Below are 57,671 nucleotides of genomic sequence, written 5' to 3'. Positions count from 1 at the left end.
ACTGGCGCCGGATGAATCGCAGGCACCCGGTCCCGGCCGAACTCCTGCTGGACGACGAGGACTTGCGCAAGGTGCTCCAGCGGGCGGTGGACGAGGCGAACAAGCTGGTGTCCCGCCCGGAGTCCATCCGCCGCTTCACCGTCCTGCCGGTGGACCTCACCGAGGAGGCGGGCCATCTGACCCCGTCGATGAAGCTCAAGCGGGACGTCGTCGCCGAGGAGTTCGCCGCGGAGATCGAGAAAATGTACGCGGGAGGGGCCTTCGGGCCCCGGCGGAGTGCGCGCGGGTGACAAAGTGGCCGGGCGCGCACCGGTCCGGAATCACAAAGACCGGCACAGGTGCTGACGGATGCTCACGTCCGGGCCGATACTGCACAGGCCTGGCGCCGGATCACCCCGGAATCCGCACGGACCCCTCATGAGGGCACCCTAGGATCGCCATGTTAACCGGCGGTAACACCCGGGTCGCGCACTGCTCGTGAACGCCCAGGCACGAATCGCACGTACAACATCGCAGTAGTGCGGAATCCAGCTGCACGCCCCAGGAGTCGCTGATGTCCCTCTCCTACACGTCCGGTACCGATTACGACGGCGCGCCCCTGCTCGTGGAACCCGAGATCGTGCGGCTGGACGGCGAGGTCCGCGAGGTGTCGGTGCCGCCGATGGTCCCGCCGGTGACCCACGGCTCGCTCGCCGACCTGCCCTTCGACAACGCGGAGGCGGCGCCGGAGCAGCGGGTGATGAGCCGCCGTACGGACGACGGCCGTTGGGTCGACCTGACGGCGGCGGAGTTCGCGGGGCAGGTGCTGGCGGTGGCCAAGGGCCTGATCTCCGAGGGCCTGGTGCCGGGCGACCGGGTCGCGATCATGGCGCGGACGACGTACGAGTGGACGCTCCTCGACTTCGCCGCCTGGGCCGCGGGCCTGGTCACGGTCCCCATCTACCCCACGTCCTCGGTCTTCCAGACCCGTTTCATCCTCCAGGACTCCGGCGCGGTGGCCCTGGTGACCGAGACCGCCGGCCAAGCCACCGCGCTCGGACCGGAGTTGAGCCGGCTGCCGGACCTGCGGCACATGTGGGTCATGGAGAAGGGCCATGTGGAGCGGCTGGGCGAGCTCGGCCAGTCCGTCCCCGACCAGGAGATCGGCGTACGGCGCGGGATGCTCGGCCCGGACACGGTCGCCACCGTCGTCTACACCTCGGGCACCACAGGCCGCCCCAAGGGCTGTGTGCTCAGCCACGGCAACTTCCTCTCCGAGGTCGACAACGCGGTCGAACTCCTCTACCCCGTCTTCAAGTCGAAGTCGGACGAGGCGGACCTCGCGACCCTGCTCTTCCTGCCCATCTCGCACGTCTTCGGCCGGATGGTCGCCATCGCCTGCGTCCGCGCCCGGGTCCGCCTCGGCCACGCGCCCAGCCTCCAGGCCGAGGACCTGCTGGCCGACCTCGGCAGCTTCAAGCCGACGTTCCTGCTGGTCATCCCGTACATGCTGGAGAAGGTCTTCAACAACGCCCGCGCCAAGGCGGAGAGCGGCGGCCGGGTCTCGGTCTTCGACCGCGCGACCAACGTCGCCGTGCGCTACGGCGAGGCGGTGGAGTCCCGGCACGCGGGCACCGGCTCCGGCCCCGGCGCGGCGCTGAAGGCGTCTCGCACCTTCTACGACCCGCTGGTGTACCGCCGTATCCGCAACGCGATGGGCGGCCGAATCCGCCACATCATCTCCGGCGGCTCCCCGCTCGGCCGCCGCCTCGCCGCGTTCTACGCGGGCGCGGGCATGGAGATCTACGAGGGCTACGGCCTGACGGAGTCGACCGGCGCCGCGACCTGCACCCCGCCCCTCAAGCCCCGCCTGGGCACGGTGGGCTGGCCCATCCCGGGCACCCGGGTGCGGATCGCGGCGGACGGCGAGATCCTGCTCAACGGCGGCCAGGTGTTCCGGGGTTACTGGGACCCGTTCGGCGAGGGGGTGGCCCCGGCCTCGGCCGACGGCTGGTTCCCGACCGGTGACATCGGGCAGCTGGACGACGAGGGCTATCTGACGATCACGGGCCGCAAGAAGGAGATCCTGATCACGGCGGGCGGCAAGAACGTCGCCCCGGCCCCGCTGGAGAACTGGTTGCGCTCGCATCCGCTGATCTCCCAGTGCATGGTCCTCGGCGACCGCCGCCCCTACATCTCGGCGCTGATCAGCCTCGACATGGACGGCGTCAACCACTGGCGCCAGATGAACGGCAAGCACGCGGTGCCGGCCGAACTCCTGGTCGACGACGAGGAGTTGCGCCAGATCCTCCAGCGGGCGGTGGACGAGGCGAACAAGCTGGTGTCGCGCCCGGAGTCCATCCGCCGCTTCACCGTCCTGCCCACCGACCTCACCGAGGCGGCCGGTCATCTGACGCCGTCGATGAAGCTGCGGCGGGAGGCCGTGATGCGGGACTTCGCGGGCGAGATCGAAGGGCTGTACGAGCGCTGACCCGCCCGAGCCGTCCGCCACGGCGTCGGCGCCGCTGACATTCCGGTGTCCAGGTCGGCTTTGCGGACGGTCTCGGACACGCGGGTATGACCCGAGACACCTTTTCGCAGAGGCGAAGTTCGAGACTCAGATGTCCTCGTCATCGACGGGTTCGGGTTCTCTGCTGTAGGCGAGGTCGAGGACGTAGCGTTCGGTCACGGGGCAGTTGCTCCAGGCCTCGGTCAGCCAGTCGTCGGGGGATGCATCGGTGAGCTGGTCGAGGGTGGTGTCGTAGTAGTCGGCGGCTGCCTGGCGGTTGATCCACCAGGCGTGGCCTTCGTAGACGCCGGGGCGGGGCAGCGTGATCTCGGCGGCGGGGCCGCGGTCGAGTTGGCCGATGACGAGGGTGCCGGTTTCGGACTCGAGGCTGATGTCGACCTGGCCTTCGCATTCTGTCGGCGCGCCGGGCGGTGTGTCCCAGATCCGGATGGTCACCTGCACCTTCATGTCGGGTTGCAGGCTGAGGAGGTACAGGTGGTAGCCGTTTCCGGCTACCACCTGTACCTCCGCGGCGTCGAGGGCGGCTTCGTCGCCGAGGTAGGCGTCTGCGTCGTAGACCTCCACGACCCGGCGACCGGGGGTGGCGGTGACGTTGTGTTCGGCGAGAAGCGCCATGGGGAGCCTTCCTGCTAGTTGGTGATCTTCATGTAGAAGGGGTCGCCGTCCAGGATGCGGTTGAGGGTGTACATCTCCGCAAGGCGCTCCCCGCCCTTGCGGTTGTCGGTGCCGTCGATCAGCCGGACGGAGAAGCGGTTGTCGCCCTTGGTGGACCCTTCCTGGGTGGAAGCGAAGGGATACTCGTCGCATTGCAGGCCGCTGCCGGAGTAGTCGCCCCAGACCTTCTTGCATTCGCCGATGGATTTCTGCCGGTTCTTGTCGATTTTGCTCTGGTCGACAAGCCGGTGGAGAGGTTCCTTGGCGCCGGGGACGGTCTTGCCGGGCCAGGAGGGGAACGTCCGCTCCGGACGGTTCAGAGCGTCATAGATGTGCAAGGCGCTCTCATTGACCGCCGGGTCTTTCTGGCTCATGGCGAGTTCGACCCGGGCGCCGGTGAAGACGGTGCCCTTGTACTTGCCCGCGACTTTTCCGGCGTAGTCGTAGCGGACGTTGGAGTGGTAGTTGTCGACTCCCCCGGTGTAGGGGGCGACGGTGGGTGAGCTGGCGGTCAGGTCCATGGTGACGGTGGAGTAGACGCGCTGCTGGTTGCCCTGGTCGAAGAGGGGGCCCCTGTCGGGGGAGGTGTAGGTGAGGGTCCACTGCGGGGTGCGGTCCCACACGCCGAGCAGTTCGTCGCGTTCCTTCGTCGTCGGCTCGGTCACTTGCGGGTCCGGGTCGCTGGTGGAGGCGTCGATGCTGGAACGGAAGTGCTGACCGACGCGCCACTTGGTGGCGTCCTCGGTGGGTACGGTCTGGACACGTATGTTCTCGATGCTGGCGACGTAGTCGACGCGGCGATCGCCGTCGTGGGTGAAGCCTAGGACCCACTGGTCGAACCAGAGGCGGCCGACAGAGGTTGTGCCCCTGACATCCCGCAGGACCAGGTCGTACGGGCGCTTCTGGCAGCTTTCGAATCGGGACTTGATCCAGCCGGTGGTCGTTTTCGCCTGGGCGGCATGGCTGGCGCACTGCTGTCGAAGATCCTGCTCATCGGCGGGAGCGGTGGTGGCCGCCGTCTGCCGGGCGAGGGTGCTCGTGCCGTGCGAGCGGAGATAGTCGCCGAGGGGGACGGGCTGGTTGAAGCCCTGCAACTGGTCGGCGGGGACGGAAGCGGCGTCGACGAACTCGACCGCTGCGGTATCCGGTTGGGCTGTGGCCGGGACCGGGTGGGCTGCAGTGGTGAGCGCCGCCGTGAGCGTGAGGGCGGCGGCCGTCACGACGCCGCGGGCGTAACGTGCCAGCGTGGTACGGGTGTTCACCTGAAGACTCCTTGCAGGCGGGTGGGGGCGGCGGGGTGACTGCGGTGGATGCGGCTGACGGCGGTCATGAGGCATCGCAGAGGTCACCCCAGCAGGCCTCCAGCAGCGCGCCAGTGCGAGCGGAGTAGCGGGCGGTGAAGCCGTCGAAGCGGCGGTCGGTGTGCAGCAGCCCGGGGGTGGTACTGGTGGAGGTCACTGTCCAGGCGGCGTCACCAATGCCGTCAGCCGAGCGGAGGCTGGCTTGCGGCGGGTCGAGGGCGAGGGCGTCGGCGGGGACATCGAAGGCGGCTGCGGCCCGGGAGCGGATGTCGGTGGCGGATACGTCCACCTCGCCTGTGCTGTCGTCGGCGGTGTCTCCGGTGGTCAGGGCCGCCGCGTTGCAGACCCGTGCGGTGACTACGCACTCGGACAGTCCGGGCACGGTCGTCAGGCAGCTGTCCGGGTCGTTGTCCAGGCAGGCCTGCAGGGCCTGCTGATCCACGCCGTTGAACGTGCCTGACGAGTCCACGGCGGCGGGGACGTGAGACGGGGTGGCGGTGTGCTGTGAGGTGAGGGCGACGGCCTGCCGGCGCGGCTTGCTCACCGTCCACTGGGTGAAGTTCGTGCCGTCGGCCAGCTTGGTGGTGAAGCAGTTCGGCGCCGGGTGGCTGGCGCTGCAGGAGGGAAGGGTGACGGACTTGGCGACGTTGCGCGTGGCCACCTTCTCCCAGACCTTGTTCCCGGTCATGAACTGCATTCGGTTCGCGATCGAGGGGACATCGACGTACCTCGGGCCGGTCACCTCCAGGCCGACATCGATACGGTTGGTGTTGCCGCCCAGCACCTTGAGTTGGCTGGTGGTAGATCCGACCTTGTTGAAGTCGTAGAGCACATCCCACTGGTTGCCGCTGTCCTGACGCACGGTCATGTAGGTGTGGTTGCGCTTGTCCGCCTTGGTCGGGTTTACTCCGGCCGTGATGGCTTTGGTGCGGCCGCCGCTGGTCGTCATCTCCGTCCAGCGTGGCCCGTAGGTGTGGGTGGTCCTTCCCGTCTTCTCCGCGTACAGGCCGATCTCGATGTTGGCGGCCAGCGGGCTACTCGACGTATTCGGGGTGACTCTCAGATAGTTGCCCACCTGCACGGTGGCAGAGCCAGTGTCGGTCTGATCGAAGGTGATCGGTACGTTCCGCCAGGTGGCGAAGCCGCCGATCATCGGCTCGCCGGGTTGGCTGCAGGTCATCCCCCAGAAGGTGATACGGGCGCTATACAGGATGCTGCACGCATCGGTAGGCGCGGCGGCACTGGCTGGCGGGGCAGCGCCGAGAACGGTCAATGCGGTCGCCCCGGCGCATGCCAAGGCCAAGAATCTCGCGCGTAGACGCGACAAGGTTCCCCCTAGAACGATCAAGAATGGTCACAGGGAACCTATAGGCGGACACTTACAACCTGCGATTTAATAAGACAAGTTGACTCGAATCACCGTGATGATTCACATCACATGGCGGCTTGCTGGTCTCACGAACGAGGGGGACCGTCTCCATGGTTGTGAGGGGCCGCGGGCAGGCCAAGGGCGCGGGCGTCACTCCGGGGGTGCCGAGTTCCACTGCTCGGGCTGTGATGATGCTCGCGCGGACGGGGAAGCCGCGGTGATCTCTTGGGTGCAGAGCCAGTTGTGGGCTCGGGCCGAGGATCCGCCGGCGGCCCGCGGTGGCGAGCTGGGAGGCCGCGGTGAGCAGGCGGCAGGGTTCCCAGAGCCGGGTCTTGCCGGTCAGTGCGAGGATGGGCATCCAGGCCAGAGGGTCACGGGCGGTCTGGACGATCTCCAGTCAGACCCGGTTGCGCACTGTTGCCTGTAGGTGGTCCGCTCGGCCGGCGACGATATTGCTCCTTAGAGATCATCTCGTTTGGTGGGTGAGCCCCGACGGGCCGCGTCTTCAGTGCTGGTGCGACGATGCTGGAATGCGCGAGGTCGATGAGCTGCTCAACGTGGGCGATCCAGCCTGGCCGCTGCTTCTGCAGGAGCTGTCCGGGACTGATGTACCAGTTGAGGTGCTGGCCGGCGATGCCGAGACAGGCCGTGCTTCGCTGTTGCAGCTCCAGGTCTCGGCCCGGTCGAACCTGGGCGGGATCGTCTTGAATTGCGGCGGTCTGCTGGTGGACAGTGGCTGGTTGCGGATCTTCGGAAGCCCGGGTGGCGCCGACACCGAGAGTCTGCCGGGCCTGGCGGAGATCAACGTGATGCCCTCGACGTTCGATCCGGCCTGGCGGCCAGGGGCGGGACTTGTGGTTGCGCACGATGTGCTGGGCGGGGTGTTCGCGCTCAACGGGGTCGACTCGCGTGCGGCCGGTCGACCCGGCGAGCCGGGCGAGATCATCTACTTCGCCCCCGATTCCCTTGGCTGGGAGGCGTTGGGCGCCGGGCACTCGACCTGGCTGTCCTGGGTTCTCTCCGGAGGGCTGCAGGAGTTCTATGGGAGCCTGCGGTGGGACGGCTGGCGCAGCGAGGTGTCCATGCTGAACGGCCGGCAGGGATTGTCGTTCTTCCCGCCGTTGTGGTCGGCCGAGGCCCGCCAGGATCTGCCGGCGACCAGTCGCCGTGCGGTGCCCATGGCGGAACTGATGGGGCTGAGCCGCGACTCTTGCCTGCAGTTCGGCGGCGCCGAACCCGGGTTCCTCGGAGCCACATGAACCGGCTCACGCAGCCAGACGCCGGTAGCAGATGAGCGTGGCGGCGATGCCGGCGAAGGCTAGGAAGTGTTCGGCCTTGCGCTCGTAGCGGCGGCGCAGACGGCGGCACCCGGCAAGCCAGGCCACCGTTCGTTCCACGGTCCATCGGTGACGGCCGAGGCGCTGGGAGGACTCGATGCCCTTGCGGGCGATGCGCGGGGTGATGTTTTGAGAGCGCAGCCACCGGCGCAGGTGGTCGTACTCGTACCCCTTGTCGCCATGGAGCTTGGCGGGCCGTCGTCGGCGGCCCGCGGTGGGAGCGGATGGGTGGGATGCCGCGCACCAGGGGTTCGAGCCCCTGGCTGTCGTGGGTGGTCGCGGCGGAGATACCGATGGAGAGGGGCAGACCGGTCCGCCCGGTGATCAAGTGGATCCTTGATCCCTTCTTGCCGCGATCCACAGGATTCGGACCCGCCAGGTCCCCACTTTCGTCGCGCGCATGTTCACGGAGTCGATGGCGCACCGGGACCAGTCCAACTCGCCACGCGCGCCGAGTTCGTCCAGGACCAGGCGATGGAGCTTGCCCCATACCCGGGCCCGGCTCCATTCGGTGAACCGCCGGTGCGGGGTCGGCCCGGACAGGCCGAAGACCGGCGGCAGTTGCCGCCAGGTACACCCCGTCGTGGCCACGAACCGGATGGCCGCCAGCACTTCGCGGTCACCGTAGCGGCGTCGGCCGCCGCCCTGCGGACGAACCGGCGCAGCAGGGACCACCCGCTGGAACAACTCCCACAACCCGTCCGGCACCAGCCGCCCCACCATCGCCACCACGGCCGTCGGCCTAGTGATCAAGCCAGTTGAGACGATCCCTTAGCCGCCAGGCGGAGTGGACAAGTGCACCGTGGTACGCACTGAGGCCGCACGCCTCGTGGCGGCGGCACGTGCGCTAGCGCCGCTGGCCGACCAACTCCCCTGAGAGGAAGGCGGACCAGGTGGTGGGGGAGAGGGTGAGGTGGGGGCCGGTGGGGTTCTTGGAGTCGCGGAGGTGGATGGTGGTGGGGGTGACGGCGACCTCAAGGCACTCGCCGCCTTCACCGCCGCTGTAGCTCGACTTGCGCCAGGTGTAGGCGAGTTCGAGGCACTCGCCGCCCTCGCCGCTGCTGTAGCTGGACTTGAACCAGGTGAGCTGCTCGATGTTCATAGCTCCTCCAGCTTCTGCTCGATCAACTTCCGGGACTCCGCGGGGGAGAGTGCCATCGCTCGCATGATCCCATAGCGGTCGGCGATCTTCCTGACCTCCTCCGCGTCGGTGATCAGCCGGGGGTATCCCTGAACTTCCGTGTAGGCCACCTGACCGTGCCCCTTGGGCGTCAGCAGGTTGAACGCGCCGTCCATGTTGGGGTGTTCCTCCAGCCCGGACGGCATGACCTGGATCTCGACGTTCCGCATACCTCCGACGCGCAGGAGGTGCCGAAGCTGGTCCGCGTGCACGTGCCGTCCGCCGATCGGCCGGTCCAGCACGATCTCTTCGAGGACGTAACTTACGATCGGCGATGGCCGACGCTCGAAGACCAGTTGGCGGGAGAGGCGGTCCGCGACTCGCTTCTCGATCGTCTCCTCGTCGAGAAGCGGACGGCGCTTGGAGAACACGGCTCGCGCGTAATCCTCGGTCTGCAACAGGCCCGGCACCCCGTGGTTGGCATAGAAGTGCAGCTCGACCGCCTCCGCCTCCAACCCGGCATAACTTCGGTACCACTCCGGATGCCGCGTCCGCGCCTTCGCCATCGCCTCCTCGACCTCAGGGATGACCTCCTTCAACAACCCCCCGGCATCCAGCAGTTCATCCGCCTTCAGCAAGACCTCCGGCCGAAGCGTCCGCACCCCCCGCTCCATGGAGGAGACCGCGTCCGGTCCGTACCCCACCAGCTCGCCGAACTCCTTCTGCGTGAGTCCCTTCCGCTCGCGCAGGAACTTCACCATCTTGCCCAGCGCGACGAACAACCCCGCCGTACCGTCCGCTTCGGACGGCTTCTCCGGCCTCCGCTCGCTCACCCGCCCCACCCCTCCCGCCCGACAACCCGTACACCGAACCGACGGCACCCGTACAGCCACGGAGAGTCGCCGCGTCACTCCTGGTCAGCGTAGAGACAACCCACCACGCTGAGTCACGTGAACGCCGAAATCTCCACCCCCACCGCCGAACTGACCCAGCGTCTGAGCGCCACCCCGAGAGGCGCCCGTCTGGCCCGCAGACTCACGGCCGCCCAGCTCGCGGAGTGGGGCCACCACCACGACAGCGAGGCGAACGACACCGCCCAGCACCTGGTCGGGGAGCTGGCCGCCAACGCCGTGACCCATGGCCGGGTCCCCGGAAGGGACTTCGAGCTGCGGCTGCTGCTCCTGCCCGGGAACACCCTCCGGATCGAGGTGAGCGACCCGAGGGGCGACCGTCGGCTCCGCTTCGTCACCGGGAACGACGATGACGGCGAACACGGCCGCGGCCTTGTCCTCGTCACCCTCCTGGCCGACACCTGGGGCGTCACGGAACGGGACGTGGGCAAGACCGTGTGGGCCGAGATCGGGCTCAGTTGCTGAAGTAGAAGTACTGCCAGGAGCCGATGGTGGTGGTGTTGACGCTGTCGCCCGAGGACGGGTCCACGTACACGGCGCGAATCCGGGCGCGGACGCCCGCGGTTCCCGCGTGGCCGAGGTTGACGACGCTCTTGCCGTTCGTGCCGAGGGCGAAGTACTCCGAGCCGGCGCTGGTCCACCTGCCGCCGGAGTAGACCTGGAGGTCCAGGCGCTGCTTGCGGCCCTGGTAGTACGTCATCGTCGTGGTCAGGATCGCGTCGGTGTTCTTGTGGAAGTAGCGGTAGCGGGTGGAGCCGATCGTGCCGGTCTTGTAGTACTTGGACAGCGAGGCGGCGATCTTCACGTGTGCGTACGCGTTGGACTTGGCGGTCCGCGGAGCGTAGCGGGCATCGCCCTTGTAGACGGCCTTCACGGCGGTGTCACGGGACATGGTGACGCTCGCCGACAGGTTTCCGTGCGCGTCGACCTTGCCGCTCTTCAGCAGCTTGTTCGGCTTGTCCGCGCCGTAGGGGTCGGCCCAGATCTCCACCGTGCGGTTGCTGTAGGTGGTGCCGAGGTGGGCGGTGAAGGTGACCTTCTTGCCGTAGTCGTACGTCTTCTTGTTGTTGGTGAGGGTCAGGGCGGGCGTGGCCCGGGACACGGTGACGGTGTCCGAGGCGGACGACGAGGTGTGTGCCGCGTCCCCGGGATACGTGACGGAGTAGCGGACCGAGCCGCCGGCCGGGGGTGCGTCGGTGAAGGAGAACGCGCCGTCGGCGCCCAGCTTCGCGGTGCCCAGGGACTTGCCCGCGGGGGAGAGCAGGTCGGTGCGGACGATGTTCACCGGGGTCCCGGCGGGCGGCTTGAGACCGGTGGTGAGGGTGCCCTTGACGGTGAGCGTCTTGGCTCGGGTGGCGGTGGCCGGGGCGTTGACGGCGAGCTTCGTGACGTACTTGCGTGGTTCGTTCACCGTCTGGAACTGCATGGAGTCGGACGATCCGGTCAGCACGAACAGCTTGGTGCCGTCCGCCGACCAGGCCGTCGTATGACCGCCCCACGGCATCCACGAGCTCGACAGGTTGCGGACGCTGGCCGGGGCGTCGGCGCCGCCGCGGCCGTCGTAGGTGTCGCCGGTGTTGTCGGTGTCCAGCGAGGTGACCGCGACCGTGCCGTCCGGGGCGACGGTGACGGTATCCGTCTGGTCGTTGACCGGGTACGTGTGCACCTGGGCGAGGTCGGAGAGCCGGTATTCGACGGCGGCCCGGCGGAACGGCCCGACCACGACGATCGACTGCCCGCCGGGGGTGAACGCGGCGTCTCTGTAGAAGCCGCCCTCGTCCGCGGTGACACGGATGACCGGGGTGCCGGAGGAGATGTCGTAGACGACGATCGGCCCGCTGCTGATGCCGCCGTCCAGCGCGACCAGGGTGTCCGGGTCGGCCGGATCGGCGTACAGCATCGGCGTGCTGGCGAAGTCGTGGGCGCCCGCGAGGTCGAGCCGTACGGTGGCCGGGTCCGCGGTCAGGTCGACCTCGCCGAGCCCGGAGTCCCACTGGTCGCCGTAGCCGAACCAGATCCGGCCCTGCGTCACGGCGATGCGACGCGGTGCCGTGCCCGCGCCGGTCGGGTACGAGCCGGTCTGGGCGAGCGTCGCCGTGTCGAAGGCGACGATCTTGTCGGCGCCGGTGACGGCGGCGTACAGCGTGCTGCCGTCCGCGCTCAGCTGAAGGTCCGAGACCTGGGGCAGGCCGGTGAGTGTGGTGACGACCTTGCCGTTGTGGTCGACGACGGCTATCCCGTCGCCGGTGCTCATGTACAGGTGCTGGTGGGCGCCGTCGACGACGGTGTCATGGACGTCGCCGACGCCGATCGGCACGCTCGTGTCGGCGGCCGCGGGAGAGGCGGCGAGCAGCAGCGAACCGAAGAGCGCGGCCGTCGCGACGGCGGCAGGAAGTGTGCGAATGCGCACGGTGATTGAACCCCCCAAGACTGTGGCCGTTGTCAACGGCCCGTACCGGCCCCCTGGCCGGCGAGGTGAAGCGTAAGGCAGAGGTGTGACACTCCGTAGCCCGGTGCCCTTCACGGCCGGAGGCCGACGATGAACGACGGTCCCCGGACGCGCCACCCCGGACGCGCCACCCCGGACGCGGCACCCCGGACGCGGCACCGCGGGCCGCAGGTGCCCGCCGCGGTGCCGCCGCCACCGGGTACCGGCCTCAGCGCAGGATGTCCTTCGTCAGCACCCCCTGCTCGGTCGCGAGCGTGTGGTCGTAGTGCTCGCCGGGCGCGCTCAGCCGGTACCGCTCACCTGTCGTGGCCACCGCGTGCCGTTCCTCGCGGGCCACGCCCAGGGTGAAGGCGGCGTCGCCGTGGTACGTGTCGTCGATGCGGGTGGCGTCGAGCCGGGCCCGGTCGGAGACGGACATGACGACCCGCAGACGGTTCGCGCTGTCGATGGTGGCGCGGCCGTCCAGGGCGTAGTCGCGGTCTGTCCGGGACAAGTGCCCGTTACGGACGACGACTTGGTGGTCGGTCCAGGCGCCCGTCTGATCGTCGGTGTTCTCGTCGGGCGTCCACCGGTGGTCGATCCTCGTGGTGACGGTGCGCTCCACGGTCGTGCTGATCCGGCCGTGCGAGGTGTCGAGCCAGCCGCTGACCTTGAGCCGGTCCTTGCCGCCGGTGACCAGATGCCGCAGCGAGCCGTCGGTGAAGCTGTTGCTCACGGCCGGATCGCTCTTCTCGTACGACGTGACGGCCCCCTTCACCACCGACCTGTGCGCGTCCTGCCACACCAGGACGTTGGTCGGCGCGCTCCACCCGGTCTGCCCGGCCGGCACCCCGACCACCTTCACGTCCACGGTGTGCGCCCTGCCGTCGTTGAGGAGCCCGGCGAACGGCGTCAGGTCAAAGGTCAGCGGCCGCACGTCGAAGGCGGTCGGGGAGGGGATCACCGACCACAGATAGGGCGACCAGCCGCCGGTCCACACGTTCGGGTAGGGCGAGGCGATCCCGGCGACCTTCCCGTCCACGCTCACCTGCACCTCGCGGTACGGCCCGTCGTCCCCGCCCTGGCAGGAGTACGACGCCTTCGGGGTCGTGGCCGAGTACCAGAACTCCTCGCAGCCGCCGCCCGACCCGGTGGCGTACACCTCGGCGAGGATGCGCTCGGAGTTGCGCGGGGTGGTGAGGGAGGCGCCGACGGTGACGCCGTCGCCGTCACTGAGCGGGATGACCTGGTCGGGAGCGCCCGCGGTGCGGCCGTGCTCCGGCGCGTAGAAGGTGAGCGTCACCTTGACGTCGAGGATGCCCGTGTAGGTGTCGTTGATAACGTTGCCAATGAGCATGTCGACGGATCGTGTGCCGCTCAGCGTCTTCTCGTACTCGGTGACGTCCTTCTCGACGGACCAGTCGATGCCGTCCTGCGAGGGCTCCGGCGTCGACGTCCTGAAGACCTGCACCCCGCCGATGTCCAGATATCCGAGCCGGTCGTACTGCCGCCCCTTCACGCTGCCGTCCATCCGCAGCACGACCTTGGACCACCGCCCGGGTGTCCCGCATCCGGTCGGAGGTGTGTAGGTCCCCGTATAGGGCGTGAAGTCCTTGAACCGAGCCTCGGCGACGGTGACTTGGCACGATCTGGTGTGCGGGGTGCTGATCGGCGGGGCGGCGGTGACGGGGTCGTGGTAGTCGGTGCCGAACTCGACGGGCACGGGGGTACCGGCCGATGCCGAGCCCGCGGCGAGGGCGAGTGAGGCGAGTACGGCCGTGAGGAGGGCGGCGGCGCGCCGTCGGGAAGGGCGAGGTCTTCTCATGCGGCGCAGTGAACCCGCGTACGCCTCAAGGGGCCAGAGGGCCAGAAGAGGTCTTGACCAATTCCGGTAGGTTCGATGACCTCCAGAGGCGGGACCGTCGCCGTCCAGGTGATCAAGGTGGGTTTCGGGACGGCGGACGCTCTCTCGGGCGGGTGCCGACCCACCACACGAGGGCCCAGCTCGCCCGCTGGGACGCCCGCCCCGCCCTCCGACTCGCCTGGCAGGACGCCCTCGACGTCCTTCACACCCCTTGACTTCTCAAGACCCCCGCAGGACGTTCCGGACCCTTCGTCCATACCAACCGCAGGGGGCCGAGAATGAGTGTGACCCGAAGACGTCTGCTGGCCGGCGGAGCCGGGCTGGCCGTTGCCACCGGGGTCCAACAAGGGGTGAGCGCCGCCGACTTGCCGGTTCTCGGGACGTACGACGTCGTCGTCATCGGTTCCGGGGCCGCCGGAATGACCGCCGCGCTCACCGCCGCGAAGCAGGGACTCAGCACCGTCGTGCTGGAGAAGGCGCCCACGTTCGGGGGGTCCGCCGCCCGGTCCGGGGCCGGGATCTGGATCCCCAACAACCCCGTGATCCTCGCCGCCGGTGTGCCGGACACGCCCGCCAAGGCCGCCGCTTATCTCGCCGCCGTCGTAGGGCCCGACGTGCCCGCGGCCCGGCAGCAGGCCTTCCTCGCGCACGGCCCCGCGATGATCTCCTTCGTCATGGCCAACAGCCCGCTGCGGTTCCGGTGGATGGAGGGATACAGCGACTACTACCCGGAGTTGACGGGCGGGCTCCCGAACGGCCGCTCCATCGAGCCCGACCAGCTCGACGGCAAGATCCTCGGCGCCGAACTCGCCCACCTGAACCCGCCGTACCTCGAAGTCCCCGCAGGGCTCGTCGTGTTCAGCGCCGACTACAAGTGGCTCGCCCTGGCCGCCGTGAGCCTCAAGGGCGCCGCCGTCGCCGCCGAGTGCCTGGCGCGGGGCACGCGGGCCGCCGTACTCGGGCAGACCCCGCTGACCATGGGCCAGTCGCTGGCGGCCGGGCTGCGCAAGGGACTTCTGGACGCGGGCGTGCCCGTCCGGCTCAGCACCCCGCTCACCGATCTGCACGTCGAGAACGGCGCCGTCGTCGGAGCGGTGACCCCGGGCGGCCTCTACCGCGCCCGCCGGGGCGTGATCGTCGGCTCCGGCGGCTTCGAGCACAACGCGGCGATGCGGGCCCAGTACCAGCAGCAGCCCATCGGCACGGAGTGGACCGTCGGCGCGAAGGAGAACACCGGGGACGGCATCCGGGCGGGCCAACGGGTCGGCGCCGGACTGGCGTTGATGGAGGACGCCTGGTGGGGCCCGGCCATCCCGCTCCCCGACGACCCGTACTTCTGCCTCGCCGAACGCACCCTGCCCGGCGGGCTGATCGTCAACGCGGCCGGCCGCCGCTTCGTCAACGAGGCCGCCCCCTACAGCGACGTCGTCCACACCATGTACGAGCGCAACCCCACCGACCCCGACATCCCGTCCTGGCTGATCGTCGACCAGAACTACCGCAACCGGTACCTCTTCAAGGACGTCGCGCCGACCTTCGTCCTGCCCGCCGACTGGTACAGCTCGGGCGCCGCCCACAAGGCCTGGTCGCTCGACGCCCTCGCCGGGTCCATCGGCGTCCCGGCCGCCGCGCTCCGCTCCACCGTGGACCGCTTCAACTCCCTCGCGCTGAAGGGCGACGACCCGGACTTCGGACGCGGCGACAGCGCCTACGACCACTACTACACGGACCCCGCGGTCCTCCCCGACTCCTGCCTCGCGCCCCTGTGGCTGCCCCCGTACTACGCCTTCCGGATCGTCCCCGGAGACCTCGGCACCAAGGGCGGCCTGGTCACCGACGCCCGCGCCCGCGTCCTGCGCCCCGACGGCACGGTCGTCCCCGGCCTGTACGCCGCCGGGAACGCCAGCGCGGCCGTCATGGGCCACAGCTACGCGGGCGCCGGCTCGACGATCGGCCCGGCGATGACGTTCGGGTATGTCGCGGCACGGGACATCGCGGGGGTGCTCTAGGCCCTGATCCGGCGGACAGGTTCTGGTCCGCCGGATCAGGGCGGCACGGGCTCTAGTCCCGCCGGACGATCAGCGCCGCCTGCTGCGACACCTCCCCGCGGTCCGGTTCGCGCACTGTCCGTGAGATGGGTGCGAACCCGGCCGCCCGGAGCAGCCCGGCGATCTGCTCCGGCTGCCGCCTGCGGAAGGTCAGCGCCACGGGGTGCCCCCAGGGGCCGTCGTGGTGCCGGTCCTCGTCGCCGGCCTGGAAGCCGACGAGCAGGTGGCCGCCCGGCGCGAGGACGCGGTGCAGCTCGGCGAAGAGGCGGGGCAGCTCGTCCACAGGGGTGTGGATGGAGGAGTACCAGGACAGGGCACCCGCGAGCGACCCGTCGGGAAGATCCAGTTCCAGCATCGAGCCCCGCTCGAACCGCAGCCCGGGGTTCTCCCGCCGGGCGATGGCCAGCATCGACTCCGAGAGGTCGACCCCGAAGACGGACAGCCCGAGGGAGGCGAGGTGTCCCGTGATCCGCCCGGGCCCGCACCCCAGGTCGGCCACGGTCCCCTCGCTGCCCACGAGGTCGGCGAACCCGGCGATCACGGCCCGGTCCAGCGGGTACTCGTCCAGCGCGTCGCGGAACTGGACGGCGTAGTCCTCGGCGACGGTGTCGTAGAAGGTGCGGGTGGCGGTCACGAAGTCGGTGTCGGTCATGGCGGGGGACCCTAGCGGCCACCAGTGACAGGCCCCGTCCGTCACCGGCGGGAGCCGTCCGGCAAAAAGGCAGGAGCCCCGTTGCCGACGAGCGGCACGGGGCTCCTTGGGTACTGCTTTCAGGTCCGGATCAGAGGCAGGATCGCCTCGGAGACGGCATCGCTCAGACGGGGGTGACGTTCTCCGCCTGCGGGCCCTTCGGACCCTGGGTCACGTCGAAGGAGACCTGCTGGTTCTCCTCCAGCGAGCGGAAGCCGCTCGCGTTGATGGCGGAGTAGTGGACGAAGACGTCCGGGCCGCCACCTTCCTGGGCGATGAAGCCAAAGCCCTTTTCGGCGTTGAACCACTTCACGGTTCCGGTAGCCATAAGCCCTCCTTGGGCCCAAAGGGTTGCCCTGCTCCAGAACCTGCAAGTGTGAAAACAGTGCCGCACAACTGCATACGTCTGAAAACGACTAGAGCCCGCGGTTACATGCTCCGCAGGCTCTGTACTGCAAGGGAAACCAAACTGCAACTTGCGGCGAGCCTAGCACGCGGGCAGCCGAAAGCAATAGAGGCCAAGATCACGTCACCCGGATGTTTGAAGATCGTGGAGCGGTTGACATCGGGGGCGAAGTCCGAAGCGTACCCCAAGGGGGCTACTGTCGCGATGTGGACAATTCTCGCACCCGGCCGCGCGTCGGCCACATCCAGTTCCTGAACTGCCTGCCCCTGTACTGGGGGCTCGCGAGGACGGGCACGCTCCTCGACTTCGAGCTCACCAAGGACACCCCGGAGAAGCTCAGCGAGAAGCTGGTGCAGGGAGACCTCGACATCGGGCCCATCACCCTGGTCGAGTTCCTCAAGAACGCGGACGACCTGGTCGCCTTCCCCGACATCGCCGTCGGCTGCGACGGCCCGGTCATGTCCTGCGTCATCGTCTCGCAGGTCCCGCTGGACGAGCTGGACGGCGCCAGGGTGGCCCTCGGGTCGACCTCGCGCACCTCCGTACGCCTCGCCCAGCTCCTCCTCGCCGAGCGCTACGGCGTCCGGCCCGATTACTACACGTGCCCGCCCGACCTCAGCCTGATGATGCAGGAGGCCGAGGCGGCCGTACTCATCGGGGACGCGGCGCTGCGCGCGAACCTCCTCGACGGCCCGCGCTACGGCCTCCAGGTGCACGATCTCGGCTCGCTCTGGAAGGAGTGGACCGGGCTGCCGTTCGTCTTCGCGGTGTGGGCGGCCCGCCGGGACTACCTCGAACGCGAGCCGGCCATCACCCGCAAGGTCCACGAGGCGTTCCTGGCCTCCCGCAACCTCTCTTTGGAGGAGGTCGGCAAGGTCGCGGAGCAGGCGGCCCGCTGGGAGGCCTTCGACGAGCAGGTCCTGGAGAAGTACTTCACGACCCTCGACTTCCGCTTCGGAGGCCCGCAGCTCGCGGCGGTCACGGAGTTCGCCCGCCGGGTCGGCCCCACGACGGGTTTCCCCGGGGACGTGAAGGTGGAACTGCTTCAGCCCTAACCTGCATCAGAACCTTATGGGGGAGGCCGGTATGCAGCCGCTGGGAGTCGACGAACCCACCACCGTGGGCCCCTACCGGCTGCTCGGCCGGCTGGGGGCCGGTGGCATGGGCCGGGTCTACCTCGGCCGCAGCGCCGGGGGCCGTACGGTCGCCGTGAAGATCGTGCACCCGCACTTCGCGCTCGACGAGGAGTTCCGTGCCCGATTCCGGCGCGAGGTCGACGCGGCGCGCAGGGTCGGCGGGGCGTGGACCGCGCCGGTGCTCGACGCGGACCCGGAGGCGGCGGTGCCGTGGGTCGCCACGGGGTACGCGGCGGGGCCCTCGCTGGCCACGGCGGTCGCGGACGGGGGGCCGCTGCCCGAGCACTCCGTACGGGTGCTGGGGGCGGGGCTCGCCGAGGCGCTCGCCGCCGTGCACGAACTGGGGCTGGTCCACCGGGACGTGAAGCCCTCCAACGTCCTGCTCACCGTCGACGGCCCCCTCCTCATCGACTTCGGCATCGCCCGCGCCACCGACGGCACCGCCTCCCTGACCTCCACCGGCGTCTCCATCGGCTCGCCCGGCTACATGTCCCCCGAGCAGATCCTGAGCAGGGGCGTCTCGGGCGCGGCGGACGTCTTCTCCCTGGGCGCGGTACTGGCGTTCGCGGCGACCGGGGTGCCGCCCTTCCCCGGGGACTCCTCGGCCTCCCTCCTCTACAAGGTCGTGCACGAGGAGCCCGAACTCGGCTCGCTCGGCGGCGACCTGCGGGACCTGGTGGCGGCATGCCTGTCCAAGTCGGCGCAGGAGAGACCGGCTCCGGGCGAGGTGGCCCGACGGCTGGCTCCCGAGGGGGCGGCGCGGTTGGTGGCGGCGGGGTGGCTGCCGGGTGCGCTGGTCGAGCAGGTGGGGCGGAGCGCCGTACAGCTGCTGAATCTAGAGGCGGTGGGGGAGCGGCCGTCGGGGGTGGTGGGGTTCAGCAGTCCTTCGGTCGGGACGGGCGGTACGGGCGGCACGGGTGGCGTCTTTGGGCCGCCGCCGGTGATGCCGGGGGCTGTGCCGGGTGTGCCCGAGCCGCGGGACGCGGTGCCGCAGGAGACCGTGGTGCCGTCCGATCGACCGCCCGGTCCGGGCCCGGGGTCCGGTCCCGGCAAGCTCTCCGTCTCCGTCGCCGCCACCTCCACGCCGAACGGCGACGGCCGTGGCCGTCGCCTGAGCTGCACCGTCGCGCTCGCGGTCGCGGGGGCGCTGGCCGCGGTGACCTTGGGGTCGGTGTTCGGGTTCGACCTGCTGCCGGGGCAGGGCAAGAAGGACACGGCGAGTTCCGGCTCCGACGCCCGGTCCTCGGCCCCGGCCGCCACCCCCTCGCCGTCCGCGCCCTCCGCCCCCTCTGCCACCTCCCCTTCCGCCGCCCAGTCCAGCGACGCGGCGGGCGGGCCGTCCGAGGTTCCCGCCCGCTACCTCGGCACCTGGGAGGGACAGGGCAGCGGTCTCGGCGGGAGCCTGCCGATGGGGACCTTCCGGATCACCGTCGAGAAGGCGTCCGTGGGCGAGGAGCTGGGCCGGCTGAAGCAGACCGACGCGATCGGGGCCGTCTGCACCGACGTCCTCACGCTGAAGCAGGTCACGAGCACGGAACTCGTCACCACCGCCGTCGGCGCCAAGGACAACCACCCCGGCTGCAACCCCACCGCCCACACGGTCCGCCTCACCGCCGTCGGCGACGACCTGAAGTACACCTCGGAGAGCGAGGCCGAGGGATACCCCGAGGCACGGATGTCGAAGGTCGGCCGGTGACCTGGCCGCTCGTCGCCGTGGCCGCGCTGTGGGGAGCGGCGGCGGGCGCCCTGCTGCCCCGCGCGGCCTACCGCTTCTCGGTCCCGTCCGCAGAACCGTGGCGCGCGGCCTGCCCCGACGGCCACACCCTGCACGGCTGGCTCGGCCGGGCGCGCTGCGGCCGGTGCGTTCCGACGCAGGACGCGGGGACGGTCGTAGCAACAAGAAGAGGGACGGCCGTGGCAACGGGAAGGACGAAGGCGAAGGGGAAGCCGTACGGTCCCGGCGGCCCCCTTCTCCCCACCGTCACCGCCCTCGTCTGCGCCGCCCTGGCCGCCGCCACCGGCACCCGCCCGGAGCTCGCGGTCTGGCTGCTCCTCGCCCCCGTGGGTGTCCTGCTCGCGGTCGTCGACCTGCGGGTACGACGGCTGCCCGACCCGCTGACCATCCCCTTCGCGGTGGCCGCGCCGGCCCTGCTCGGAGCGGTCGCCTTCGTGCCCGAGCACGCCGGGGACTGGCCGCGCGCCGCCCTGGGCGCCCTCGCGCTGGGCGTCGCCTACTACCTGCTGTGGCTGATCAACCCCGGCGGCATGGGCTTCGGCGATGTGAAGCTGGCGCTCGGGGCGGGCGCGGTGCTCGGGTGGTACGGCTGGGACACCGTGCTGCTGGGGACGTGCGCCGGGTTCCTGCTCGGCGCGCTCTACGGCGGGGTCCTCGTCCTGCTCGGGAAGGCGGGGCGCAAGACGGCGATCCCGTTCGGGCCGTTCCTGATCGCGGGGGCGTACGCGGGGCTGCTGATCGGGGCGTACACGGCCTGACGTCGGGCTTGTCGGTGCGCTGGCGTAGGCTGGCCGGGACCGTCCGAATCCTTGACGAAAGGCACGCCCCGGTGAGCGAGAAGGCCGACCTTCAGTCCGTCCTCGACCGTGCCGCCGAGGGCGGGCGCATCACTCCGGAGGAGGCGCTCGACCTCTACCGCGGCGCCCCGCTGCACGCGCTGGGCTCCGCCGCGGACGCCGCGCGCCGCAAGCGGTACGCGGGCACCGAGCACATCGCGACGTACATCATCGAGCGGAACATCAACTACACGAACGTCTGCGTGACGGCGTGCAAGTTCTGCGCGTTCTACGCCCCGCCGACCGCCAAGGACAAGGGCTGGACCCGCGACCTGGACGACATCCTGCGCCGCTGCGCGGAGACCGTCGAACTCGGCGGCACCCAGATCATGTTCCAGGGCGGCCACCACCCGGACTACGGCGTGGAGTACTACGAGAAGCACTTCGCCGCCATCAAGAAGGAGTTCCCGCAGCTGGTCATCCACTCCCTCGGCGCCTCCGAGGTCGAGCACATGGCCAGGATCTCCAAGGTGAGCGTCGAGGAAGCCATCCAGCGCATCAACGCCGCCGGACTCGACTCCTTCGCGGGCGCCGGCGCCGAGCTGCTCCCCGAGCGCCCCCGCAAGGCCATCGCGCCGCTCAAGGAGTCCGGCGAGCGCTGGCTGGAGATCATGGAGACCGCGCACAACCTCGGCGTGGAGTCCACCTCCACCATGCTGATGGGCACCGGCGAGACCAACGCCGAGCGCATCGAGCACCTGCGCATGATCCGTGACGTACAGGACCGCACCGGCGGCTTCCGCGCCTTCATCCCGTACCTGTACCAGCCGATGAACAACCACCTGAAGGGCCGCACCCAGGCCACGATCTTCGAGTACCTGCGGATGATCGCGATCTCCCGGCTCTTCATGGACAACATCGCCCACATCCAGGGCTCCTGGCTCACCACCGGCCAGGACGCGGGCCAGCTCACCCTGCACTACGGCGCGGACGACCTCGGCTCGGTCATGCTGGAGGAGAACGTCGTCTCGGCGGCCGGCGCCAAGCACCGCTCCAACCTCCAGGAAATGATCGACATGATCCGCACGGCGGGGCGTGTCCCGGCCCAGCGCGCGACGACGTACGAGCACCTGGTGGTCCACGACGACCCGGCGAACGACCCGGTCGACGCCCGCGTCCAGTCCCACATCTCCTCGACGGCGATCGAGGGCGGCACGGCACACCCCGAGCTGAAGATCCTGGCGTCCAACTAGGCCCGCCTTGCTGACGATCCACACCGCCGACGTCCTGGTCCCGGGCGGCGAGAGCCCTTCGCTGCCCGGCGGGGCGGTCCTGGTCGAGGGACACCGGATCACGGCCGTAGAGGTGTACGACGACCTGGCGGCCGCGCATCCCTCCGCAAGGGTCCGCCGCTGGCCGGGAGCCCTCACCCCGGGCCTGCTCCACCCGCACGGCCCGGAGTTCCTGGAGCGGTCCTACCACCCGGACCCCCGCGAGGACCTGGGCACCGAACCCCTCACGGGCGAGTCCCTGTCGGCCCTCGCCATGACGGACACCCGGTGGGGCGCGAGCGCGAGACGGGGCGTGCAACGCCTGCTGGCACAGGGCACGGTGGCAGTGGTCGGCCCACTCCAGCGCCCCACGGTGATCGACGCGGTGCACAGGTCGGGCCTGAGCATCGAGCAGGGGCCCATGGAGTCGGTGTTGCTCCCCGGCGAGGACGCGACTTTCGCGATCTTCGCCGCAACGGAATGCGTGGCAACGGTGATCAAGGGCCGCTTGCTACACAGGCGCAGGTAGAGGCTTTTAGGCTTTTAGGGGCGCGGGGAACTGCGCGACAAGCCCCCACCGCCCCGCACCCAAAACTCAACCGGCCAAAGCCTCCCCAAACGCCCCCGCAGCCTGAGAAACCCCACTGCAGTTGGTCAAAGCGTCATCCCCCTCAGAATCCCCCGACTCACACTGCTGATCCCGAAACGTGGACCACATGGACACCCAGGCCACCTCCTTCGACTCAGCAAACTCCCGCACCTGAGCCGCATCGGACAACGTGAACGTCTCCCCGTCCACATCATTCGTCCCGATCATCGAGGTGAGCGCGATGGCCCGCCACGCAGTGGAGTCGGACGTACCGAAGACCGACTTCAACTGCGCCTGCGCCGCCTTCGCCGAAGTGATCGCGTAATCCCCCATGTCCCCGTCGTACGACTCCCCGTAGTTCATCGTCATGATGTTGACGGTCGACACCTGGACGGAGTTGTCGTTGGCGGACTCCAGCAGCGCCACGCTGTCGTCGTCGAGCCCGGACGGCATCACGGGCAGCGTGAACGAGACGGCGAGATCGCTCCGTTCCTTCTGGAGGAGCGCGATCGCCTCGGAGCGCAGGTCCACCGAGTCGGAGTCGGTCAGCGCGTCCCCCTCGATGTCGAAGTCGGCTAGGGAGGAACCGGCCGCGTCGAGGGCGGCCCCGTACGCCGCCGCCAGCTTCGCCGCCGTGGAGCACGTCTCCGCCAGCTCCTTCCCGGACGCCCCGCCGAAGGAGACCCGCACCTGTGCCCCGTCCGTCTTCAGCGCGCTGATCCGGGACTTGACGGAGGAGTCGCCGACCGCCGAGGTGCCGTTCCAGGAGGGCGTGCAGTCGCTCCCGTCGGCGATCACGAAGGCGAGGTTGTACACCGACGGAGACCCCGCGGAGTCGTTGTCGGACGCCTCGGTCGCGCTGACGTAGGGCGCGTAGCCGGTGACGGCCGACGTCGACGGGGAGGCCGAGGCGGTGGCCGACGGGGACGGCGACGCTGTCGGGGACCCGCTGCTCTGTTTCGGTTCCGGGGACGAGCACCCGGCCGTGAACAGGGCCAACAGACAACCGACCCCGGCCATCGGTTTCAGGGGACTCCGCATGGGCACACACCCGCTCTCGTGATTCGGAGAGCGAATGTCTCACACCCGTCTGAGGCGAGAGCTCTCAACTCTGTGTCCCTTCCACAGCGTTGCGCAGGATTTCCGGGAACCTCTCAGGAAACAGACAGGTTAAGACGTTTCTCATATGCGCATCACATGAAGCTCAGATGTGGACACATAAAGACTGCCTAACGTCTCGGGAATGCAATCCGAGCCTGCTTGCGAGAACCCCACAGAGGTACGCGGTCGCCGCCGAAAACGCGGTCATGGCGACTCCGCCGACGGCCCCGTGTTCGTCGACAACTCCGGACGCCGCTCCAAGATGCTGCGCCGGATCGGCCTTCTCCTCGGCGTCCTGTCCCTCGGGTACGCCGTCGTGCTGGGCCTCGCCTTCATGGGCATCGGCGTCTCCAGCACGACGCTGCTCCCCTTCGGCAACGGCGGCCCGCGCGGAACCTCCCAGTCCGGCCCCGGCGGCGCCCAGCCGCAGGGCGGTATCGGCACCCCGCCGTCCCGGCCCACCGGCACTCCGCCCACGGGCACCGCCACGGGCGCTCCGCCGAGCGCCGCCCCGACCGCGACCGCCTCCGCGGCCTCCAACTGACCGGAACGGCCCACCACATGACCACGACGACGCCCTCCCGCGGCCGTCGGCGTGCCCCCACCCGCATGGAGCGGGCGGCGGGCAAGGCCGCGGCGTTGCAGAAACCGCGGGTCATCCTCGCCATGCTGCTCCTGCTCGGCCTGACCAGCGTGATGCTGCTCGACGGCTATCTGCGCGCCGAGGTCGGCGGCGACGAGCGGGTGCGCGACGGCGCCAGCTCCAGCAAGGTCCCCGACAAGATCCTCAACGGCGGGCCGATCATCAGCTTCCGCGGCGGCCAGGCCACCACGACCTCCGTACCGTCCAAGACGATCGCGCTCACCTTCGACGACGGCCCGAACCCGACGTACACCCCCCAGGTCCTGGAGATCCTGAAGAAGTACGACGTCCCGGCCACCTTCTTCGTCGTGGGCTCGATGGTCTCGCGGTACCCGTCGATCGTGAAGGACATGGTCGAGGACGGCAACGAGGTGGGCATCCACACCTTCACCCACGTCGACCTCTCCTACCAGAGCGACGCCCGCGTCCGGCGCGAGATGACCCAGACCCAGCTCGCCCTCGCGGGCGCGGCCGGCATCACCACCACGCTGTTCCGGGCGCCGTACTCCTCGGAGACGGACGCGATCGACAACTACAGCTGGCCGGTCTACAAGAAGCTCGGTGAGGAGGGCTACACCAGCGTCTTCGTCGACACCGACAGCGACGACTGGAAGAAGCCGGGCGTCTCGAAGATCGTCAAGTGGGCCACGCCGTCCGGGACTTCGGGCGCCTCCGTGCTGATGCACGACGCCGGTGGCGACCGTGAGGAGACGATCGCGGCGCTGCCGAAGTACATCGAGAAGATGAAGGCGAAGGGCTACACCTTCACCACCATCAGCGGTGTCCTGGCGGCGCAGAACACCGGTGAACCGGCGGGGCAGCAGGCGGACGCGAGCGGTCCGGCCGGGGGCGGCGGGGCCGGTGGAGTCGGTGAGTCCGGTGGAGTCGGTGAGGCCGGTGGGCAGCAGCCCGGTGGCGCGACCGAGGGCCGGAGTACCGCCGAGCGGCTCCAGGCGGCCCACCGCGAGGCCACCGGCACGACCCTCTACGAGGGCAAGGCGCTCATCGCCGCCGTCGCCGTCGCGGAGTGGACCGTGCCCGCCCTGTCGGTGGGGCTGGTGATCGTGGGCGTGGCCGTCATGGGCCGGTTCGGGATGATGCTGATCCTCGCCCGCCGCCACTACCGGCAGCGCAATAAGCGCCGCTTCAGCTGGGGGCCCACGGTCACCCGGCCGGTGAGCGTGATCGTCCCGGCGTACAACGAGAAGGAGTGCATCGCCAACACCCTGGAGTCGCTGGCGAAGAGCACCCACCCGATCGAGGTGATCGTCGTCGACGACGGCTCCTCGGACGGCACCTCCGAGATCGCCCGGGCCGCGGCGGAGAAGCTCGGCATGACCAACGTCCGGGTCATCCGCCAGGAGAACGCGGGCAAGCCGGCCGCCCTCAACAACGGTGTCCGCAGCGCCAGTTACGACATCGTCGTGATGATGGACGGCGACACCGTCTTCGAGCCGGACACCGTACGGCAGCTGGTGCAGCCCTTCGCGAACGAGGAGGTCGGCGCGGTCGCCGGCAACGCCAAGGTCGGCAACCGCAACACGGTCATCGGGGCCTGGCAGCACATCGAGTACGTGATGGGCTTCAACCTCGACCGCCGGATGTACGACCTGCTGCGCTGCATGCCCACCATCCCGGGTGCGATCGGCGCCTTCCGCCGCGAGGCGGTCCTCCAGGTCGGCGGGATGAGCGAGGACACCCTCGCCGAGGACACCGACATCACCATCGCGATGCACCGCGCGGGCTGGCGGGTCGTCTACCAGGAGCACGCACGCGCGTGGACCGAGGCGCCGGGCTCCCTGAAGCAGCTCTGGTCCCAGCGCTACCGGTGGTCGTACGGCACCATGCAGGCGCTGTGGAAGCACCGCAAGTCCCTCACGGACAAGGGTCCTTCGGGCCGCTTCGGCCGGGTCGGCATGCCCCTGGTGGTGATCTTCCAGATCGTCACGCCGGTCTTCGCCCCGCTGATCGACGTGTTCACCGCCTACTCGATGATCTTCGTCGACTTCCAGGCGGCGCTGTACGCGTGGCTCGCGGTGCTGGCCATCCAGCTGGTGTGCGCGGCGTACGCCTTCAAGCTGGACAAGGAGAAGTACCGCTATCTGCTGATGATGCCGCTCCAGCAGCTGGCCTACCGCCAGATGATGTACCTCGTCCTCATCCACTCCTGCATCACCGCCCTCACCGGCGGCCGACTGCGCTGGCAGAAGCTGAAGCGGACCGGCGAGGTCGGGACGCCGGCGGGAGTGAGCTAGATGAGCTGGGAGCAGCAGGGGCCTGGCCGGCAGGGTTCTGGCGAGCAAGGGTACGGCCGGGGGTATGGCCAGGGATATGGCCAGGAGTACGGGTACTCGGGGTATCCGCAGCAGTCGTACCCGCAGCAGCCGTATTCGCAGGAGTACGTCGATCAGGGGTACCCCGAGCAGAGCGCGCCGTACGCGACGTCCCCGTTGCCGGTGGTGGAGCCGGAGCCGGAGCCGGAGCCACCGGTTCTCGAGGCCCCCGCTGACGCCGAGGCGGAGGAGGAGAAGCCTCCGCCTCGGCCCCCGGGCCGGGACCGCTACTTCGACACCCTGCGGGCCGTCGCCCTGATCCGGGTCGTGACCTATCACACCTTCGGGTGGGCCTGGGCCGGCATGGTCTTCCCCTCCATGGGCATCATGTTCGGCCTGGCCGGCACGCTGATGGCGAAGTCCCTGGAGCGGCCGGCGTTCAAGGTCGTCAAGAGCCGGATGCGGCGCCTGCTGCCGCCGTTCTGGTTCTGGGGCGTCTTCGTGGTGCTCGCGATGCTGGTCCACGACTGGATGCCGGGCTGGCAGATCGTGTTCTGGATCGTGCCGCTCGGCGATCCGCCGGGCAACCAGTGGGCGGTCCAGGCCTGGGAGATCCTCTGGTACCTGCGGACCTACCTGTGGTTCGTGCTGCTCTCCCCGGTCCTGCTGAAGGTGTTCCGGCTGGCCCCCGTGCCGGTGCTGCTGCTTTCCCTTGCCCCGATCGTGGTCTTCCACTTCCTCTGGGAGCCGCCGGACAACCGCTTCGGCAGCGCGCTGACCGACCTCGCGACCTTCCTGTTCTGCTGGATCCTCGGGTTCGCCCACCGGGACAAGGTCCTGGAGCGCCTGATGCCGGCGGCCGTGGTGCTGCTCTCGCTCGCCGCGATCGGGTTCGGCGGCTGGTGGGCGTTCACGCACCAGGCCGAGACCGGCTCGTACGACCTCGACGACATCCCCCTCGCCCAGGCTTTCTGGTCCGCCGGGTACGTGATGCTGCTGATGTGGGCCAAGGCGTACTTCCGGATCGACTTCGCCTGGCTGACCCGCTTCCGGCGCACCGACCGGGTCGTCACGATCTTCAACTCCCGCGCGGTGACGATCTACCTGTGGCACGAGATCGCCCTGATCCTCGCCGTCCCACTGATCGACCAGTTCTGGAACGTACCCGCCTTCGAGAAGTGGCTGCCCCTGGACAGCCAGTGGTTCATGTTCGCCATCGGCTGGGTGCTGATCGCGGTGTTCGTCCTGGCGTGCGGGTGGGTGGAGGACGTGGCCGGCAAGAAGAAGCCACAGCTGCTGCCGGGAGGCCGCCGGTCTGCTGCGTGAGCTGGGCGGTGGGGTGTGTGAGGGCGGCGGCGGGGCGTGTGCCGGGTGGCGGCCGGGTGCGTGAGGGTGCTCGCTGGCTGTGTGAGGGCGGTGGCTGGTGGGTTGGGGGAGGGTTGCCTGTTGTGTTGGGGGTGTCGGCTGGCTGCGTGCGGGAGGGCGGGTGCTTGTGAGGGCGGCGGCCGGGTGTGCCGGGGCGGCGGTCCGGTGTGTGAGGGACGGTTGCCTGTTGCGTCGGGGTGTCGGCTGGCTGTGGGCGGGACGGCGGCTGGGTGCGTGTGGGGGCGGTGGCCCGGCGCGCCTGAGGGTGCTCGCTGGCCGTGCGTCGGTGGCAGCCGGTGTGCAGGATGGTCGCCCGGTGTCCGGTGGTGGCGGTCCGCTCTGTGAGGGCCTCGGCCCGGCTCGGGAGGGCGGCTGCAAGAATGGGTGGGTGACCCGCGCCTCCCTGAACAAGCAGCCGCACGAAGTCGCCTCGATGTTCGACGACGTGGCGGAACGGTACGACCTGACGAACGACGTGCTGTCGCTCGGCCAGGACCGGGTGTGGCGCAAGGAGGTGGCCAGGGCCGTCGACGCCCGCCCGGCCCAGAAGATTCTGGACCTCGCGGCGGGCACGGCCACGTCCTCGCTGCCCTTCGCCCGCACCGGCGCCTACGTCGTGCCCTGCGACTTCTCACTCGGCATGCTGAAGGTCGGCAAGCGGAACCACTCCTGGCTGCCCTTCACCGCGGGCGACGCGACGAAGCTGCCCTTCAAGGACGACACCTTCGACGCCGTCACCATCTCCTTCGGCCTGCGCAACGTCCAGGACACGGACAGCGCGCTGCGCGAGATGTACCGGGTGACCAGGCCCGGCGGGCGGGTCGTGATCTGCGAGTTCTCGCACCCGACCTGGACACCCTTCCGCACGGTCTACACCGAGTACCTGATGCGCGCCCTCCCGCCGGTCGCCCGCGCGGTCTCCTCCAACCCCGACGCGTACGTCTACCTCGCCGAGTCCATCCGCGCCTGGCCCAACCAGCCGGCCCTCGCCGAACGCCTCCAGAAGGCGGGCTGGTCGAAGGTGGCCTGGCGCAACCTGACGGGCGGGATCGTGGCGCTGCACCGGGGCGTCAAGGAGATCTGAGCGGCCTGACCTGACCAGGCCCGGCCCGGCCCGGCCCGGCCCGGCTCAGCGTTGAGCGTCAGAGTCCCGTCACGCAGCGGACCACATAGGGATCACCCGGCTCGTCCAGCTCGCGCTGGAGTCCACCGCGCGGAGGCTTCGGCATGCGGGGTTCGCGGATTCCGCCGCCGCCCTCACCGGGGCCGAGGTCGAACCAGACGTACACCACCGAGTCCCGCGGCACCTCCGCGCCGGCCTGCGGGTACTGGCGTACGACATAGTCGACGACGGCCAGGTGGAAGTCCTTCCGATCCGGCGCGTTGATGAACAGGCCCTGCGCCTGGGCCGTCTCGCGCGCGTCCATGGCCATGAGTCCGACCAGACGCGGTACGCGCACTTCGGGCGTCTTGGGTGTTATGCGCACAGATGTCACCCCCAGCGGTACTGGCAGGGTAACTCCGGCTCCCCGGCGGCCGGAAGTGCCGGGTATCTTTCTGCAACAGTCGGCTACTGTGCGTGACTTGGGGGCAGGGTCAGCCGGAAGCAGAGGGCGTCCTCGGAGAACCGCGGGTGCGGGAACCTCTCGGCGAGCTTCATTCCGAGCCGCTCGGTGACCGCGATCGACCGTTCGTTTCCGGGTCTGACCATCGCGACCACGTCGGTGACACCGGCCGCCGTGAGCCGCTCCAGGGTCATCCGCGCGGCCACGGTCGCGTACCCCTGGCCCCAGTACGCCCGCCCGAGCCGCCAGCCGATCTCGATCTCACCCGTCGGCCCCCAGTCCCGAGGCCACGGCTGGGCGCCGGTGAACCCGATGACCTGGCCGTTCTCGTCGACCATGGTCCACAGGCAGTAGCCCAGCTCGGCGTCGTGCCGGCGCTGGCGCGCGGTGAGCTCCTCGTAGACGTACAGCTCCGCGGACCGGCCGCCGTGGAACTCCATGACGTCCGGGTCGTCGAAGATCCGGTGCCAGGCGACGGCGTCCTCGTCGGTGGGGACGCGCAGCCGTACTACGGGCAGAGCTCGGTTCACTGGGCAGCCCTTCAGCCGGGTGATCAATTCTGCTGAATAGACTGCCCATGTCCAGTGCCGGTCGGCACACAGATTCCGGACTTGCCTCCGCACCTGATTCCGAACCTGGGGAGATCCCGTCGTGACTGAGCCGCTCTCCGAAAACACCGCCGATGTCATCGTCGTCGGCGCGGGGCCGGCCGGCTCCACGACCGCGTACTACCTCGCCAAGGCCGGACTCGACGTACTGCTCCTGGAGAAGACCGAGTTCCCGCGCGAGAAGGTCTGCGGGGACGGCCTCACCCCGCGTGCCACCAAACAGCTCGTGGCCATGGGCATCGACATCTCCGAAGAGGCCGGCTGGCTGCGCAACAAGGGCCTCAGGATCATCGGCGGCGGTGTCCGCCTCCAGCTGGACTGGCCGGATCTCGCCTCCTTCCCCGACTACGGCCTCGTCCGCAAGCGCGACGACTTCGACGAGCAGCTCGCCCGCCAGGCCCAGAAGGCCGGGGCCCGGCTGTACGAGCGCTGCAACGTCGGCGCCCCGATCGTCGACGACCGCACGGGCCGGATCACGGGTGTCCACGCCAAACTCGGTGACGAGAAGCGCGAAGTCACCTTCCACGCCCCGCTCGTGGTCGCCGCCGACGGCAACTCCACCCGGCTCTCCCTCGCGATGGGCCTGCACCGCCGCGAGGACCGCCCGATGGGCGTCGCCGTACGGACGTACTTCGAGAGCCCCCGGCACGAGGACGACTACCTGGAGTCCTGGCTGGAGCTGTGGGACCGCCGCGGCCCCGGCGAGGACCGGCTGCTGCCCGGCTACGGCTGGATCTTCGGCATGGGCGACGGCACCTCGAACGTCGGCCTCGGCGTCCTCAACACCTCCGACTCCTTCAAGGAGCTGGACTGGCGCGAGGTCCTGAAGGCCTGGTGCGCCTCCATGCCGGAGGAGTGGGGCTACACGCCGGAGAACATGACCGGCCCGATCCGCGGCGCCGCCCTCCCCATGGCCTTCAACCGCCAGCCCCACTACACCAAGGGCCTGCTCCTTGTCGGCGACGCCGGCGGCCTGGTGAACCCCTTCAACGGCGAGGGCATCGCCTACGCCATGGAGTCCGGCCAGATCGCCGCCGACGTCATCGTCCAGGCCCACGCCCGCCCGACGCCCGCGAGCCGCGAACTGGCGCTCCAGCGCTACCCGCGCGTCCTGAAGGACACCTACGGCGGCTACTACACGCTGGGCCGCGCCTTCGTGAAGCTCATCGGCAACCCGAAGGTCATGAAGATCGCGGCCCAGCGCGGTCTGACCCACCCGCTGCTCATGAAGTTCACCCTGAAGATGCTCGCCAACCTCACCGACCCCACGGGCGGCGACGCGATGGACCGGATCATCAACGGGCTGAGCAAGGTGGCGCCGAAGGCGTGACGCGGGGCCCGTCGCGGAGGCATGTTGGAGAGATGGACGCAGGGGTCGCGTTACCGCTCTTCGTCATCCTCGTCGCGGTGTCGGTGTGGGCGCTGGTCCACTCCCTCAGGCGCTGACGGCGACTAACCGGCGCTCAGCGCCTCGACGTTGGCGGCCCGGCGGGCGAACACCTCGTCCCGCCGGTCCGCCACCTGCCGGAGCGCGTCCCGACGCTCCTTCTTGGACAGCCGGTCGAGATACACGTGCCCGTTCACATGGTCGGTCTCGTGCGCCAGGCACCGCGCGAAGTACCCGGTGCCCTCGATGACGAGCGGCTCCCCGTCCTTGTCGAACCCGCGCACCACCGCCCGGGCCGGACGCGGTACGTCCATGACGGCGCCCGGCACCGACAGACACCCCTCGTTGTCGTCGAGCAGCCTGCGCCCGGCCGGGTCGAGCTGTTCGAGGACCGGGTTGGCGATGTGCCCGACATGCCGGACCCCGTCGTCGTCCGGGCAGTCATAGACGAACAGCCGCAGTCCGACGTCGACCTGGTTGGCCGCGAGGCCCGCTCCTTCCGCGATGTACATCGTCAGGAACATGTCGTCGATGAGCGCGGCGAGGTCGGGCCCGAACTCGGTCACGTCCCGGCACGGCTTGTGCAGCACCTCCTCGCCGACCTCGGTGATCCGCCGCACCCGCCCGCGCCGGGCCTCCGGCGCGAGCCGCGGATACGTGTCGGTGGGCCTGCCTTGTACGAACACACTGGGCATGGTGATCCCTTCTGCGCTGTGAGGATGCTGTGGGCGGTCGGGCAGCGGGATTCCGTTCTCCGGAGTCCCTCCCCACCCTCCGTCGCCCATGACAACAGAACACATCCAACAGCCCCAGAAGCGGACCGGCCACACTCGCAGAGGATTCCTGGCGGGGGCCGTGCGCTGCGGGCCGGGGGCCGGGGGCCGGGAGCCGGGGGCCGGGGGCCGGGGGCCGGGGGCCGGGAGCCGTGGGTCGGGGGAGCGGCGGTCGCGTTGGGCACCGCCGGGGCTCTACGACGACACCGGAACGGGACAAGCCAGGCATCCCGACGACTCCGGGAAGGCGGCCCTGCGGGACGAGGGCCGCCTCGGCTGGTTCATGGACCCGGCGCTGACGGGCCTGGGCGGCCCTGAGCCGCGCAATCGGGAGCAGTTCCACGTCCGTCCCACGGGCACGCTCCACAACCGCCCCTCGGCGCACACAGCGGTGCCGGGTGCGGGAGCCGTACCGGCCGCCGGAGACGGGTGAACCCGGAAGGGCCGCTGCCCCCGAGCGGCTGCGGCCCTACCGAGTTGTGTTCTTGTCCTGTGCTGCTCTCAGAGAACCTGCTCTCAGAGCACCTGCTTTAGAGCACCCGCACCGCGCCGGTCGGCGGGTCGTAGGAGAGCGGCTTCTCGGCGACACCCGTCGAGGGGTTCTGCGCACCGACGAACATGCCGTCGCCGACGTACACCGCCACGTGGTACGCGCTGCCCGCGCTGCCCCAGTACAGGATGTCGCCCGGCTGGAGGTTGCTCAGCGAGACCTGGGTGCCGGCCGTCGACTGCGACTGGGAGACGCGCGGCAGGTCGACGTTGATCTGGGCGAACGCGGCCTGGACGAGCCCGGAGCAGTCCCACGAGTTGGGGCCCGTGCCGCCGGAGATGTAGGAGTCGCCGATCTGCGCCTTCACGAAGGCGATGACGGCGGCCGCCGAACCGGTGGCCGTGGACGAGCCGGTGGAGACACTGGCGCTCGCGGAAGCGGACAGCGTGGAGCGCTCGGAGCTGCGGGAGGCGGCTTCCTCCGCGGCGGCCCGGCGTGCCTCCTCGGCCTTCTTCTTGGCCTCAGCCTTCTTCTTGGCCTCGGCGAGGTCCGCCTTGGCCTGCTGGGCGGCCTTCGCTGCGGCCGCGTCACGCTCGGCCACCAGCTGGTAGTTGGCGGCGGCCTGCTGCATCGCGTCGGCGGTCTCGGCGACCTGGCTGCCCAGGTCGGCCGACAGGGTGGGCAGTTCGAGGGTCTGCGTCGTCGACTCGGCGGCGAACGCCGATGCCGACGCGCCCGCCGCTGCCATGCTGAGCACGCCACCGGCGACTCCGGCACGCACGGCGATCGAAGTCGTCGCGCTGCGGCGGGGTTTCCGGTGGCTGCGTATGTGAGCGGTGTGGGACATGAGACCAACTGGTATCAGGGGCTCCTCCATACCTTCAAGAAACGTGTGCTGCGCCACAGTTGTTCAATCGCCGGCCCGAATCTCCGGTGTGCCGCTCTTTATTGACGCCGTAACGGACATTGCGGACGCAGGTGATCAAGCCTGTGATCATGGGGTTTCGCTGTTACGCCCGGATTGCCCCGCATCTACCACCGGTTGAGGCCGATGGCCAAGCCCCCTTCTTATGGACCTCTCATGGATGTGGCGGAGGTCACGCAACGGTTACGGGGGTGGCTGCGTCCTGACGCGCTCCGCGCTCGTGAATGTGTGCACGCGTCCACATCCGTCCTCGCGCCTCCCTCTGATGTGTGAATGCGGGCCACTACCAAGCCGTCGCGTCCAGCGCCAATTTGCATGCAGAGGAAGCCTCTTGATATTGAGACGCCTCTTCCGACCTGCGTCGACTAGCGGAAATGTCACCTCTGGTGATCACTCGGGCGCTTCTCGTGTGAAGATCACCGCTGATCCGACTTCATGATCCTTCGTCAGGTGGTGGAGATCACAAAGCTTGTGCAATACCCCGTGTCGCAGATCACAGACCGGCGGGCATAAGATGCGGGTCAGTTGGGCTTGTGACCTGCTTCACATGTTCGCGATCTTCGTCAGGACGGACGGAGGTCGGCGGGACGTATGAGTCGGGTGGGAAGTCCGATGCCATCGCCAGCAGTCAGTGCCGACTGAGAGGAGCGAGGAGCGGTGAACGCCTATGCGCCCATCCTCGTACTGGGAGCCCTCGGGGCAGGCTTTGCGATCTTCTCCGTGGTCATGGCCACGCTGATCGGTCCGAAGCGGTACAACCGGGCCAAGCTCGAAGCCTACGAGTGCGGCATCGAGCCGACCCCCACGCCGGCCGGCGGCGGGCGCTTCCCCATCAAGTACTACCTGACGGCGATGCTCTTCATCGTCTTCGACATCGAGATCGTCTTCCTCTACCCCTGGGCCGTCACCTTCGACGCCCTGGGTGTTTTCGGGCTCGTGGAGATGCTGCTCTTCGTGCTCACCGTCTTCGTCGCGTACGCGTACGTATGGCGGCGCGGCGGCCTGGAATGGGACTGAGGGGCCTTTAACTCATGGGACTCGAAGAAAAGCTGCCGAGCGGCTTCCTGCTGACCACCGTCGAGCAGGCCGCGGGCTGGGTGCGCAAGGCGTCCGTCTTCCCGGCCACCTTCGGCCTGGCCTGCTGTGCCATCGAGATGATGACCACAGGTGCCGGACGCTACGACCTGGCCCGCTTCGGCATGGAGGTCTTCCGCGGCTCACCCCGCCAGGCCGACCTCATGATCGTCGCCGGCCGGGTCAGCCAGAAGATGGCGCCGGTGCTCAGGCAGGTCTACGACCAGATGCCGAACCCCAAGTGGGTCATCTCCATGGGGGTCTGCGCCTCCTCGGGCGGCATGTTCAACAACTACGCGATCGTGCAGGGCGTCGACCACATCGTCCCGGTCGACATCTATCTGCCCGGCTGCCCGCCACGGCCCGAGATGCTGATGGACGCGATTCTCAAGCTCCACCAGAAGATCCAGTCCTCCAAGCTCGGCGTGAACGCCGAGGAGGCGGCCCGCGAGGCGGAGGAGGCGGCGCTCAAGGCCCTGCCCACGATCGAGATGAAGGGGCTGCTGCGGTGAGCGACGCGAACGGCACCGGCAACGGTGTGAACCCCGAGAAGGATCTCGGTGCCTCCAACCTCCCCGGCCAGCGCGGCGAGGGCGGTGAGGAGATCCGCGTCCAGCGCGGCATGTTCGGCGCCAACAACGGCGGCGACACCTCCGGCTACGGCGGCCTGGTCCGCTCGATCAGGCTCCCCGGAGCGTCCACCCGCCCCTACGGCGGCTGGTTCGACGAGGTCGCCGACGAGCTGGAGGGCGCCCTGGAGGAGCAGGGACTGCTCCCGGACAACGCCATCGAGAAGACGGTCGTCGACCGCGGCGAGCTCACCTTCCACATCGAGCGCGAGCACCTGCTGCGCGTCGCCCAGACCCTGCGCGACGACCCGGCCCTGCGCTTCGAGCTCTGCACCGGCGTCAGCGGGGTGCACTACCTGCACGACAAGGGCCGCGAGCTGCACGCCGTCTACCACCTGCGCTCGATCACCCACAACCGGCTGATCCGCCTGGAGGTCAGCGCCCCGGACGCGGACCCGCACATCCCGTCCCTGGTCCCGGTGTATCCGACCAACGACTGGCACGAGCGCGAGACCTACGACTTCTTCGGGATCGTCTTCGACGGTCACCCGGCCCTGACGCGGATCATGATGCCGGACGACTGGCAGGGCCACCCGCAGCGCAAGGACTACCCCCTCGGCGGCATCCCCGTCGAGTACAAGGGCGCCCAGATCCCGGCTCCGGACCAGCGGAGGTCGTACTCGTGAGCACTTCCCACGCATCCGCCTCCGCCGCCTCGGCGCGCGAGACCACCGAGGGCACCGTATATACGGTCACCGGTGGCGACTGGGACGAGGTCGTCCAGAGCGCGGCCAAGGCCGACGACGAGCGCATCGTCGTCAACATGGGTCCCCAGCACCCCTCCACCCACGGAGTGCTCCGGCTGATCCTGGAGATCGACGGCGAGACCGTCACCGAGGCCCGCTGCGGCATCGGCTATCTCCACACCGGCATCGAGAAGAACCTCGAGTTCCGCACGTGGACGCAGGGCACCACGTTCGTGACGCGCATGGACTACCTGACGTCCTTCTTCAACGAGACCGCCTACTGCCTCGCCGTCGAGAAGCTCCTCGGCATCGAGGACGAGGTCCCGGACCGGGCCGAGATCATCCGGGTGCTCCTGATGGAGCTGAACCGGATGTCCTCGCACCTGGTGTGCATCGCCACCGGCGGCATGGAACTCGGCGCCACCACGATCATGATCTACGGATTCCGTGATCGTGAAATGATTCTCGACATCTACGAGCTCATCACGGGCCTGCGGATGAACCACGCGTACATCCGTCCCGGCGGACTCGCGCAGGACCTGCCGCCCGGCGCGGTGGACCACATCCGCGAGTTCGTGAAGAAGATGAAGAAGAACCTCCCGGAGTACGACAAGCTCGCCACCGGGAACCCCATCTTCAAGGCCCGTATGCAGGACGTCGGCTATCTCGACCTCTCCGGCTGCATGGCCCTCGGCGCCACCGGCCCCATCCTGCGCTCCACCGGTCTGCCGCACGACCTGCGCAAGGCGCAGCCCTACTGCGGTTACGAGACCTACGACTTCGACATCCCGACCGCCGACACCTGTGACTCCTACGGCCGCTTCCTGGTCCGCCTTGAGGAGATGCGCCAGTCGCTGCGGATCATCGAGCAGTGCCTGGACCGGCTCCAGCCGGGACCGGTCATGGTCGGCGACAAGAAGATCGCCTGGCCCGCCCAGCTCGCGCTGGGCCCCGACGGGCTCGGCAACTCCCTCGACCACATCAAGAAGATCATGGGCACCTCCATGGAGGCCCTGATCCACCACTTCAAGCTGGTCACCGAGGGCTTCCGCGTGCCGCCGGGACAGGCGTACGCGGCCGTCGAGTCACCCAAGGGCGAACTCGGGGTGCACGCCGTGTCCGACGGCGGCACCCGCCCCTTCCGGGTCCACTTCCGGGACCCGTCCTTCACCAACCTTCAGGCCATGGCGGCGATGTGCGAGGGCGGCCAGGTCGCCGACGTCATCGTCGCCGTCGCGTCCATCGACCCCGTGATGGGAGGCGTCGACCGGTGACCACCAGTTCTTCCGAGCGGGGCGTCAGCCTGGGCATGCCCGAACTGCCCGCACCCGCTTACCCGGACGACGTACGGGCCCGCCTCGAGACGGACGCGCGCGAGATCGTCGCCCGCTACCCGGACTCCCGCTCGGCCCTGCTGCCGTTGCTGCATCTCGTGCAGTCGGAGGAGGGCCATGTCACGCGCACCGGGATGCGGTTCTGCGCGGACGTGCTCGGGCTGACCACGGCCGAGGTCACCGCGGTGGCCACCTTCTACACCATGTACCGGCGCAAGGCCTCAGGCGACTACCAGGTGGGCGTCTGCACCAACACGCTGTGCGCGGTGATGGGCGGCGACGCGATCTTCCAGGAGCTCCAGGAGCACCTGGGCGTCGGCAACGGCGAGACCACCGACGACGGCAAGGTCACCCTGGAGCACATCGAGTGCAACGCGGCCTGCGACTTCGCGCCGGTCGTGATGGTCAACTGGGAGTTCTTCGACAACCAGACCCCGGCGAGCGCCAAGCGCATGGTCGACGACCTGCGCGCGGGGCGGCCCGTCGAGCCCACGCGCGGGGCGCCGCTGTGCACCTTCAAGGAGACCGCGCGGATCCTCGCGGGCTTCCCCGACGAGCGGCCCGGGGCCGTCGAGGCGACCGGCGGAGCGGGACCGGCGTCGCTGGTGGGCCTCCGCCTGGCCAGGGGAGAGACCGCACCCGCGCGCGTGGTCCATCCGCGCGACGGCGCACCGCAGGACCGCGACGGCGCCACGAAGGACGGGGACGTCCACGAGCCGTCCCCGACGGAGCACTTGAGCTCGCACGACGCGCCACAGGACACGTCGGCCTCCGACCCGGCACATCCGTCCGGGCCCGCCGCCGAGGAGGGGGAGTGATGACCTTGGCACCCGAACTCAGGAACAACAGCCCCGAGAAGCTGCTCGCACCCGTACTGTCGGCCTTCTGGGACGAGGACAAGTCCTGGACGCTGGACGTCTACAAGAGGCACGAAGGGTACGAGGGGCTCCGCAAGGCGCTCGCGATGTCGCCGGACGACCTGATCGCGTACGTCAAGGACTCCGGTCTGCGCGGCCGCGGCGGTGCGGGATTCCCCACCGGAATGAAATGGCAGTTCATTCCGCAGGGAGATGGAAAACCGCACTATCTAGTTGTCAACGCCGACGAGTCGGAGCCCGGGACGTGCAAGGACATCCCGCTCCTGTTCGCGAACCCGCATAGCCTCATCGAGGGCATGATCATCGCGTGTTATGCCATCAGGTCTTCGCATGCCTTCATCTATCTGCGCGGTGAAGTAGTCCCTGTGCTGCGGCGGTTGCACTCGGCCGTGAGCGAGGCCTACGCGGCCGGCTACCTCGGACAGAACGTCCTGGGCAGCGGCCTCGATCTCGACATCACCGTGCACGCCGGCGCCGGGGCGTACATCTGCGGTGAGGAGACCGCACTGCTCGACTCGCTCGAAGGCCGCCGTGGTCAACCGCGGCTCCGTCCCCCTTTCCCTGCGGTCGCGGGCCTCTACGCCTGCCCGACTGTTGTGAATAACGTGGAGTCGATCGCGTCGGTTCCCGCGATCCTGCAAAAGGGAAAAGACTGGTTCAGGTCGATGGGCAGCGAGAAGTCCCCGGGCTTCACGCTCTACTCGCTCAGTGGCCATGTCGCCAATCCCGGCCAGTTCGAGGCCCCGCTCGGCATCACGCTCCGCCAGCTCCTGGAGATGAGCGGTGGTATGCGGCCGGGCCACCGCCTCAAGTTCTGGACACCGGGCGGTTCTTCGACCCCGATGTTCACCGACGAGCACCTCGACGTCCCCCTCGACTACGAGGGAGTCGGCGCCGCCGGTTCCATGCTCGGCACCAAGGCCCTCCAGTGCTTCGACGAGACGACCTGCGTGGTCCGCGCCGTCACCCGCTGGACCGAGTTCTACGCCCACGAGTCCTGCGGCAAGTGCACCCCGTGCCGTGAAGGGACGTACTGGCTCGTGCAGTTGCTGCGCGACATCGAGGCCGGCAAGGGCGTGATGTCCGACCTCGACAAGCTCAACGACATCGCCGACAACATCAACGGCAAGTCGTTCTGCGCCCTCGGCGACGGCGCCGCCTCGCCGATCTTCTCCTCGCTCAAGTACTTCCGCGAGGAGTACGAGCAGCACATCACCGGCCGGGGCTGTCCCTTCGACCCGGCGAAGTCCACGGCCTGGGCCGACCGCCCGGAGGTGAACGCATGACTGTGACCACCAACGCTCCCTCGGGAGGGGGAGAGGCGGCGGTCCCGCCGGAAGACCTCGTCTCGCTGACGATCGACGGCGCCGAGATCAGCGTGCCCAAGGGCACCCTGGTCATCCGGGCCGCCGAAGAACTCGGCATCGAGATCCCCCGGTTCTGCGACCACCCCCTCCTCGACCCGGCCGGCGCCTGCCGCCAGTGCATCGTCGAGGTCGAGGGCCAGCGCAAGCCGATGGCGTCCTGCACGATCACGTGCACCGACGGCATGGTGGTGAAGACGCACCTCACCTCACCGGTCGCCGAGAAGGCCCAGCACGGGGTGATGGAGCTCCTCCTCATCAACCACCCGCTGGACTGCCCGGTCTGCGACAAGGGCGGCGAGTGCCCCCTCCAGAACCAGGCGATGTCCCACGGCCAGGCCGAGTCCCGGTTCGAGGGCAAGAAGCGGACCTACGAGAAGCCGGTCCCGATCTCCACCCAGGTACTGCTCGACCGCGAGCGGTGCGTGCTGTGCGCCCGCTGCACCCGCTTCTCCAACCAGGTCGCGGGCGACCCCATGATCGAACTGGTCGAGCGGGGCGCACTCCAGCAGGTCGGCACCGGTGAGGGCGACCCCTTCGAGTCGTACTTCTCCGGCAACACCATCCAGATCTGCCCGGTCGGCGCGCTCACCTCGGCGGCGTACCGATTCCGCTCCCGCCCCTTCGACCTGGTCTCCACCCCGAGCGTGTGCGAGCACTGCTCCGGCGGCTGCGCCACGCGCACGGACCACCGGCGCGGCAAGGTCATGCGCAAGCTCGCGGCCAACGACCCCGAGGTCAACGAGGAGTGGATCTGCGATAAGGGGCGCTTCGCGTTCCGGTACGCGCAGCAGCGCGACCGGCTCCAGACACCCCTGGTGCGCAACCCCGAGGGCGAACTGGTGCCGGCCTCCTGGCCGGAGGCGCTCCAGATCGCCGCCCAGGGCCTGCTCGCCTCGCGCGGCCGGGCCGGAGTCCTCACCGGCGGCCGCCTCACCATCGAGGACGCGTACGCCTACAGCAAGTTCGCGCGCGTGGCCCTCGACACCAACGACATCGACTTCCGCGCGCGTGTGCACAGCAGCGAGGAGGCCGACTTCCTGGCCGCGCGGATCGCGGGCCGCGGCCGTGACCTCGACGGTACGGGCGTCACGTACACCGCGCTGGAGAAGGCACCGGCGGTCCTGCTGGTCGGGTTCGAGGCCGAGGAGGAGGCGCCCGGCGTCTTCCTGAGGCTGCGCAAGGCCTGGCGCAAGCACGGCCAGAAGGTCTTCTCCCTCGCCACCTACGCCACCCGCGGGCTGGAGAAGGCGGGCGGCACCCTGCTGCCCGCCGCCCCCGGCACCGAGACCGAGTGGCTGGACGCGCTCGCCGGCGGGGTCGGCCTGGAGGACGACGGCAGCAGGGCCGCCGAGGCACTGCGCGCCGAGGGCGCGGTGATCGCCGTCGGTGAGCGGCTCGCCGCCGTGGCGGGCGGACTGACCGCCGCCGTACGGGCCGCCTCCGCGACCGGCGCCCAGCTGGTGTGGATTCCGCGGCGGGCCGGGGAGCGCGGTGCCGTCGAGGCGGGTGCGCTGCCCTCGCTGCTGCCGGGCGGACGTCCGGCGACCGACCCGCGCGCGCGTGAGGAGGTCGCCTCCGTCTGGGGCGTGGCCGAACTCCCGCACCGCTACGGCCGCGACACCGGGCAGATCGTCGAGGCGGCCGCCACCGGTGAACTCCAGGCCCTGGTGGTCGCGGGCGTCGAGGTCGCCGACCTGCCCGACCCGGCACGCACGCGTGCGGCGCTGCGGGAGGTCGGGTTCGTGGTCTCGCTCGAACTGCGGCCCGGCGAGGTCACCGAGCACGCGGACGTCGTCCTCCCGGTGGCCGCGGTCGCCGAGAAGGCCGGCACCTTCCTCAACTGGGAGGGCCGGGTGCGCTTCTTCGAGGCCGCGCTCAAGCCCGACCAGATGACCCGCACCCTCGCGCCCACCGACGCGCGCGTGTTGCAGATGCTGGCCGACGCCATGGACGTACACCTGGGTCTGCCCGATCTTCGCACCACGCGCGCGGAGATCGACCGGCTCGGCCCCTGGGACGGATCGCGCGGTACCGAACCGTTCGAGACCGGCGCCCAGTTGCCGCGGCCCGCCGCCGGAGAGGCCGTCCTGGCCGGACACCGGCTGCTGCTCGACCAGGGTCTGCTCCAGCAGGGCGACGAGGCGCTCTCCGGGACCCGGCACGCGGCACACGCGCGGGTGTCGGCCGCGACGGCCGCGGAAGCGGGCGTCAAGGAAGGCGACCTGCTCGCCGTGACCGGCCCCGCCGGAGTCGTCGAACTCCCGCTCCAGGTCACGGAGATGCCCGACCGGGTGGTCTGGCTCCCGCTGAACTCCACCGGCGGGGGAGTGGCCTCCGACGCCGGAGTGGTGCCCGGCTCCCTCGTCCGCATCGGCCCGGCCCCGCTCGCCGCCGAAGCCCCCAAGGAGGTGGAGGCATGAGCCCGCTCGCCGCTGAAGACCTCTCGATGTTCGGCACCGACCCCTGGTGGCTCGTCGTCATCAAGGCCGTCTTCTGCTTCGCATTCCTGATGGTGACCGTGCTGTTCTCCATCGTGTGGGAGCGCAAGGTCGTCGCCTGGATGCAGTTGCGCATCGGCCCCAACCGGCACGGCCCCTGGGGCATGCTCCAGTCGCTCGCCGACGGCATCAAGCTGATGCTGAAGGAAGACGTCATCGTCAAGCGCGCGGACAAGGTCGTCTACGTCCTCGCGCCGATCGTCGCGGCCATCCCGGCCTTCATGGCGATCGCGGTGATCCCCTTCGGCCCGGCCGGCAACGAGATCTCGATCTTCGGCCACCGCACCGCGATGCAGCTCACCGACCTCCCGATCGCGATGCTCTACATCCTCGCGGTCGCCTCGGTCGGCATCTACGGCATCGTGCTCGCGGGCTGGAGCTCCGGGTCGACGTACCCGCTGCTCGGCGGTCTGCGGTCCTGCGCCCAGATGATCTCGTACGAGATCGCCATGGGTGCCGCCTTCGCCTCGGTGTTCCTCTACTCCGGGTCTATGTCGACCTCGGCGATCGTCGAGGCCCAGCAGGACCGCTGGTACATCGTGCTGCTGCCGGTCTCCTTCGTCATCTACGTCATCACGATGGTCGGCGAGACCAACCGCGCCCCCTTCGACATGCCGGAGTCCGAGGGCGACCTGGTCGGCGGCTTCAACACCGAGTACTCGTCGATCAAGTTCGCGATGTTCATGCTCGCCGAGTACGTGAACATGGTGACGGTCTCGGCCGTGACGACCACCCTCTTCCTCGGTGGCTGGCGGGCCCCCTGGCCCATCTCCACCTTCTGGGAGGGCGCCAACCACGGCTGGTGGCCGCTGCTCTGGTTCGTCATCAAGGTGCAGCTGCTGCTGTTCTTCTTCATCTGGCTGCGCGGCACGCTTCCCCGCGTCCGCTACGACCAGCTGATGAAGCTCGGCTGGAAGGTCCTCATCCCGGTCTCCGTGGTGTGGCTGATGCTCGTAGCGACCGTGCGGACCCTGCGCAACCAGAACTACGACTTCGCCGACATCGCCCTCTACATCGGCGGCGGAGTCCTGGTCCTGCTGCTGCTCTCCTTCGTCGCCGACATGTTCCGCGAGAAGTCGAAGGCGGCCTCGCAGCCCGCCGCGGAACCGGCCGGATTCGACCCGATGGCCGGCGGGTTCCCCGTACCGCCGCTGCCCGGACAGGAGTTGCCGCCCGTGCCGAGGCGCCGCCCCCAGCGGGAGCGGGAGCTGATTGTCAGTGGTGGGTCCGATACTCAGAGTGACGGCGGATCTACGGATGGAAAGGAGGCGTCCGATGGCTGAGGAGCCCAAGGAGACCAAGCCCGGTTTCATGAACCCTGTCGCAGGCTTCGGCGTGACCTTCAAGGCCATGTTCAAGAAGCGGCTGACCGAGCAGTACCCGGAGCAGCAGAAGACCACCGCTCCGCGGTTCCACGGACGGCACCAGCTCAACCGCCATCCGGACGGCCTGGAGAAGTGCGTCGGCTGCGAGCTGTGCGCCTGGGCCTGCCCCGCCGACGCCATCTATGTGGAGGGCGCCGACAACACCGACGAGGAGCGCTACTCGCCGGGCGAGCGGTACGGCCGCGTCTACCAGATCAACTACGCCCGCTGCATCCTGTGCGGCCTGTGCATCGAGGCGTGCCCCACGCGCGCGCTGACGATGACCAACGAGTTCGAGCTGGCCGACAGCAGCCGCGCCAACCTCATCTACACCAAGGAGCAGCTGCTCGCCGGGCTCGACGAGGGCATGGTCGACAGCCCGCACTCGATCTTCCCGGGCACCGACGAGCAGGACTACTACCGGGGCCTGGTGACGGAGGCCGCGCCGGGCACGGTCCGGCAGGTCGCGGTCTCCAAGGGCGAGAAGCCCTCCGACGAGGAGGTGGAGGCATGAGCGCGCTCGCCGCCTACTCCACCTCCACCGGTGAGGCCTTCCAGTTCTGGGTCCTCGGCACCGTCGCCGTGATCGGCGCCCTGTGCACCGTCTTCATGAAGAAGGCCGTGCACAGCGCGCTCTGCCTCGCCGGCACCATGATCATCCTGGCGGTGTTCTACCTCGCCAACGGCGCCTACTTCCTGGGCGTCGTGCAGATCGTCGTCTACACCGGCGCGATCATGATGCTGTTCCTGTTCGTGGTGATGCTCGTCGGCGTGACCGCGGCGGACTCCCTGAAGGAGACCATCAGGGGCCAGCGCTGGCTGGCCCTTCTCTGTGGACTCGGCTTCGGCGTCCTGCTGTTCGCGGGCATCGGCAACGCCTCGCTCAAGGAGTTCAACGGCGTCGCCCAGGCCAACTCCGGCGGCAACGTGGAGGGTCTCGCGACCCTCATCTTCACCAAGTACGTCTTCGCCTTCGAGATCACCGGCGCCCTGCTGATCACGGCCGCCGTCGGCGCCATGGTGCTCACGCACCGCGAGCGCACCGAACGCGCCCTGACCCAGCGGGAGATGGCCGAGAAGCGGGTCCGCGACGGCAAGCACCTCCCGCCGCTGCCCGCCCCCGGCGTCTACGCCCGGCACAACGCGGTGGACATCGCGGGCCTGCTGCCCGACGGCACCCCGTCCGAGCTCACGGTCAGCAAGACCCTGCGCGACCGCGGCCAGATCCGTGACGTGTCCACCGAGGCGATGAACGACCTCAAGGCGCTGGAGCAGCGCTCCGAGGACCGCCTGGAGCGCACCGAGACCGAACCGGCCACCTTCAAGAGGGAGGCGTCGAAGTGAACCCGGTCAACTACCTCTACCTCGCCGCCCTGTTGTTCACGATCGGCGCCACCGGTGTCCTGATCAGGCGCAACGCGATCGTGGTGTTCATGTGCGTCGAGCTCATGCTCAACGCCTGCAACCTCGCGTTCGTCGCCTTCTCCCGGATGCACGGCAATCTCGACGGCCAGATCATCGCCTTCTTCACGATGGTCGTCGCCGCCGCGGAGGTCGTGGTCGGGCTCGCGATCATCGTGTCGCTGTTCCGTTCCCGCCACTCGGCCTCGGTCGACGACGCCAGCCTGATGAAGCTGTAAGGGGTCGCTGAATCGTGGAGAACCTGATCGCGCTGCTCATCGCGGCGCCTCTGCTAGGAGCGGCGGTCCTGCTGACCGGCGGCCGGCGGCTGGACGCCGTCGGCCACTGGATCGGCACCGTCCTCGCCGGCGCCTCCTTCGTGTTCGGCGCCGTCCTCTTCGCCGACCTGCTCGGCAAGGACGCCGAACACCGCACGCTCACCCAGCACCTGTTCAGCTGGGTGCCGGTCGAGGGCTTCCAGGCGGACGTCGCCTTCCGCCTCGACCAGCTGTCGATGACGTTCGTGCTGCTGATCACCGGCGTCGGCTCGCTCATCCACCTGTACTCGATCGGGTACATGGAGCACGACGAGCGTCGCCGCCGCTTCTTCGGCTATCTGAACCTGTTCCTCGCGGCGATGCTCCTGCTCGTCCTCGCCGACAACTACCTGCTGCTGTACGTCGGCTGGGAGGGCGTCGGTCTCGCCTCCTACCTGCTGATCGGCTTCTGGCAGCACAAGCCCAGCGCGGCCACCGCGGCCAAGAAGGCGTTCCTGGTCAACCGCGTCGGCGACATGGGCCTGTCGATCGCGATCATGCTGATGTTCACGACCTTCGGCACCTTCGCCTTCGGCCCGGTCCTCGGCAGCCACGAGGAGCCCGGGCTGGTCACCGGCGCCTCCGAGGCCACGCTCACCGGCATCGCCCTGATGCTGCTGCTCGCCGCCTGCGGCAAGTCCGCCCAGGTGCCGCTGCAGTCCTGGCTCGGGGACGCGATGGAGGGCCCGACCCCGGTCTCGGCCCTCATCCACGCCGCGACCATGGTGACCGCGGGCGTCTACCTGATCGTCCGCTCCGCCAACATCTTCAACCTCGCCCCGGACGCCCAGCTGGTCGTCACCGTCGTCGGTGCCGTCACGCTCCTGTTCGGTGCGATCGTCGGTTGCGCGAAGGACGACATCAAGAAGGCCCTCGCCGGTTCGACCATGTCGCAGATCGGCTACATGGTCCTCGCCGCGGGCCTAGGCCCCATCGGCTACGTCTTCGCGATCATGCACCTGGTGACGCACGGCTTCTTCAAGGCCGGGCTCTTCCTCGGCGCCGGTTCGGTCATGCACGGCATGAACGACGAGGTCGACATGCGGAAGTACGGCGGCCTCAGGAAGTACATGCCGGTCACCTTCGTGACGTTCGGCCTCGGCTACCTGGCCATCATCGGCTTCCCTGGCCTGTCGGGCTTCTTCTCCAAGGACAAGATCATCGAGGCGGCCTTCGCCAAGGGCGGCACCGAGGGCTGGATCCTCGGCGCCTGCGCCCTGCTGGGCGCGGCCATCACCGCCTTCTACATGACGCGCGTGATGCTGATGACGTTCTTCGGCGAGAAGCGCTGGCAGCCGGATGCCGAGGGCCACGAGCCGCACCCGCACGAGTCCCCCAAGTCCATGACGATCCCCATGATCGTGCTGGCCTTCGGATCGGTCTTCGCGGGCGGCATCTTCGGAATCGGCGACCGCTTCCTGCACTGGCTGGAGCCCATCACCGGCCACGACCACGGAGACGCGCCGATCAGCGCGACCGCGGTCACGGCGTCCACGGTGGCCGTCATGGTCATCGGCGTCGCCATCGCCTGGCTCCAGTACGGCCGCCGCCCGGTCCCGGCCGTCGCCCCGCGCGGATCGCTGCTCACCCGGGCCGCCCGGCGCGACCTGCTCCAGGACGACTTCAACCACGTGGTCCTGGTCCGCGGCGGAGAACACCTCACGCGGTCCCTGGTCTACGTCGACCACAGCCTGGTCGACGGAGTGGTCAACGGCACGGCGGCCTCGGTCGGCGGCCTCTCCGGGCGGATGCGCAAGCTGCAGAACGGCTTCGCGCGGTCGTACGCGGTCTCGATGTTCGGCGGTGCGGCCATCCTCGTCGCCGCGACCCTGCTGATGAGGGCGGTCTGATACCGATGTCCTTTCCTCTGCTGACAGCGACGGCGGCCCTCCCGGCGATCGGGGCGATCGCCACGGCCGCCGTACCGGCCGCGCGACGCACCGCCGCCAAATGGCTGGCGCTGCTCGTCTCGCTCGCCACACTCGCCCTCGCGATCGTCGTCCTGGTCCGCTTCGACCCGGACGGCGCCCGCTACCAGCTCACCGAATCGCACGCCTGGATCGCGGAGTTCGGGGTGCGCTACGAACTGGGCGTGGACGGCATCGGGGTGGCGCTGCTCGCGCTGACCGCGCTGCTGATCCCGTTCATCATCCTGGCGGGCTGGCACGACGCCGACCCCCTGGAGACCGGAAGCAGGCGGTGGCGGCCGACACAGGGCTTCTTCGCCCTGATCCTGGCGGTCGAGGCGATGGTGATCATCTCCTTCGAGGCCACCGACGTCTTCCTCTTCTACATCTTCTTCGAAGCCATGCTGATCCCGATGTACTTCCTCATCGGCGGCTTCGGGGACCGGGCCCACGCCGGCTCCGACGAGAACGCGGCGGCCCAACGCTCGTACGCCGCCGTGAAGTTCCTCCTCTACAACCTGGTCGGCGGCCTGATCATGCTGGCCGCGGTGATCGGCCTCTACGTGGTCGCCGGGAACTTCAGCCTCACCGAGATCGCCGAGGCGCGGGCCAACGGCTCGCTCGACATGGCGACCAACACCGAGCGCTGGCTGTTCCTCGGGTTCTTCTTCGCCTTCGCGGTGAAGGCGCCCCTGTGGCCGCTGCACACCTGGCTGCCCAACGCGATGGGCGAGGCCACCGCCCCGGTTGCCGTCCTCATCACGGCGGTCGTCGACAAGGTGGGCACCTTCGCGATGCTCCGCTTCTGCCTCCAGCTCTTCCCGGAGGCCAGCAAGTGGGCCACGCCCGCGATCCTCGTCCTAGCGGTGATCAGCATCATCTACGGGGCGCTGCTCGCGGTCGGCCAGCGGGACATCAAGCGCCTGGTGGCGTACGCGTCGATCTCCCACTTCGGCTTCATCATCATGGGCATCTTCGCGATGACCAGCCAGGGCCAGTCCGGCGCGACGCTCTACATGGTCAACCACGGGATCTCGACGGCCGCGCTGATGCTGGTGGCCGGCTTCCTGATCTCGCGGCGCGGCTCGCGGCTCATCGCCGACTACGGCGGTGTCCAGAAGGTCGCCCCGGTGCTCGCCGGCACCTTCCTGATCGGCGGCCTCGCGACCCTGTCGCTGCCGGGGCTCGCGCCCTTCGTGAGCGAGTTCCTGGTCCTGGTCGGCACGTTCGCGCGCTATCCGGTGATCGGCATCATCGCCACCTTCGGCATCGTGCTCGCCGCGCTCTACACCCTCGTCCTGTACCAGCGGACGATGACGGGCCCGGTGAAGCCGGAGGTCTCCGCGATGCCCGACCTGCGGATGCGTGAGCTCGTGGTCGTCGCGCCGCTGGTCGTCCTGCTGATCTTCCTGGGCGTCTACCCGAAGCCGGTCACCGACATCGTCAACCCGGCGGTGAAGTCGACCATGTCCGACGTACACAAGAAGGACCCCAAGCCCGAGGTGGAGGCGGCCAAGTGAGCGCAGTAGCCGTCCACAGCCTGTGGACAACCGCGGCCGACCCGATCTCGAAGATCGACGCGCCGAAGATCGAATACGGGCAATTGTCGCCCACCCTGATCGTCGTGGGCGCGGCGATCATCGGAATCCTGGTCGAGGCCTTCGTCCCGCGCAGGACCCGTTACTACGCCCAGCTGTTCGTGTCCGCCGTCGCCCTGTGCGCGGCCTTCGCGGCGGTCGTCGCGCTCGCCGCCGACGGGTACGCCACCACCAAGGCGGGCATCGCGGCCATGGGCGCGATCGCCGTCGACGGACCGGCCCTGTTCCTCCAGGGCACCATCCTGCTGGCGGGCCTGGTCGGCCTGTTCACCTTCGCGGAGCGGCGGCTCGACCCCGAGACGCACGGCAACCGCGTCGACTCCTTCGCCGCCCAGGCCGCCTCGGTACCGGGCAGCGACAGCGAGAAGGCGGCCGTCAAGGCCGGGTTCACCACCACCGAGGTGTTCCCGCTGCTGCTCTTCGCCGTCGCCGGCATGCTGATCTTCCCGGCCGCCAACGACCTGCTGACGCTGTTCGTGGCCCTGGAGGTCTTCTCCCTGCCGCTGTACCTGCTGTGCGCCCTGGCCCGCCGCAAGCGGCTCATGTCGCAGGAGGCCGCCGTCAAGTACTTCCTGCTCGGCGCGTTCGCCTCGGCGTTCACCCTGTTCGGCATCGCGCTGCTGTACGGCTACGCGGGCTCGGTGTCGTACGGCACCATCGCGCAGGTCGTCGACGGCACCGTCACCACCGTGGACCCGGCGCTCGCCGACACCATGGGCAACGACGCGCTGCTGCTCATCGGCTCCGCGATGATCATCATGGGTCTGCTGTTCAAGGTCGGCGCGGTGCCGTTCCACATGTGGACCCCGGACGTCTACCAGGGCGCGCCGACCCCCGTCACCGGCTTCATGGCGGCGGCGACCAAGGTGGCCGCGTTCGGCGCGCTGCTGCGCATCCTGTACGTCGTGCTGCCGGGCCTGCGCTGGGACTGGCGGCCGGTCATGTGGGCCGTCGCGATCGTCACCATGCTCGGCGGTGCGATCGTCGCGATCACCCAGACCGACATCAAGCGGCTGCTGGCGTACTCGTCGATCGCGCACGCGGGATTCATCCTCGCGGGTGTCATCGCGACCACGCCGGACGGGGTGTCGTCGGTCCTCTTCTACCTGGCCGCGTACTCGTTCGTGACGATCGGCGCCTTCGCCGTGGTCACACTCGTACGGGACGCGGGCGGCGAGGCGACGCACCTGTCCAAGTGGGCGGGCCTGGGCCGTCGTTCGCCGCTGGTGGCCGCCGTGTTCGCGGTGTTCCTGCTGGCCTTCGCCGGTATCCCGCTGACCTCCGGCTTCGCCGGGAAGTTCGCCGTGTTCAAGGCGGCGGCGGAGGGCGGGGCGGCACCGCTGGTCGTGGTCGGTGTGATCTCGTCCGCGATCGCCGCGTTCTTCTACATCCGGGTGATCGTGCTGATGTTCTTCAGCGAGCCGCGTCCGGAGGGGCCGACGGTCGCCGTGCCGTCGCCGCTCACGATGACGGCGATCGGCGTCGGCGTGGCGGTCACGCTGGTGCTCGGTGTGGCGCCGCAGTACTTCCTGGACCTGGCGAACCAGGCGGGAGTGTTCGTGCGCTGATCAGGCGCCTGCTCGCGACGGCAGCGGCCCGGCTCCCCCGGACAGGGAGCCGGGCCGCTGTGGCGTGCCGGGACGGGGCTACTGACTGTTGTCGCGGCGCGCTTTGATCTGCGTGAGGTCCAGGTCCACCGGGAAGGGGACGTCCAGCTTCATCCGCTCACGGAAGATTCCCACGCTGGTGTACGCGCGGGTGGTGGGCTCCAGCTCGAACGCGTGCACGGCTGCGCGGCCCTTCTCGTTCTCCACCCTCCAGTAGTAGGGGATCTTCGCGCGGGCGTACTTCAGCGGCTTGGTCTCGCGGTCCCGGGAGACGGAGTCGGGCGAGACGACCTCGATGGCCAGGAGGACCGCTTCCACCGGGAAACGGGTCTGTTCCGCGTCCTCTACGACGTCCCCGCGCACGACGACCACGTCCGGCTCGGGGCGATTCTGCCGGTCGATGTCGATGGTGAACTCGCGGATGACCTCGAAGTCCGCCGGGGCCAGTGACTGGAGCTGCCACTCGAAAAAGCTCACAGCGCGCGAGTGAAAGAGGGTCTGCGGACTCACGAAGACCAGGCTCCCGTCGATCAGTTCCGTATGCGGAGGCAGATTCGGGAGGCGGTCCAGGTCGTCGGCGGTCCAGCCGCCTTCCGGCGGGCTCGGCCAGGTGGGCTTGGACGCCTTCGGTGCGACGCTCATCAGTGCTCCCATGGGACGGAGTCTCGCCGGTCCATTCAGACTATCCGCCGGAAACCGTCAGGTCTCCCACGAACGTGTGAGCGACGATCGTGTCCTTGACGCGGGTCCAGGAGTCGGCCTGTGGATAACTCCGACTGTGTCAGTCCGGCCCCCTATCGTGGACGCAGTGGTCGAAGGACGACGTACGGGGGACGGGACTATGGGCGGGATGGGCGGGATCAGCGAGATGCCAGGGATCACCGGGACACCGGGCGGGAGCGACAGCGAGGCACTGGCCACGCTCCACCGGGTCTTCGGATACGACGCCTTCCGCGGCGAGCAGGAAGAGATCATCGAGCATGTGGTGGCCGGCGGGGACGCCGTGGTCCTCATGCCGACCGGCGGCGGCAAGTCGCTGTGCTACCAGATTCCGTCCCTGGTCAGACCCGGCACGGGCATCGTCGTCTCACCGCTCATCGCGCTGATGCAGGACCAGGTCGACGCGCTCAGGGCGCTCGGTGTGCGGGCCGGGTTCATGAACTCCACGCAGGACTTCGACGAGCGGCGCGTGGTGGAGGCGGAGTTCCTCGCCGGGGAGCTCGACCTGCTCTACCTCGCGCCGGAGCGGCTGCGGCTCGACTCCACCCTCGACCTTCTCTCCCGGGGCAAGATCGCCGCCTTCGCCATCGACGAGGCGCACTGCGTCTCGCAGTGGGGCCACGACTTCCGGCCCGACTACCTCGCCCTCTCCCTGCTCGGCGAGCGCTGGCCGGACGTCCCGCGGATCGCGCTCACGGCGACGGCCACCCACGCGACCCACCAGGAGATCACCCAGCGGCTGAACATGCCGACGGCCCGGCACTTCGTGGCGAGCTTCGACCGGCCCAACATCCAGTACCGGATCGTCCCGAAGGCCGACCCCAAGAAGCAGCTGCTGGCCTTCCTGCGCGCGGAGCACGCGGGCGACGCGGGCATCGTGTACTGCCTCTCGCGCAAGTCGGTGGAGGCCACGGCCGAGTTCCTCTCGCGCAACGGCATCGAGGCGGTCCCGTACCACGCAGGCCTGGACGCGGGCACCCGCGCCGCCCACCAGTCCCGGTTCCTGCGCGAGGACGGCCTGGTCGTGGTGGCGACCATCGCCTTCGGCATGGGCATCGACAAGCCGGACGTCCGCTTCGTCGCCCACCTCGACCTGCCCAAGTCCGTCGAGGGCTACTACCAGGAGACGGGCCGCGCGGGACGTGACGGCCTGGCCTCCACGGCCTGGATGGCCTACGGCCTCAACGACGTCATACAGCAGCGCAAGCTGATCCAGTCCGGCGAGGGGGACGAGGCGTTCCAGCGCCGGGCCGCCGCCCACCTCGAATCCATGCTGGCGCTGTGCGAGACCGCCCAGTGCCGGCGCGGACAGCTCCTGATCTACTTCGGCCAGGAGCCGGAACCGACGGGCTGCGGCAACTGCGACACCTGTCTGACCCCGCCGGAGACCTGGGACGGCACGGTCGCGGCCCAGAAGGTGCTGTCGACCGTGGTGCGGCTCCAGCGGGAGCGGGGGCAGAAGTTCGGGGCGGTGCAGATCGTCGACATCCTGCTCGGCAAGCGCACCGGCAAGGTCATCCAGTTCGACCACGACCAGCTGTCCGTGTTCGGCATCGGGGAGGAGTACTCAGAGGGCGAATGGCGCGGTGTCGTACGGCAGTTGCTGGCCCAGGGGCTGCTCGCGGTCGAGGGCGAGTACGGCACGCTGGTGCTGACCGAGGCGAGCGGGGCGGTGCTGCGGCGGGAGCGGGAGGTGCCGCTGCGCAAGGAGCCGAAGAAGCCCGCGACCGCCAAGACCAGCTCCTCGTCCGGGCGGGGCAAGGCCAAGGCCGCGGTGGCCGAGCTGCCGGAGTCGCTGGTGCCGGCCTTCGAGGCACTGCGGGCCTGGCGGGCCGAGCAGGCGCGGGAGCAGGGCGTCCCGGCGTACGTCATCTTCCACGACGCCACGCTCAGGGAGATCGTGACGGTGTGGCCGACCTCGGTGCGGCAGCTCGGGAGCGTGGGCGGGGTCGGCGAGAAGAAGCTGGCGACGTACGGGGAGGGCGTGGTCGGGGTGCTGGCCACGCTGGAGGGGCCCGGGGGAGGGGCCGGTCAGGGTGGAGCCGCTTCCGTCGGGACCGCTGCCACTGGGACCGCTGCCACTGGGACTGCTTCCGCCGCGACCGCTTCGGGCGGGGCCGCCTCTGCCAAGTCCCCCGCGACGACCGACGAGGACGATCACTGGCCCGAGATGGACGCCGAGCCCGAGCCGGAGGACTGGATATAGGGGGCTGGATATAGAGGACTGCTCGGTCGGCTCCGGGTGGCCCTGGCTGGTTCAGCCCGGCCGGTTCAGTCCGGTGCGTGCGTCAGGGCGGTGACGTAGGCGTCGAGCCGTTGCTCAACGGCTCGTGCCGTCAGGTCTGTTCGCCCTGCCTCGCGCCAGGCCCGCGCCACCGGCCGTACGTCCTCGGAGAACGCGAGGGCGTGCCGCACCTGCCAGTACAGGCGCTCGTCCGGGTCCGCGGCCAGGACCCCGCCGGCCTCCTCGTACGCCTCGGTGAACCGCCGGCCCCAGGCCGGGCCGTGCAGCAGGGCGAGGTTGGTGGAGCAGTGGGCGACGTCCAGGTCGGCCGGGCCCCAGGAGGTCGCCGCCCAGTCGACGACGGCGGTGATGAGCGGGGCCGCCGGGCTCTTGGGTGATGCGTCGAACAGGACGTTGCCGGGGTGGAAGTCCCGGTGCAGGAAGCGTCCTCGGTACGGCGGGGCGGGGCTGCGGATCAGGTCGATCGCCGTGGTCCAGGCCGTCGGGTCGGCGCACGGGGGGACGACGACGGTGTCGGCGGTCGTCAGGGCCACGTACTCCCGGGGGCGTTCGGCGGGACGCAGGGCGTGGATGGCCACGAGTCGGCGGGCCAGGAGGGGGACGCGGGTCTCGATGCCCTCGTCGGTGAGGACGGTCCGGCCCGGGAGGTGGGTCATGAGGAGCGACGGGTGCTCGCAGTGGACGGCGGTCGGATCGACGGCGATCAGCTCGGGGGCCGGTAGGTCGGTTCCGGCGAGGAGGGGCAGGGCGTCGGCTTCCCTGTGCAGCCACTCCTCGGCGTCTGCCACGTCGACGTAGGTCCGCAGCACCAGGAAGCGGGTGTCGCCGTCCGGTGCGGCGACGGTCAGGCGGCGCATCTCGGCGGTGCTGCCGCCGTGCAGGGGCTCGGATTCGACGACTCGTTCGCCGGTGGCGAGATGCCGGCCGACCCAGGTCAGGGTCGACGGCCGGACCGACCCTGACCGGTCGTGGCTGCTCACGGGGCCAGCCCACCATTCGGACGGCGGCCCGCGCAAAGGGATTTGACGGAGGGGAGGAGGTGACGGGGTGAGGGCGGTGATGAGGGTGGCGCGTCGCGCGGTGGCGGTTCTGCGGACACCGGGGCCGGGACACCGGGGCCGGGACACCCTGGTGGGCGTCCCGGCCGGGCGGTGCGGGTGGGCGGTGCGAGTGGGCCTGTGGCTACGGGTTCTGCGAGCCCCTCGCCAAGCCCCGTGCCGCGTAGGCCCTGACGTCCGCGTCCGAGTCGGTCGTCGCCGTTGCCAGGGCCGCGCGGGCGTCCTCGGTGCCGTTGTGCCGGGTCAGGGCCAGGACGGCGGCCTTGCGGACGTCGGCGTTCGGGTCGGCGAGGGCCTTGGCCAGGGCGGGGACGGCGAGGTCGGGGGCGGCGGCGGACAGGGCGGTCGCGGCACCCGACCTGACCTGCCACGCGGTGGCCGACAGGGCGGTCACGGCGCGGGTGGCCAGGGGTTCCCGGCAGCCCGTGGTGCCCAACGCGCCGTAGGCCGCGCCCTGGACGAGGGCGTCGGGGTCCTCGGTGAGACGGGCCAGGGCGTCGAGGACGGCGTCGAGCGGGTGTTCCGCCGACACCGTCGCCAGCGCCTTGGCGATCGTCACGCGGACCTCGCGGGACGGGTCGGCGGTCGCCGCGCGGGCCAGTTCGGCGGCGGCGTCCACCGAGACGAGGGCGCGGACCGCCTCGATCCGGACCGGGATGTCCGTGTCGGTGAGGGAACCGGCGAACAGGTCCGCGTCCCCGAGGCGCAGGGCACGCAGGACATCCAGGGCGGCGGCGCGGACGACCGGGTCGGGCACGGCGAGAGCGGCGGCGAGGCCGTCGCGCAGGGCGGGCTCGGGCGGCAGGGTCTCCACGAGTTCCCGCAGGGACGCGGCGGCCGTGGCCCGGACCTCGGCGGCCTCGTCGCGCAGTGCCCCGGCGAGGGCGGGACCGGTGCCCGAGGGCAGCGTCTCGGTGAGCACGGCGACCGCCTCACGGCGGACGGCGGACGCGGGGTCGGCCAAGTAGGGCCGCAGGGCGTCGAGTTCGGGCTCCTCCTCGGCGAGGGCGACGAGTTCGAGGAGCCGGGCGGCGGTCTGCTCGGCGGTGGGTCGGGCGACGGTTCGGCCGGGGTGGGCACCGACCGACGTGGCCACCTGTGGCTCACCCTGCGACGCACTTTGCGACGCACCTTGCGCGACCGCCTGTGCCGCCACCCGCTCTGCCACCTGCACGGCGACCTCCGCCGTGACCGCCACCCTGCCTTCCACCGCGACCTCCGCCACCCCCTGAGCAGTCACCGCCACCGGCGCCCGATCCCGCGCCCCCGCCGTCGCCACGTTCTCCGCGTGCACCTCGCCGAGGTGTCGCGAAGGGCCGCCGACCGGTGTGAACTCCTCGATGGGGACCAGGTAGGGGGCCACCGGGCGGGCCGTGAACTCCATCGCGCCGGAAGGGGACTTGTACAGGTCGAGGTGGTGGAACCAGGAGGCGTCGTCGCGGTGCGGGTGGTCGAGGCGGTCGTGGTAGAGGCCCCAGCGGGACTCCGTGCGGGCCAGGGACGCGCGCGCGGCCATCTCCGCGCAGTCCCGGATGAAGGAGACCTCGGCGCAGCGCATCAGCTCGTGCGGGGTCCGGGCGCCCATCTCGGCGATGTCGTCCCGCATCCGCTCGAAGGACTCAAGGGCCAGGGAGAGCCGGGCGCCGGACTTCGGCGGGGCCACGTAGTCGTTCACGAAGCGGCGCAGCTTGTACTCGACCTGGGGCTGCGGCGGGCCGTCGGGGTTGTGCAGCGGGCGGTAGATCAGCTCGTGCGCCTCGCGGAGCTGGTCGGCGGGCAACTCCCCTTCGTACGCCGAGTACTGGGACGCGTCCGCGCCCGCGAGGTCGCCGAAGACGAACGCGCCGATCATGTAGTTGTGCGGGACGCAGGCGAGGTCGCCGGCGGCGTACAGACGGGGGAGGGTCGTACGGGCGTGGTCGTCGACCCGGACCCCGGACGCCGAGTGGCCGCCGCAGAGGCCGATCTCGGAGATGTGCATCTCGATGTCGTGGGTGCGGTAGTCGTGGCCGCGGCCCTCGTGGAAGGTGCCGCGCGTGGGCCGCTCGGTGGAGTGCAGGATCGACTCCAGGGACGAGATCGACTCCTCCGGGAGGTGGCTCAGCTTGAGGTACACCGGACCCCGGTCGCTCGCGACCTCCGCCGCGAACTCGGCCATCATCTGGCCGGACCAGTAGTCGGAGTCGACGAAGCGCTCGCCGTGCCGGTTGACCTGGTAGCCGCCGAAGGGGTTGGCGACGTAGGCGCAGGCGGGGCCGTTGTAGTCCTTGATCAGTGGGTTGATCTGGAAGCACTCGATGCCGGTGAGCTCGGCGCCCGCGTGGTAGGCCATGGCGTAGCCGTCGCCCGCGTTGGTCGGGTTCTCGTAGGTGCCGTAGAGGTAGCCGGAGGCCGGGAGGCCCAGGCGGCCGCAGGCGCCGGTCGCGAGGATCACCGCGCCCGCGCGGACCGTGACGAAGCCGCCGGTGCGGGTGTTGAAGCCGACCGCCCCCACGGCCCGCCCCTCGGCGGTGAGCACGCGCACCGGCATGACCCGGTTCTCGATGCGGATCCGCTCCCGCATCTCGCGCCGCCGCAGCTGCCGGTAGAGAACCTTCTTGACGTCCTTGCCCTCCGGCATCGGCAGCACGTAGGAGCCGGAGCGGTGGACCTGGCGGACCGCGTAGTCGCCGTGCTCGTCCTTCTCGAACTTCACGCCGTACGACTCCAGGCGCTGCACCATGCCGAAGCCGCGGGTGGCGGTCTGCCGGACGGTGGACTGGTCGACGATGCCGTCGTTGGCGCGGGTGATCTCGGCGACGTAGTCGTCGGGCTCGGCGCGGCCGGGGATGACCGCGTTGTTGACGCCGTCCATGCCCATGGCGAGGGCGCCGGAGTGCCGGACGTGGGCCTTCTCCAGCAGGATGACGTCGGCGCCGTGCTCGGCGGCGGTCAGCGCGGCCATGGTCCCGGCGGTGCCGCCGCCGATGACGAGGACGTCGCAGGAGAGCTCCTCGACGTCGGTGAGCGCGGGGATCTGCAGAGGGGTGTCCACCAGGGTGCCTTTCACGTTCCGGCTCACGTACCGAGCGAGGTCAGGACATCGCGGCGCAGAGCCACGCGCGCGGGGTCGTCGTGCGCCGAACGGTCGCGCGGGCGCGGCACTTCCCGTACGGCGGTCAGGCGGCCGTCGCCGAGGAGGGCCACGCGGTCGCCGAGGAACAGGGCCTCGTCCACGTCGTGGGTGACGAAGACGACCGTGGCGCCCGTGCCCCGGAGCACGTCGACCAGCAGGTCCTGCATGCCGGCGCGGGTCTGGGCGTCGAGGGCGCCGAAGGGTTCGTCCATGAGGACGGCACTGGGCCGCCCGGCGAGGGCGCGGGCCAACTGGGCGCGCTGGCGCTGCCCGCCGGAGACCCGGTGCGGCAACTGCCCCGCGCGGTCGGCGAGTCCGACCCGGCCGAGCCAGGACTCGGCCTGCGCGCGCCGTTCGGTGCGGGACAGCCCCTTGATGGCGAGGGGGAGTTCGACGTTGGCGCGCAGGGTGCGCCAGGGCAGCAGGGCGTCCTCCTGGAAGACCAGGGCGCGTTCGGCCCCGGGACCGGTGAGCGGCCGCCCGTCCTGGGCGACCTCGCCCGCGAGCAGCGGCAGGAGGCCGGCCAGGGTGCGCAGCAACGTCGACTTGCCGCAGCCGGAGGAGCCGACCACGGTGAGGATCTCGCCGGGGACGATGT

General features: G+C 69.8%; 49 protein-coding genes and 2 pseudogenes (2 of these 51 running past the window's edge). 31 read left to right on the top strand and 20 right to left on the bottom strand.

Annotation, left to right across the window (positions count from 1 at the left end):
- Together G3I78_RS13855 and G3I78_RS13850 are read left to right on the top strand one after the other, a co-directional pair.
- Nucleotides 1–290, top strand: the end of a protein-coding gene (locus G3I78_RS13855) for an AMP-dependent synthetase/ligase (protein WP_164424209.1). Its footprint begins 1,648 nt before the window's first position; 290 of the gene's 1,938 nt are visible here — the last part of the coding sequence; the start codon falls outside the window, past its left edge; it ends in the stop codon at nt 288–290.
- 263 nt (nt 291–553) lie between these two features.
- A complete protein-coding gene (locus tag G3I78_RS13850) occupies nt 554–2,470 on the top strand; it encodes an AMP-dependent synthetase/ligase (protein WP_164423989.1) in 1,917 nt (638 codons plus the stop codon).
- A 126-nt stretch (nt 2,471–2,596) separates the two neighbouring features.
- On the opposite strand, the gene G3I78_RS13845 is transcribed toward G3I78_RS13850, so the two are convergent.
- The 4 genes and pseudogenes from G3I78_RS13845 to G3I78_RS13830 form a co-directional block, all read right to left on the bottom strand.
- The gene (locus G3I78_RS13845) at nt 2,597–3,124 is read right to left on the bottom strand and encodes a hypothetical protein (protein WP_164423987.1); all 528 of its coding nucleotides are present in this window, start codon (nt 3,122–3,124) and stop codon (nt 2,597–2,599) included.
- A 14-nt stretch (nt 3,125–3,138) separates the two neighbouring features.
- A complete protein-coding gene (locus tag G3I78_RS52830; RefSeq protein WP_343243738.1) occupies nt 3,139–4,425 on the bottom strand; it encodes a NucA/NucB deoxyribonuclease domain-containing protein in 1,287 nt (428 codons plus the stop codon).
- 64 nt (nt 4,426–4,489) lie between these two features.
- Nucleotides 4,490–5,737 carry a hypothetical protein gene (locus G3I78_RS13835; RefSeq protein ID WP_164423983.1) on the bottom strand — a complete coding sequence of 416 codons (1,248 nt, stop codon included), beginning with the start codon at nt 5,735–5,737 and terminating at the stop codon, nt 4,490–4,492.
- 352 nt (nt 5,738–6,089) lie between these two features.
- Nucleotides 6,090–6,251: pseudogene (locus G3I78_RS13830) on the bottom strand (IS1380 family transposase); the annotation flags it as partial.
- Between the two features lie 112 nt (nt 6,252–6,363).
- Between G3I78_RS13830 and G3I78_RS13825 the strand changes: the two are divergent.
- A complete protein-coding gene (locus tag G3I78_RS13825) occupies nt 6,364–7,092 on the top strand; it encodes a DUF2625 family protein (protein ID WP_164423981.1) in 729 nt (242 codons plus the stop codon).
- 6 nt (nt 7,093–7,098) lie between these two features.
- Here G3I78_RS13825 and G3I78_RS13820 read toward each other — a convergent pair.
- The 3 genes and pseudogenes from G3I78_RS13820 to G3I78_RS13810 all read right to left on the bottom strand — a co-directional run bounded on the left by G3I78_RS13820 (nt 7,099) and on the right by G3I78_RS13810 (nt 9,123).
- Nucleotides 7,099–7,893: pseudogene (locus tag G3I78_RS13820) on the bottom strand (IS5 family transposase).
- A gap of 124 nt (nt 7,894–8,017) precedes the next feature.
- Complete coding sequence (locus G3I78_RS13815) at nt 8,018–8,272, bottom strand: DUF397 domain-containing protein (RefSeq protein ID WP_164423979.1); 255 nt, start codon at nt 8,270–8,272, stop codon at nt 8,018–8,020.
- Nucleotides 8,269–9,123, bottom strand: a complete 855-nt coding sequence (locus G3I78_RS13810; RefSeq protein ID WP_164423977.1) for a helix-turn-helix transcriptional regulator — start codon at nt 9,121–9,123, stop codon at nt 8,269–8,271. Before G3I78_RS13810 ends, G3I78_RS13815 begins: the two co-directional genes overlap by 4 nt.
- A 117-nt stretch (nt 9,124–9,240) precedes the next feature.
- Here G3I78_RS13810 and G3I78_RS13805 point away from each other — a divergent pair, with 117 nt between their 5' ends.
- Complete coding sequence (locus G3I78_RS13805; protein ID WP_164423975.1) at nt 9,241–9,666, top strand: ATP-binding protein; 426 nt, start codon at nt 9,241–9,243, stop codon at nt 9,664–9,666.
- On the opposite strand, the gene G3I78_RS13800 is transcribed toward G3I78_RS13805, so the two are convergent.
- Nucleotides 9,656–11,611, bottom strand: a complete 1,956-nt coding sequence (locus tag G3I78_RS13800) for an Ig-like domain repeat protein (RefSeq protein ID WP_164423973.1) — start codon at nt 11,609–11,611, stop codon at nt 9,656–9,658. The two genes, G3I78_RS13805 and G3I78_RS13800, sit on opposite strands and share 11 nt — an antisense overlap.
- A gap of 247 nt (nt 11,612–11,858) precedes the next feature.
- Nucleotides 11,859–13,454, bottom strand: a complete 1,596-nt coding sequence (locus G3I78_RS13795) for a peptide-N4-asparagine amidase (protein ID WP_164423971.1) — start codon at nt 13,452–13,454, stop codon at nt 11,859–11,861.
- A gap of 317 nt (nt 13,455–13,771) precedes the next feature.
- Here G3I78_RS13795 and kstD point away from each other — a divergent pair, with 317 nt between their 5' ends.
- A complete protein-coding gene (gene kstD, locus G3I78_RS13790) occupies nt 13,772–15,502 on the top strand; it encodes a 3-oxosteroid 1-dehydrogenase (protein WP_164423969.1) in 1,731 nt (576 codons plus the stop codon).
- Between the two features lie 52 nt (nt 15,503–15,554).
- Here kstD and G3I78_RS13785 read toward each other — a convergent pair whose 3' ends face one another.
- Both G3I78_RS13785 and G3I78_RS13780 read right to left on the bottom strand, forming a co-directional pair.
- A complete protein-coding gene (locus G3I78_RS13785) occupies nt 15,555–16,193 on the bottom strand; it encodes a class I SAM-dependent methyltransferase (RefSeq protein WP_164423967.1) in 639 nt (212 codons plus the stop codon).
- 163 nt (nt 16,194–16,356) lie between these two features.
- Nucleotides 16,357–16,560 (bottom strand): cold-shock protein, encoded by a 204-nt coding sequence (locus tag G3I78_RS13780; protein WP_003992177.1) that lies wholly within the window; start codon nt 16,558–16,560, stop codon nt 16,357–16,359.
- A gap of 284 nt (nt 16,561–16,844) precedes the next feature.
- Here G3I78_RS13780 and G3I78_RS13775 point away from each other — a divergent pair, with 284 nt between their 5' ends.
- The 5 genes from G3I78_RS13775 to G3I78_RS13755 all read left to right on the top strand — a co-directional run bounded on the left by G3I78_RS13775 (nt 16,845) and on the right by G3I78_RS13755 (nt 22,085).
- Nucleotides 16,845–17,693 (top strand): menaquinone biosynthesis protein, encoded by an 849-nt coding sequence (locus tag G3I78_RS13775; RefSeq protein ID WP_164423965.1) that lies wholly within the window; start codon nt 16,845–16,847, stop codon nt 17,691–17,693.
- 31 nt (nt 17,694–17,724) lie between these two features.
- The gene (locus G3I78_RS13770; protein ID WP_164423963.1) at nt 17,725–19,470 is read left to right on the top strand and encodes a serine/threonine-protein kinase; all 1,746 of its coding nucleotides are present in this window, start codon (nt 17,725–17,727) and stop codon (nt 19,468–19,470) included.
- Nucleotides 19,467–20,267: an A24 family peptidase gene (locus tag G3I78_RS13765; RefSeq protein ID WP_164423961.1), complete on the top strand. Its 801-nt coding sequence runs from the start codon at nt 19,467–19,469 to the stop codon at nt 20,265–20,267. The genes G3I78_RS13770 and G3I78_RS13765 overlap by 4 nt, the downstream gene beginning before the upstream one ends.
- A gap of 71 nt (nt 20,268–20,338) precedes the next feature.
- Nucleotides 20,339–21,538: a cyclic dehypoxanthinyl futalosine synthase gene (gene mqnC / locus G3I78_RS13760; RefSeq protein ID WP_164423959.1), complete on the top strand. Its 1,200-nt coding sequence runs from the start codon at nt 20,339–20,341 to the stop codon at nt 21,536–21,538.
- A 7-nt stretch (nt 21,539–21,545) separates the two neighbouring features.
- On the top strand, nt 21,546–22,085 hold the full coding sequence (locus G3I78_RS13755) for a hypothetical protein (protein ID WP_164423957.1): 540 nt from the start codon (nt 21,546–21,548) through the stop codon (nt 22,083–22,085).
- 66 nt (nt 22,086–22,151) lie between these two features.
- Here G3I78_RS13755 and G3I78_RS13750 read toward each other — a convergent pair whose 3' ends face one another.
- The gene (locus tag G3I78_RS13750; protein WP_164423955.1) at nt 22,152–23,186 is read right to left on the bottom strand and encodes a chitinase; all 1,035 of its coding nucleotides are present in this window, start codon (nt 23,184–23,186) and stop codon (nt 22,152–22,154) included.
- A gap of 202 nt (nt 23,187–23,388) precedes the next feature.
- Here G3I78_RS13750 and G3I78_RS13745 point away from each other — a divergent pair, with 202 nt between their 5' ends.
- From G3I78_RS13745 to G3I78_RS13730, 4 genes are all read left to right on the top strand, one after another.
- Nucleotides 23,389–23,790, top strand: a complete 402-nt coding sequence (locus G3I78_RS13745) for a hypothetical protein (RefSeq protein ID WP_164423953.1) — start codon at nt 23,389–23,391, stop codon at nt 23,788–23,790.
- Between the two features lie 17 nt (nt 23,791–23,807).
- Complete coding sequence (locus G3I78_RS13740; protein ID WP_164423951.1) at nt 23,808–26,144, top strand: bifunctional polysaccharide deacetylase/glycosyltransferase family 2 protein; 2,337 nt, start codon at nt 23,808–23,810, stop codon at nt 26,142–26,144.
- Nucleotides 26,145–27,488 carry an acyltransferase gene (locus tag G3I78_RS13735; RefSeq protein ID WP_164423949.1) on the top strand — a complete coding sequence of 448 codons (1,344 nt, stop codon included), beginning with the start codon at nt 26,145–26,147 and terminating at the stop codon, nt 27,486–27,488.
- A 427-nt stretch (nt 27,489–27,915) separates the two neighbouring features.
- Entirely contained in the window at nt 27,916–28,611 is a 696-nt protein-coding gene (locus G3I78_RS13730; RefSeq protein ID WP_164423947.1) for a demethylmenaquinone methyltransferase, read from the top strand.
- A 58-nt stretch (nt 28,612–28,669) separates the two neighbouring features.
- On the opposite strand, the gene G3I78_RS13725 is transcribed toward G3I78_RS13730, so the two are convergent.
- Both G3I78_RS13725 and G3I78_RS13720 read right to left on the bottom strand, forming a co-directional pair.
- Nucleotides 28,670–28,987 carry a PASTA domain-containing protein gene (locus tag G3I78_RS13725; RefSeq protein WP_164423945.1) on the bottom strand — a complete coding sequence of 106 codons (318 nt, stop codon included), beginning with the start codon at nt 28,985–28,987 and terminating at the stop codon, nt 28,670–28,672.
- 110 nt (nt 28,988–29,097) lie between these two features.
- Entirely contained in the window at nt 29,098–29,622 is a 525-nt protein-coding gene (locus tag G3I78_RS13720; RefSeq protein ID WP_164423942.1) for a GNAT family N-acetyltransferase, read from the bottom strand.
- A 121-nt stretch (nt 29,623–29,743) separates the two neighbouring features.
- Between G3I78_RS13720 and G3I78_RS13715 the strand changes: the two genes are divergently transcribed.
- On the top strand, nt 29,744–31,030 hold the full coding sequence (locus tag G3I78_RS13715) for a geranylgeranyl reductase family protein (RefSeq protein ID WP_164423940.1): 1,287 nt from the start codon (nt 29,744–29,746) through the stop codon (nt 31,028–31,030).
- 122 nt (nt 31,031–31,152) lie between these two features.
- Here the strand turns inward: G3I78_RS13715 and def are convergent, their stop codons facing one another.
- A complete protein-coding gene (def, locus tag G3I78_RS13710; protein ID WP_164423938.1) occupies nt 31,153–31,782 on the bottom strand; it encodes a peptide deformylase in 630 nt (209 codons plus the stop codon).
- 88 nt (nt 31,783–31,870) lie between these two features.
- On the opposite strand from def, the gene G3I78_RS51955 reads away from it, so the two are divergent.
- Entirely contained in the window at nt 31,871–32,293 is a 423-nt protein-coding gene (locus G3I78_RS51955; RefSeq protein WP_239157789.1) for a hypothetical protein, read from the top strand.
- A gap of 97 nt (nt 32,294–32,390) precedes the next feature.
- Here the strand turns inward: G3I78_RS51955 and G3I78_RS13700 are convergent, their stop codons facing one another.
- Entirely contained in the window at nt 32,391–33,197 is an 807-nt protein-coding gene (locus tag G3I78_RS13700) for a C40 family peptidase (protein WP_164423935.1), read from the bottom strand.
- A gap of 735 nt (nt 33,198–33,932) precedes the next feature.
- Here G3I78_RS13700 and G3I78_RS13695 point away from each other — a divergent pair.
- The 14 genes from G3I78_RS13695 to nuoN are packed head-to-tail and all read left to right on the top strand — an operon-like array spanning nt 33,933 to nt 49,896.
- Nucleotides 33,933–34,292, top strand: a complete 360-nt coding sequence (locus G3I78_RS13695; protein ID WP_007383963.1) for an NADH-quinone oxidoreductase subunit A — start codon at nt 33,933–33,935, stop codon at nt 34,290–34,292.
- A gap of 14 nt (nt 34,293–34,306) precedes the next feature.
- A complete protein-coding gene (locus tag G3I78_RS13690; RefSeq protein ID WP_007383964.1) occupies nt 34,307–34,861 on the top strand; it encodes an NADH-quinone oxidoreductase subunit B in 555 nt (184 codons plus the stop codon).
- The gene (locus G3I78_RS13685; RefSeq protein ID WP_164423933.1) at nt 34,858–35,604 is read left to right on the top strand and encodes an NADH-quinone oxidoreductase subunit C; all 747 of its coding nucleotides are present in this window, start codon (nt 34,858–34,860) and stop codon (nt 35,602–35,604) included. The genes G3I78_RS13690 and G3I78_RS13685 overlap by 4 nt, the downstream gene beginning before the upstream one ends.
- Complete coding sequence (locus tag G3I78_RS13680) at nt 35,601–36,938, top strand: NADH-quinone oxidoreductase subunit D (protein ID WP_164423931.1); 1,338 nt, start codon at nt 35,601–35,603, stop codon at nt 36,936–36,938. The genes G3I78_RS13685 and G3I78_RS13680 overlap by 4 nt, the downstream gene beginning before the upstream one ends.
- Nucleotides 36,935–37,816: an NADH-quinone oxidoreductase subunit NuoE gene (nuoE, locus tag G3I78_RS13675; RefSeq protein ID WP_164423929.1), complete on the top strand. Its 882-nt coding sequence runs from the start codon at nt 36,935–36,937 to the stop codon at nt 37,814–37,816. The genes G3I78_RS13680 and nuoE overlap by 4 nt, the downstream gene beginning before the upstream one ends.
- Nucleotides 37,813–39,162: an NADH-quinone oxidoreductase subunit NuoF gene (gene nuoF, locus G3I78_RS13670; RefSeq protein ID WP_343243737.1), complete on the top strand. Its 1,350-nt coding sequence runs from the start codon at nt 37,813–37,815 to the stop codon at nt 39,160–39,162. The genes nuoE and nuoF overlap by 4 nt, the downstream gene beginning before the upstream one ends.
- Nucleotides 39,159–41,663, top strand: a complete 2,505-nt coding sequence (locus tag G3I78_RS13665; RefSeq protein ID WP_164423925.1) for an NADH-quinone oxidoreductase subunit G — start codon at nt 39,159–39,161, stop codon at nt 41,661–41,663. Before nuoF ends, G3I78_RS13665 begins: the two co-directional genes overlap by 4 nt.
- Entirely contained in the window at nt 41,660–43,024 is a 1,365-nt protein-coding gene (gene nuoH, locus G3I78_RS13660; RefSeq protein WP_164423923.1) for an NADH-quinone oxidoreductase subunit NuoH, read from the top strand. The genes G3I78_RS13665 and nuoH overlap by 4 nt, the downstream gene beginning before the upstream one ends.
- Complete coding sequence (gene nuoI / locus G3I78_RS13655; RefSeq protein ID WP_164423921.1) at nt 43,017–43,619, top strand: NADH-quinone oxidoreductase subunit NuoI; 603 nt, start codon at nt 43,017–43,019, stop codon at nt 43,617–43,619. The genes nuoH and nuoI overlap by 8 nt, the downstream gene beginning before the upstream one ends.
- Nucleotides 43,616–44,449, top strand: coding sequence for an NADH-quinone oxidoreductase subunit J (locus G3I78_RS13650; RefSeq protein ID WP_164423919.1), 834 nt, complete (start codon nt 43,616–43,618; stop codon nt 44,447–44,449). Before nuoI ends, G3I78_RS13650 begins: the two co-directional genes overlap by 4 nt.
- Nucleotides 44,446–44,745 carry an NADH-quinone oxidoreductase subunit NuoK gene (gene nuoK / locus G3I78_RS13645; protein ID WP_004927567.1) on the top strand — a complete coding sequence of 100 codons (300 nt, stop codon included), beginning with the start codon at nt 44,446–44,448 and terminating at the stop codon, nt 44,743–44,745. Before G3I78_RS13650 ends, nuoK begins: the two co-directional genes overlap by 4 nt.
- Before the next feature lie 14 nt (nt 44,746–44,759).
- Nucleotides 44,760–46,673: an NADH-quinone oxidoreductase subunit L gene (gene nuoL, locus G3I78_RS13640; RefSeq protein WP_164423916.1), complete on the top strand. Its 1,914-nt coding sequence runs from the start codon at nt 44,760–44,762 to the stop codon at nt 46,671–46,673.
- 5 nt (nt 46,674–46,678) lie between these two features.
- On the top strand, nt 46,679–48,250 hold the full coding sequence (locus tag G3I78_RS13635; RefSeq protein ID WP_164423914.1) for an NADH-quinone oxidoreductase subunit M: 1,572 nt from the start codon (nt 46,679–46,681) through the stop codon (nt 48,248–48,250).
- Complete coding sequence (gene nuoN, locus G3I78_RS13630; RefSeq protein ID WP_164423912.1) at nt 48,247–49,896, top strand: NADH-quinone oxidoreductase subunit NuoN; 1,650 nt, start codon at nt 48,247–48,249, stop codon at nt 49,894–49,896. Before G3I78_RS13635 ends, nuoN begins: the two co-directional genes overlap by 4 nt.
- 78 nt (nt 49,897–49,974) lie before the next feature.
- On the opposite strand, the gene G3I78_RS13625 is transcribed toward nuoN, so the two are convergent.
- Nucleotides 49,975–50,577 carry a Uma2 family endonuclease gene (locus G3I78_RS13625; RefSeq protein ID WP_164423910.1) on the bottom strand — a complete coding sequence of 201 codons (603 nt, stop codon included), beginning with the start codon at nt 50,575–50,577 and terminating at the stop codon, nt 49,975–49,977.
- A gap of 199 nt (nt 50,578–50,776) precedes the next feature.
- On the opposite strand from G3I78_RS13625, the gene recQ reads away from it, so the two are divergent.
- Nucleotides 50,777–52,861, top strand: a complete 2,085-nt coding sequence (recQ, locus tag G3I78_RS13620; RefSeq protein ID WP_164424207.1) for a DNA helicase RecQ — start codon at nt 50,777–50,779, stop codon at nt 52,859–52,861.
- A gap of 65 nt (nt 52,862–52,926) precedes the next feature.
- On the opposite strand, the gene G3I78_RS13615 is transcribed toward recQ, so the two are convergent.
- The 3 genes from G3I78_RS13615 to G3I78_RS13605 all read right to left on the bottom strand — a co-directional run.
- Entirely contained in the window at nt 52,927–53,880 is a 954-nt protein-coding gene (locus G3I78_RS13615) for an aminoglycoside phosphotransferase family protein (protein WP_164423908.1), read from the bottom strand.
- A 202-nt stretch (nt 53,881–54,082) separates the two neighbouring features.
- Nucleotides 54,083–56,992 carry a fumarate reductase/succinate dehydrogenase flavoprotein subunit gene (locus G3I78_RS13610; RefSeq protein ID WP_343243736.1) on the bottom strand — a complete coding sequence of 970 codons (2,910 nt, stop codon included), beginning with the start codon at nt 56,990–56,992 and terminating at the stop codon, nt 54,083–54,085.
- Nucleotides 56,993–57,015: 23 nt separating this feature from the next.
- Nucleotides 57,016–57,671, bottom strand: partial view of an ABC transporter ATP-binding protein gene (locus G3I78_RS13605; RefSeq protein WP_164423906.1) — the 3' portion only. It continues 133 nt past the right edge of the window; 656 of the gene's 789 nt are visible here — the last part of the coding sequence; its start codon lies off the right edge, out of view; the stop codon is at nt 57,016–57,018.

Source organism: Streptomyces sp. SID13726 (assembly GCF_010548375.1).
Lineage (GTDB): Bacteria > Actinomycetota > Actinomycetes > Streptomycetales > Streptomycetaceae > Streptomyces.
This window is presented reverse-complemented; position numbering and strand designations above follow the sequence as displayed.

What these genes read in the sequence shown, in the direction of transcription:
- G3I78_RS13850 (WP_164423989.1), top strand. Translation starts at nt 554, where the DNA reads ATGTCCCTCTCCTACACGTCCGGTACCGATTACGACGGCGCGCCCCTG.
- G3I78_RS13845 (WP_164423987.1), bottom strand. Translation starts at nt 3,124, where the DNA reads ATGGCGCTTCTCGCCGAACACAACGTCACCGCCACCCCCGGTCGCCGG.
- G3I78_RS13825 (WP_164423981.1), top strand. Translation starts at nt 6,364, where the DNA reads ATGCGCGAGGTCGATGAGCTGCTCAACGTGGGCGATCCAGCCTGGCCG.
- G3I78_RS13815 (WP_164423979.1), bottom strand. Translation starts at nt 8,272, where the DNA reads ATGAACATCGAGCAGCTCACCTGGTTCAAGTCCAGCTACAGCAGCGGC.
- G3I78_RS13795 (WP_164423971.1), bottom strand. Translation starts at nt 13,454, where the DNA reads ATGAGAAGACCTCGCCCTTCCCGACGGCGCGCCGCCGCCCTCCTCACG.
- kstD (WP_164423969.1), top strand. Translation starts at nt 13,772, where the DNA reads ATGAGTGTGACCCGAAGACGTCTGCTGGCCGGCGGAGCCGGGCTGGCC.
- G3I78_RS13785 (WP_164423967.1), bottom strand. Translation starts at nt 16,193, where the DNA reads ATGACCGACACCGACTTCGTGACCGCCACCCGCACCTTCTACGACACC.
- G3I78_RS13780 (WP_003992177.1), bottom strand. Translation starts at nt 16,560, where the DNA reads ATGGCTACCGGAACCGTGAAGTGGTTCAACGCCGAAAAGGGCTTTGGC.
- G3I78_RS13770 (WP_164423963.1), top strand. Translation starts at nt 17,725, where the DNA reads ATGCAGCCGCTGGGAGTCGACGAACCCACCACCGTGGGCCCCTACCGG.
- G3I78_RS13750 (WP_164423955.1), bottom strand. Translation starts at nt 23,186, where the DNA reads ATGCGGAGTCCCCTGAAACCGATGGCCGGGGTCGGTTGTCTGTTGGCC.
- G3I78_RS13745 (WP_164423953.1), top strand. Translation starts at nt 23,389, where the DNA reads ATGCAATCCGAGCCTGCTTGCGAGAACCCCACAGAGGTACGCGGTCGC.
- G3I78_RS13740 (WP_164423951.1), top strand. Translation starts at nt 23,808, where the DNA reads ATGACCACGACGACGCCCTCCCGCGGCCGTCGGCGTGCCCCCACCCGC.
- G3I78_RS13735 (WP_164423949.1), top strand. Translation starts at nt 26,145, where the DNA reads ATGAGCTGGGAGCAGCAGGGGCCTGGCCGGCAGGGTTCTGGCGAGCAA.
- def (WP_164423938.1), bottom strand. Translation starts at nt 31,782, where the DNA reads ATGCCCAGTGTGTTCGTACAAGGCAGGCCCACCGACACGTATCCGCGG.
- G3I78_RS51955 (WP_239157789.1), top strand. Translation starts at nt 31,871, where the DNA reads ATGACAACAGAACACATCCAACAGCCCCAGAAGCGGACCGGCCACACT.
- G3I78_RS13700 (WP_164423935.1), bottom strand. Translation starts at nt 33,197, where the DNA reads ATGTCCCACACCGCTCACATACGCAGCCACCGGAAACCCCGCCGCAGC.
- G3I78_RS13690 (WP_007383964.1), top strand. Translation starts at nt 34,307, where the DNA reads ATGGGACTCGAAGAAAAGCTGCCGAGCGGCTTCCTGCTGACCACCGTC.
- G3I78_RS13665 (WP_164423925.1), top strand. Translation starts at nt 39,159, where the DNA reads ATGACTGTGACCACCAACGCTCCCTCGGGAGGGGGAGAGGCGGCGGTC.
- nuoH (WP_164423923.1), top strand. Translation starts at nt 41,660, where the DNA reads ATGAGCCCGCTCGCCGCTGAAGACCTCTCGATGTTCGGCACCGACCCC.
- nuoI (WP_164423921.1), top strand. Translation starts at nt 43,017, where the DNA reads ATGGCTGAGGAGCCCAAGGAGACCAAGCCCGGTTTCATGAACCCTGTC.
- G3I78_RS13650 (WP_164423919.1), top strand. Translation starts at nt 43,616, where the DNA reads ATGAGCGCGCTCGCCGCCTACTCCACCTCCACCGGTGAGGCCTTCCAG.
- G3I78_RS13635 (WP_164423914.1), top strand. Translation starts at nt 46,679, where the DNA reads ATGTCCTTTCCTCTGCTGACAGCGACGGCGGCCCTCCCGGCGATCGGG.
- G3I78_RS13625 (WP_164423910.1), bottom strand. Translation starts at nt 50,577, where the DNA reads ATGAGCGTCGCACCGAAGGCGTCCAAGCCCACCTGGCCGAGCCCGCCG.
- recQ (WP_164424207.1), top strand. Translation starts at nt 50,777, where the DNA reads ATGGGCGGGATGGGCGGGATCAGCGAGATGCCAGGGATCACCGGGACA.